We start from the raw sequence: 42,671 nt of genomic DNA on the forward strand, positions 1-42,671 counted from the left end.
GGCCAGGCCGGACCGAGCCGGGCCGTCGGCCGGCTGAATGGTGATCGACACGATAGACACGCCTGCCGACGCCGCGCCGGTCAGCCGGCCGACGGCGGCGGCTCGCGCGGTCACCAGCTACCTGGACCACCTGGCCGTCGAGCGCGGCTCCTCGGCCAACACCCTGAGCTCCTACCGCCGTGACCTGCGGCGCTACCTGCGCTACCTCGACGAGCACGGCATCGACTCGCTGACCGAGGTCCGAGCCGCGACGGTGAGCGGCTTCCTGGCCGCACTGCGCGAAGGCGACTCAGATCATCCGGCGCTGTCGGCGGCCTCGGCCGCCCGGGCGGTCGTCGCGGTCCGCGGCTTGCACAAGTTCGGCTACGCCGACGGCCAGCTGGCCACCGACGTGGCCCGTGAGGTCAAGCCACCCGCGCCACCCCGCAGGCTGCCCAAGGCCATCGCCGTCGAGGACGTCGAACGGCTGCTGGACGCCGCCGACTTCGATCAGACGCCGTTGTCGGTGCGGGACCGGGCACTGCTGGAAGTCCTCTACGGGACCGGCGCGCGGATCTCCGAGGCGGTGGGCCTGGACGTCGACGACCTGGATCTGCCTGGCCGCAGCGTGCTGCTGCGCGGCAAGGGCGGCAAGCAGCGGCTGGTGCCGCTGGGCTCGTTCGCGGTCAAGGCGCTGTCGGCCTACCTGGTTCGAGTGCGGCCCGAGCTGGCCAGGCAGGGCCGTGGCACACCCAAGGTGTTCCTCAACTCCCGCGGCGGGCCGCTGTCGAGGCAGAGCGCCTGGACGGTGCTGCGCAGCGCTGCCGACAAAGCCGGCCTGGGCACCGACATCTCACCGCACACCCTGCGGCACTCGTTCGCCACGCACCTGATGGAGGGCGGCGCCGACGTGCGGGTGGTGCAGGAACTGCTCGGCCACGCCTCGGTCACCACCACCCAGATCTACACATTGGTGACCGTTGACCAGCTTCGCGAGGTCTATGCCGGGGCCCATCCGCGCGCTCGGGCACGCCCGTGATCGAGCGGGTCGAGGACCGAGCGGGGCCGCGCGGCGCAGGCGGGTCGCAGCCGTTCACCGGGACTCGCGGTGGGGTAACCTCCGGACGGGTCAAGCAAGCTGCGCAGCGGCGCGGCAGGGCACTTGCGAGGAGCGCGCACTCTCTATGACGACGTCCGATAGGCCCGGGACCGGACCCGCCGAGGCAGCGGCGTTCGAGTCGCTCCAGCTGCCGCTCAACGTGGGAGAGCCGGATGCGCGCGGCAGCGGTTCGGCCGATGCCGCGAAGTCGGCTGACCCGGCCCGGACCCGGCAACGCCGGCCGCTGGTCCAACCGGCGCCGTTGACCCAGCACGGCCCTGCCCGGGTGATCGCGTTGTGCAACCAGAAGGGCGGCGTCGGCAAGACCACCTCGACCATCAACCTCGGCGCGGCGCTGACTGAGTTCGGCCGCCGGGTGCTGCTGGTGGACTTCGACCCGCAGGGCGCGCTCAGCGTGGGGCTGGGAGTGCAGCCGCATCAGCTCGAGCGCACCACCTACAACCTGCTGATGGAACGCTCGGTCGGCATCGACGAGGTGCTGCTCAAGACCGGCGTGCCCGGCATGGACCTGCTGCCGTCCAACATCGACCTGTCCGCCGCCGAGGTCCAGCTGGTGAACGAGGTGGCCCGCGAGCAGACTCTGGCCCGCACCCTGGCGCCGCTGCTCAACGACTACGACTTCGTGCTGATCGACTGCCAGCCCTCCTTGGGGCTGCTCACCGTCAACGCGCTTACGGCGGCCAACGGCGTGATCATCCCGCTGGAATGCGAGTTCTTCAGCCTTCGCGGGGTCGCGCTGCTCATCGACACCATCGACAAGGTGCAGCAGCGGCTGAACCCCAACCTGCGGCTGGAAGGCATCCTGGCGACCATGTACGACGGTCGCACGCTGCACGGCCGCGAGGTCTACAGCCGGGTGCTGGAAGCCTTCGGCGACAAGGTGTTCGACACCGTGATCTCGCGGACGGTCCGGTTTCCCGAGACGACCGTGGCCGGCGAGCCGATCACCACCTGGGCACCGACCTCCAACGGCGCCGTGGCCTACCGCGAGCTGGCGATGGAGGTCCTTTCCCGCCCGTGAGCCGAACACCGCCGCAGGAGAGGGCCCGGCCCTTCGAGGCCGTCACAGGCCCGGCGGCGCCGGCTGACCCGGCCGGCTCAGCAGTGCCGGCAGGCGCGGCGCCGGCTGACCCGGCCGGCTCAGCGGTGCTGGCAGGCGCGGCGCCGGCAACCCCGGCCGGCTTGGCGGTGCTGGCAGGCGCGGCGCCGGCAACCCCGGCCGGCTTGGCGGTGGCCGATGAGTTGACGCTGGAGGACCTTCCCGAGGAATGGGACCTGCCGACTCAGCCCGAATCCCTGGCCGGCGGCAGCACCCGGCAGGTCTTCAGCGTCCGGCTGGACAACTTCGAGGGACCGTTCGACCTGTTGCTGACGCTGATCAGCCGCCGGCAGCTCGATGTCACCGAAGTCGCGTTGTCCCAGGTGACCGATGACTTCATCGGCTACCTCAAGGCGGCCGGTGACGAGTTCGACCTGGGCCAGGCGACCGAGTTCCTGGTGGTGGCCGCGACCCTGCTCGATCTGAAGGCGGCGCGGCTGCTGCCTGCCGCCGACGTTGAGGACGAGGAGGACCTGGCGCTGCTGGAGGCGCGCGACCTGCTGTTCGCCAGGCTCCTGCAATACCGGGCCTACAAGCTGGCAGCCGCGCACCTCGGCGCGCTGGCCACGCAGGCCGGACGCAGGTTCGGCCGCGTCGCCGAGATCGAGCCCCGGTTCGCCGCACTCAGCCCGGAGCTGCGGATCGGCGTCGATGTGCATCAGTTCGCCGCGATCGCGGCCCGCGCGCTGCGTCCCCGTGCGGTTCCCGTCGTCGGCGTGGAGCACCTGCACACGCCCAGAGTCAGCGTGCGTGAGCACATGACCGCGATGGCCGAGCGGCTGGCCCGCGTCGGATCGGCCACCTTCCGGTCACTGGTCGCCGACTGCGGCTCCACCCTGGAAGTGGTGGCCCGGTTCCTGGGGTTGCTGGAGCTCTACCGCGACGGGGCGGTGAGCTTTGACCAGGCCGAGGCGCTGTCGGAGTTGAGAGTTCGCTGGATCGGTGGCGCACGCGGCGCCGCCGAGCAGGACAACGCCGCCGAGCAGGACAACGCCGCCGAGCAGGACGGGTCCGGCCAGCCGACCAGGCCGCTGACCGGCGCCGACCCGGACGAGGAGTACGGCTGATGACCCAGCCGCAGGACATCAGGCAAGACGACGGCTTCCGGTTGGCTGAGTCAGCCACCTCGGTCGACGCCGGCTCGGGCACCCCGTCGCTGGATCTGGCCGAGCCCGCGGTGCTGCGATCGGCGCTGGAGGCGTTGCTGTTCGTGGCCGACGGGCCGGTGCAGCTGAGCCAGTTGGCGGCGGCGGTCCAGCGCCCGGTGACCGAGGTCGCGCAGGCGCTGGCCGAGATCACCGCGGACCTGGATCGGCGTGGCGCCGGCTGGCAGCTGCGGCCGGCCGCCACCGGATTCCGGCTCTACACCCGGGAGCGTTACGCCCCGATCGTGGAGGCGTTCCTGCTCGACGGCCAGCGCAGCAAGCTCAGCCAGGCCGCGTTGGAGACGCTGGCCGTGGTGGCCTACCGGCAACCGGTGACCCGGGCCCGGATCTCAGCGATCCGGGGCGTCAACGTCGACGGCGTGGTGCGTACCCTGCTGGCCCGGGAGCTGATCACCGAGGTGGGATCGGACCCCGAGACAGGCGGCGGGCTGTACCGCACGACCGACACCTTCCTGGAGAAGATGGGCATCACCTCGGTGGAGGAGCTGCCCTCACTGGCGCCGCTGCTGCCCGAACTGGACACCCTGGACTTCGATGAGCTCTGAGCAGCCCGACGAGGGCATCCGACTGCAGAAGGTGCTGGCCAGCGCCGGCCTGGGCTCCAGGCGGGCCTGCGAGCAACTGATCGCCGAGGGCCGGGTCACAGTGGACGGCCGCGGGGTGGCCGAGCTGGGGGCCCGGGTCGATCCGGAGACCTCGGTGGTGCGGGTGGACGGCAAGCGCGTCAACCTACGCTCAGACCAGGTCTACCTGGTTCTGAACAAGCCGCGTGGCGTGCTGACCGCGATGTCAGACCCGCACGGGCGCCCCACTGTCGGCGATTACGTCGCAGACCTGCCCGAGCGGCTGTTCCACGTCGGGAGGCTGGACGCCGACACCGAGGGCTTGCTGATCCTCACCAACGACGGGGAGTTCGCTCACCGGTTGGCCCATCCCTCGCATGAGGTGGTCAAGACCTACGTCGCCGAGGTGCCGGGCCCGGTGGACCGGTCGTTGGCCGGCAGGCTCAAGGCCGGCATCGAGCTCGACGACGGCCCGGTGAGCGTCGATGACTTCCAGCTGATCGACTACTCGGCCGGCCGCGCATTGGTCCAGGTGTCACTGCACGTGGGCCGCAACCACATCGTCAGGCGGCTGCTCGACGCGGTCGGGCATCCGGTGGACAAGCTGGTTCGGGTGGCGATCGGCCCGGTCCGATTGGGCGATCAACGACCCGGATCGGTGCGGGAGCTGACCGCCGTCGAACTAGGTGAGCTCTACCGCCAGCTCGGCCTCTAGAGTCGTGTGCGACCAGGGTCGGCGAACCGGCCATACGCGAGGAAGGGCACCGGTGAGCGTTCGGGCAGTGCGGGGTGCGATCCAGGTTGAGCTGGACGAGAGGCAAGTGATCTTGGACGGCGTCTCGGAGCTGGTCAAGGAGGTGATGTCGCGCAATCAGATCGAGCCCGATCAGCTGATCTCGATCCTCTTCACGGCCACTCCGGACCTGAAATCGGAGTTTCCCGCCTACGCCGCCCGACAACTTGGGCTGATCGACGTTCCGCTGATGTGCGCCAGTGAGATCGCGGTGCCCGGCGCGCTGCCCCGAACGCTGCGGCTGCTGGCGCACTTTGACACCGAGCTGCGCCGCGGTGAGATCAGGCACGTCTACCTCCGCGGCGCCGCGGCACTGCGCACCGACCTGCCGCAATAGGCGCGGCGGCTCCCAGGATAGGAGTCGAACCCCGCTGACCCCGTACTCTGGGACTGCCCGGCCTCCGGTCGGGCTGGTTCGCCCGCTGACCGCGGTCGCGAACGCACCGCGCAGACATCTGTCGTGACCAGAGTGGACCGCCGGCGTGCCTACCGATTTCAGCGAAGCTCCCGAGTTTCGGGGAGTGGTGGCGCTCGACGGACCCTCGGGCACCGGAAAGTCCACCGTCGCCAAGCTGCTGGCCCGGCGGCTGCGGACCCAGTACCTCGACACCGGGGCGATGTACCGCGCTGCCACCGTGGCGGTCTTGCGAGCCGGCGTCGACCTCGAGGACCCGGTCGCGGTCGCGACTGAAGTGGCGGCTAGCCGGATCGACGTCGGCACCGACCCCTGGCGTCGCAGCATCCAGCTCGACGGCCGCGATGTCGAGCGCGAGATCCGGACGGCGGCCACCACCGCCGCGGTGTCGGCGGTGTCGGCGGTCCAGGCGGTGCGCACCCAACTGGTCGCCCAGCAGCGGCTGATCATCGGCCGCGCGCCCACGGTCGCCGAGGGCCGTGACATCGGGTCGGTGGTCTGGCCCGACGCCGAGTTGAAGGTGTACCTCACCGCCCGCGAAGAGGTGCGGGCCCGCCGGCGGGCCGGCGAGCTGGGAGACGAGGACCTGAACCGGGTGATCCAGTCCTTGCGGCGACGGGATGACTTCGACTCCAGCCGAGCGGCCAGCCCGCTGCGGCGGCCGGACGGCTCGACCGAGGTGGACACCTCTGAGCTGACCATCGACGAGGTGGTCGAACTGCTGGCTTCGCTCGCGTTCCAGGCTGTCAGCACGGCAGACCGTGCCTGAAGCCATGACAGATTCCGGAGCCATGTCAGATTCCGATGCGATGCCAGATTCCGAGGCCATGACAGATTCCGGAGCCATGTCCGACCCCGACGCGATGCCAGATTCCGATGCCGACGCGGCCGAAGTCCTGCCGGTCACTCCGGTGGTCGCGGTCGTCGGGCGTCCGAACGTGGGCAAATCAACCCTGGTGAACCGTATCCTGGGGCGCCGGGAAGCGGTCGTGCAAGACATCCCGGGCGTGACGCGGGACCGGATCGCCTACGACGCCTACTGGGGTGGCCGGCAGTTCACCCTGGTCGACACCGGCGGCTGGGAGCCCGACGCCACCGGCCTGCAGGCGATGGTGTCGCGGCAGGCCGAGCAGGCGGTCGTCACGGCCGACCTGGTGCTGTTCGTCATCGATTCGCGCACCGGCGCCACTGAGACCGACCTGGTGGTGGCCCGCACCCTGCGCCGCGCCGGGCGCCCGGTGGTGCTGGCGGTGACCAAGGTCGACGACGAGCGCGGCGAGTCCGACGCGGCCGAGGCCTGGTCACTGGGGCTGGGAGAGCCCTACGCGGTCAGCGGGCTGCACGGGCGAGGATCGGGAGATCTGCTCGACGCGATCCTGCAGAAGCTGCCAGACGCCCCGCCCGAGCGTGAGCCCGTCGGCGGTCCCCGACGGGTGGCCTTGGTCGGACGTCCGAATGTCGGCAAGTCCAGCCTGCTGAACCGGCTCACCGGCGAGGAGCGCTCGGTGGTCGACGCGGTCGCCGGCACCACCGTCGACCCGGTGGACTCGCTGCTGGAGCTGGGCGGTGAGACCTGGCGGTTCGTCGACACCGCCGGCCTGCGCAGGCGGGTCACCAACGCCTCCGGCATGGAGTACTACGCCAGCCTACGCACCGCCAGCGCGATCGAGTCCGCCGAGGTCGCGGTGGTGCTGCTGGACGCCTCGGAGGTGATCTCCGAGCAGGATCAGCGGGTCATCTCGATGGTCGTGGAGGCCGGCCGGGCGCTGGTGATCGCTTTCAACAAGTGGGACCTCGTCGATGAGGACCGGCGTCTGCAGCTGGAGAAGGAAGCCGACTGGGAGCTGCAGCGGGTGCAGTGGGCGCCTCGGGTGAACGTCTCGGCCAAGACCGGCCGCGCGGTGGAAAAGCTGTCCGGCGCGCTGCGCCTGTCGCTGGCGTCCTGGGACCGCCGGATCCCCACCGGCCGGCTCAACAGCTGGCTGACCGAAGTGGTGAACGCGACCCCGCCTCCCGGTCGCGGCGGAAAGCACCCCCGGGTGCTGTTCGCGACCCAGGCAGACACTCGACCGCCCCGGTTCGTGCTGTTCACCACCGGCTTCCTGGAGGCCGGCTACCGGCGTTTCCTCGAGCGCAAGCTCCGGGAGGATTTCGACTTCCAAGGCAGCCCGATCGAGATCTCGGTACGGGTCCGCGAACGTCAACAGCGCAGCTGAGCCGCCCGCGCTGGCAGGACCGGCCGGCTGGGTGCGCTAAAGTTGCGGCGGTTCGCTCAGAGGTGTGACAACGCTGAGCGGAGCGGGCTGTAGCGCAGCTTGGTAGCGCACCTGACTGGGGGTCAGGGGGTCGCAGGTTCAAATCCTGTCAGCCCGACATCGCCTTGCGCGAGACGGTGTCTTTTCCGACGATGTCGTCGGCGATCGCCTGCTGGCGGTGGTCGGTTGGAGTGAGGTTCGGCGGGAGGCCAGAACTCGTGAGTTCGCAGCCCTCGGCGGTGGCGCCCTCGGCCGCGTCAGGGCCGACGGTGTTCACCCTGCCCAACCTTCTCAGCTTCTCCAGGTTGCTCGGGGTGCCGCTGTTCCTGTGGTTGCTGCTCGGCCCCCATGCCGACGGGTGGGCGTTGGCGGTTCTGATGCTCAGCGGAGTCACTGACTGGGCAGACGGGGCACTGGCGCGCAAGCTCAATCAGATGTCGCGGCTCGGGGCGCTGCTGGATCCGGTGGCCGACCGGCTCTACATCCTGGCCACCCTGGTGGGGCTGGTGCTGCGGCATGTCATCCCGCTCTGGCTGGCGGTGGCGATCATCGGCCGGGACCTGGTGCTGGCGTGCACCCTGCCGGCCCTGCGCCGCCGCGGGCTGACCGGGTTGCCGGTGCACTACCTGGGCAAGGCCGCCACCTTCAACCTGCTCTACGCCTTTCCGCTGTTGCTGATCGGCTCGCAGCCCGGCGCCCTCGGCGCCGTGGCCAAACCGATCGCCTGGGCCTTCACGATCTGGGGCGCCGGGCTCTACCTATGGGCCGGCGGGCTCTACCTGATCCAATTCCGCCGAGTGATCACCGGGCAGGCGGCGGTCTGAGTGGCCGGAGCGAACCAGCCGGGCGCCGCACCGGCGAGCCGGTCCAGCGCGATGCTCGACGACCTTCTCAACAACCCGCTGGATCCCGGTTACCGGCTCGCCTGGACCGAGGCGCCGCCAGGGCCGCGCCGCTGGTGGGACGGCCCACTGCTGTGGGTGACCTGCCTCGCGGTCGGCCTGCTGCTGGCGATGTCCTATCAGCTGCAGCACCGGTCCGCCCCTGCCCGCGAGGAGGCCCGCAAGGACCTGATCACCCGGATAGAGCGGCTCCAGGTGGCCGGTGACTCCCTGGACGCCCGGGCCAAGGCGCTGGCCGACGAGGTGGCCGGCCTGCGCAACGCGCAGCTGCCCGGCAACGGCGATGAGCTGAAGCGGCTGGAGCTTGCCTCGGGGGCCCTGGCCGTGACCGGTCCCGGGGTGCGGATCGAGCTGGCCGAGCCGGCGGCGCCGACCACGGCAGCCAGCGGGCGGCCGGGGGCCGCCGGACCGAGCCAGGCCGCGGTGCTGCACGATCGTGACATCCGGGCGGTGGTCAACCAGCTGTGGTCGGGCGGCGCCGAGGCCGTGGCGGTGAACGGCCTGCGGCTGACCTCCACCTCGTTCATCCGGTTCGCGGGGGAGTCGGTGCTGGTGGACTTCCAGCCGCTCAGCCCGCCGTATGCGATCGAGGCGATCGGTGACCGCAATGGCCTGCTGGTCGACTTCGCCGACTCCGGCATCGCCCGGCAGCTCAAGACGATGGCGGCGGTGGACGGCATCAGGTTCGAGTTCGCCGGCAAGTCCAGCCTGCGGCTGGAGTCGGTCACGGTGAGCCAGCCGAACTATGCGAGTCTGGGGGCCGGGGCCTCCGGCGCCAGCGCCGTCCCGTCCCCTTCCAGCACCCAGCCGCCTTCCAGCACCCAGCCGCCTTCCAGCACGGAGTCTCCTCGATGATTGCCGCGATCGCCCTGGTCATCGGCGTGGTGCTGGGGCTGGTGTTCCGCCCGACCGTGCCGCTGTGGCTGGAGCCCTACCTCCCGATCGCCGTGGTGGCCGCGCTGGACGCGGTCTTCGGCGGCATCCGGGCCAGGCTGGACGGCATCTTCGTGGCCAAGGTGTTCGTGGTGTCCTTCGTCTCCAACGTCCTGGTGGCCGCGCTGATCGTGTTCATGGGCGACAAGCTCGGAGTCGGCGGCCAGCTTTCCACCGCGGTGGTGGTGGTGCTGGGCATCCGGATCTTCGGCAACGCCGCGGCCATCCGACGACACCTGTTCCGAGCCTGAGACCTGCGAGCCTGAGATGGCAGAGCCCACCGTTCCCGACCCGACCGCCGCACCGGTCGCCGGCCCCCGCAGGCCGCCGCCGCTGTGGAGCCGCAATCGCGGCGCCACCGCCCTGATCGGCGCCCTGCTGGCGATTCTCGGCTTCGCGCTGGCCGTGCAGTTCCGGTCCAATTCCCAGACCGACGCGCTGGCCGGCGCGCGTGAGGCCGACCTGGTCCGGATCCTGGACGACCAGAACAGCCGCATCGACCGGCTGCAGGACCAGATCGTCGACCTGCAGACCGCGAAGCAACGGCTGTCCGACAGCGGCAGCGACAACGCCGAGGCGCGCCGGGAGGCTCAGCGCCAGGCTGACGCGCTGGCCGTGCTGACCGGGTCCGCACCCGCGCACGGGCCGGGAATCCGAGTGCGCATCACCGACCCGCAGCACGCGCTGCGAGCCGAGCAACTGCTCGACGTCGTCGAGGAGTTGCGCGGCGCCGGCGCCGAGGTGATCCAGTTCGGCCCGGTCCGGATCGGCGCCTCCAGCGCCTTCATCGACTCAGGTTCGGGGGTGTCCCTGGACGGGACCGCCCTGCAGGAGCCGTATGAGGTGCTGGCGATCGGAGAGCCCAAGACCATGAACACCGCCCTGAACATCCTGGGTGGCGTCGTGAACACCGTGCACGCCGCCGGCGGCGAGATCGCCGTCGCCGAGCAGGCGCTGGTCAGCATCACCGTCACCCGGGCCATTCCGGCTCCCAAGTACGCCACTCCGACCGGTAAGTGATCTCCCCGCGCCGACCCGGTAAGGTCGCGGCGCACCGTGTGCGTGGCGCAGGCCGGCATCAGCGTCAGCACCGAGGCAGTTTTTTTCGCCCCTTTCTCAGCGACGAGGTGACCCGGACATGGCAGAGATTCCACCCGACCTGCGCTACACCAGCGACCACGAGTGGGCGAAGGTGACCGAGGGCAACATCGTCCGGGTCGGCGTGACCGACTTCGCGCAGAACTCCCTCGGCGACATCGTCTTCGTGTCGGTGCATGGCCTGGATTCCACGGTGGAGTCCGGGGACACCTTCGGTGAGGTGGAGTCCACCAAGAGCGTCTCCGATCTCTACGCTCCGGTCAGCGGCTCGGTGGTGGCCCGCAACGAGGCGCTGGACTCCCAGCCCGACCTGGTGAACTCCGATCCCTACGGCGCCGGTTGGATCGCCGAGATCGAGGTCGCCGACATCGCCGTGCTCGATTCGCTGCTGGACGCAGAGGCCTACGGTCAGGCCACGTCCGAGTGAACCTCCACCTCGCGTTGACCCTTTAGCGCATGGCGAACTAGGCTCGGCGACACCGGCGATCGACAAGGCGCGCACCGTTGCCCGATCTGCGGCCTCGCTCGTCAGGCATTGAAGAAGAAAGGGCGTTTCCAGCGTGTTCTGCACCGCATGTGGCACCGAGAACTCAGCTGAAAGCCGGTACTGCGCGCAGTGTGGAGCGCCGTTGGCCGGCGCCAACCAGCCGGCCGGCGGCCGGCCGAGCGGTCCGGACGTGACCTCGATCCTGTCCTCCGGGCTGGCCCCCGTCGGCGGGCCTGACACCGACGAGTTCTCTCCCGAGGTCCATCAGCGCGCCATCGACGCGCTGGCCCCCGGCTCGGCGCTGCTGGTGGTCAAGCGGGGTCCGAACGCGGGCAGCCGTTTTCTGCTCGATCAAGACGTCACCACAGCCGGACGCCATCCAGACAGCGACATCTTCCTCGACGACGTCACGGTCTCGCGCCGGCACGTGGAGTTCCGGCGGGACGGCTCCGGCTTCGCCGTCCATGACGTGGGAAGCCTCAACGGCACCTACGTCAACCGGGAGCGGATCGACTCGGTGACCCTGGCCGGCGGTGACGAGGTGCAGATCGGCAAGTTCCGCCTGGTGTACCTGACCACGCTGACCCGAGGCGGAGCCGGTTCGTGAACGCCGCCAGCCTGCCCGCCAGGGGGACTCTGTCGATCGGCGAGGTGCTGGCCCAGCTGCGCGTCGACTTTCCCGACGTCACGATCTCCAAGATCCGGTTCCTGGAGGATCAGGGGTTGGTGCAGCCGGACCGCACCCCCTCCGGTTACCGCAAGTTCTCCGGCTCCGACGTCGCCAGGCTGAAGTACGTGCTCAGCCAGCAACGAGACCACTACCTGCCGCTGCGCGTCATCAAGGATCAGCTCGAGGCGATCGACCGGGGGCACGGACACGGTCCGGTGCTGACCAACGCGGTGCCGCGCGCGGCCCACCCCGCCATCGTCGACAACGCCCCGACCCCGGAGCACTTCCGGTCCTCGGCCGCCGCGATGCGGTTGAGCCGCGAGGAGCTGCTCAACACCGCTGGGCTGCGGCCGGCCCAGCTTTCGGAGCTGGAGCAGTACGGCCTGATCAGCCAACGGGCCGGCGGCTACTACGACGACGACGCGCTGGCGATCGCCCGGGTCGTCGCGGAGATGGCCAGGTTTGGCATCGAGGGCCGGCACCTGCGCGGCTTCAAGTCCGCCGCTGACCGTGAAGTCGGGCTGTTCGGCCAGGTCGCGGGCCCGATGGCCAAGCAGCGCAGCGGCGAGGGCCGGGCCCGCGCCGAAGAGACGGTGCGGGAGCTGGCCGCGCTGTCGGTGCGCCTGCACGCGGCTCTGGTGCAGATTGGGCTACGTGAGATCGTCGGCTGAGCGAGGAACCGGCTAGGCTCGAAAGGGTTACGTCTCACAACAGAGGAGGACTGCCAGATGACTCTGCATCCGTTGCAGGTTGTCGGCGTGCGGGTCGAGTTGCCCGCTAACCAGCCGGTCGTCCTACTCAAGGAGTCAGACGGAGCGCGTTACCTGCCGATCTGGATCGGCGCGGTGGAGGCATCGGCCATCGCCTTCGAGCAGCAGGGCGTCCAGACCCCCCGCCCGATGACACACGACCTGCTCCGAGACGTGATCGGCGCGCTGGGCGGGGAGCTCAAGCAGGTCTCGATCACCGAGCTTCGCGACGACGTCTTCTACGCCGAGCTGCAGTTCGCCGACGGCACCACGGTCAGCGCCCGGCCTTCGGACGCGATCGCCCTGGCGCTGCGCACCGAGACTCCGATCGTCGGCGACGAGAGCGTGCTGGCCACCGCCGGCATCTCCATCCCGGAGGAGGACGAGGACGAGGTCGAGCGGTTCCGGGAGTTCCTGGACACCATCTCCGCAGACGACTTCGCCGGCTCCGAGGGTGACGAGCCCCAGCCTGGAAGCAGCTGACCTTCCTGTTCCGGAAAAGTCTGCACCTGAACTCGACGGTTACTTTTTCGGTGCGATCCGGCGAGCCGCATTGACCCGTGCAGCCACCGCGGCATACCGTCGGTAAATACCCACGGTGCAATTCGAGTGGGCGCCGCGCCTGGTTCACCAGAATCGGAGGCGGTTCAGGGGACCGCAGCGATGCGCGCAGCAGGTAGGAGATCGACGTGCTGGACCATACGCCGGAGCAGGGCGAGCTGTTCTCCCAGCCGAGCATCGGCTCCGACGACTCGGTCGGATACCGCGGCCCCACCGCCTGCGCCGCCGCCGGCATCACCTACCGGCAGTTGGACTACTGGGCCCGCACCGAGTTGGTGGTGCCCTCGGTCCGCTCGGCGGCCGGGTCAGGCAGCCAACGGTTGTACTCGTTCAAGGACATCCTCGTCCTCAAGGTCGTCAAGCGGCTGCTGGACACCGGCGTCTCGCTGCAGAACATCCGGCTCGCGGTCGACACGCTGCGCGAGCGCGGCGTGGACGACCTGGCCCGGATCACCCTGCTCTCCGACGGCACCACGGTCTATGAGTGCACCTCCTCCGAAGAGGTGGTCGACTTGCTGCGAGGTGGGCAGGGCGTGTTCGGCATCGCCGTCAGCGGCGCCTTGCGAGAGCTCGCGGGATCACTGGCGACGCTGCCGTCCGAGCGCACCGACGGCGTGGTGAGCACCGAAGCCGCTGACGAGCTGACCCGGCGCAGGCAGCGCCGCACCGCCTCGGCCTAGGACGTTCGGGCCGACGGGCTGGTAGCCTTGCCAGTACCGCGACACGCGTACGGGAGAGTCCGTCCAGCCAGTTCTGGTCGGCGCCGAAGGGGCAATTTCCCCGCTAACCTCTCAGGCTGCAGGACCGTGCGTGCAGGTAGCTCTGAAGGGCGCCCAGCCCGACAGAGGGGGAGTAGTCCGACCCATCGGCCGGGCTACTTCAGCCCTGTCTGAAGTTGGAGCGCCATCATGGACAACTCCGCCATTCCCTCCCTGACCCCGTTCTCCGCGCGGCACATCGGCGTGACCGAGCCCGCCGATCAGGCCGTCATGCTCAAGGCCCTCGGATTCGCCAACCTGGACGAGCTGCTCAACGCGGCGGTCCCGTCCAGCATCCGGTCCAAGCTCGAGCTGGCGCTGCCGCCGGCCAGCTCCGAGGCCGAGGTGGCCGCCGAGCTGCGGGCGCTGGCCGCACGCAACACCCCCCGGGCCTCGATGATCGGCCTGGGGTACTACGACACCGTCACACCGCCGGTGATCCGCCGCAACGTGCTGGAGAGCCCGGCCTGGTACACCGCCTACACGCCCTACCAGCCCGAGATCAGCCAGGGCCGGCTGGAGGCGTTGCTGAACTTCCAGACGATGGTCGAGGACCTGACCGGCCTGCCGACCGCCGGCGCGTCGTTGCTGGACGAGTCGACGGCCGCCGCCGAGGCGATGGCCCTGGCGCACCGGACCTCGGCCGCGGCCAAGAAGGGCGCCGATGTCTTCCTGATCGACGCCGACGCGTTGCCCCAGACCGTCGACGTGGTCCGGACCCGCGCGCGCGCGCTCGGGCTGCGGGTGCTGGTCGCCGATCTGGGCGCCGAGGGAGCGCCGGCCGAGCTGACCGACGGCTCGGTGTTCGGGATGCTGCTGCAGTACCCGGGCGCCTCAGGTCAGGTGCGTGACCTTCGCGAGCTGATCGAGGCCGGTCACCAGGCCGGCGCTCTCGTCGCGGTGGCGGCTGACCTGCTGGCCCTGACGTTGCTCGTCTCGCCCGGCGAGCTCGGCGCCGACATCGCGGTCGGCACCTCGCAGCGGTTCGGGGTGCCGCTGGGCTTCGGCGGCCCGCACGCCGGCTACCTCTCGATCCGGGCCGGCCTGGAGCGCCAGCTGCCCGGCCGGTTGGTCGGCGCCTCGGTGGACGCCGATGGCCGGCCCGCCTACCGGCTGGCGTTGCAGACCCGCGAGCAGCACATCCGCCGCGAGAAGGCGACTTCCAACATCTGCACCGCCCAGGTGCTGCTGGCGGTGATGGCGTCGATGTACGCGGTCTACCACGGCCCGCACGGGCTGCGCGCGATCGCCGCCAACGTGCACGCCCGAGCCGGCCGGCTGGCTGCCGGACTGCGAGCCGGCGGGGTCGAGGTGCTGACCGAGGCGTACTTCGACACGGTGACGGTGCGGGTGCCCGGCCGCGCTGCCGAGGTGCTGGCAGCCGCCGACGAGCGTGGTGTCAACCTTCGGCTGATCGACGCCGACCACCTCGGGATCGCCTGTGACGAGGCCACCACCGACGCGGTGCTCGCCGAGGTGCTGGCGGCCTTCGGGGTGAGCGCGGAGCTGCCTGCGAGCGCGCCCGTGGCGCTGCCCGCGCAGCTGCGGCGCGAGTCGGACTACCTGAGCCACCCGGTCTTCAACTCCTACCACTCCGAGACCGCGATGCTGCGCTACCTGCGCCGGTTGGCAGACCGCGACTACGCGCTGGACCGGGGGATGATCCCGCTGGGCTCCTGCACCATGAAGCTCAACGGCACCACCGAGATGGAGCCGGTCACCAATCCCGGCTTCGCCGACATCCACCCCTTCGCCCCGCAGGGCCAGTTCGACGGCTACGCCGCGCTGATCGCGGACCTGCAGAACTGGCTGGCCGAGATCACCGGCTACGACGCGGTGTCGCTGCAGCCCAACGCCGGCGCGCAGGGTGAGTTCGCGGGGCTGCTGGCCATCCACTCCTACCATCAGAGCCGGGGCGATCAGGGCCGGACCGTCTGCCTGATCCCGGCCAGCGCGCACGGCACCAACGCCGCTTCGGCGGTGCTGGCGGGCATGAAGGTGGTGGTGGTGGCCACCAGCGGCGCCGAGGGGGCGGTCGACCTCGATGACCTGAAGGCCAAGATCGACCTGCACGCCGAGAAGCTGGCGGCGATCATGCTGACCTATCCGTCCACCCACGGCGTGTTCGAGGACCACATCGGCGAGGTCTGCGAGCTGGTGCACGCCGCCGGCGGCCAGGTCTACGTCGACGGCGCGAACCTCAACGCGATGGTCGGCCTGGCGCGTCCGGGCAAGTTCGGGGCCGACGTCTCGCACCTGAACCTGCACAAGACCTTCTGCATCCCGCACGGCGGCGGCGGACCCGGGGTGGGGCCGGTCGCGGTGCGCGAGCACCTTGCCCCGTTCCTGCCCAACCACCCGCTGCAGCCGCTGGCCGGGCCCGACACCGGGCCCGGGGCGATCTCGGGCGCCCCGTGGGGATCGGCGGCGATCCTGCCGATCACCTGGGCCTACCTGCGGCTGATGGGCCCGGACGGCCTGGTCGCCGCCACCGCCACCGCGATCCTGTCCGCCAACTACATCGCGGCCCGGTTGAACGAGCACTACCCGGTGCTCTACACCGGCGACCGCGGCCTGGTCGCGCACGAGTGCATCCTGGATCTGCGCCAGATCACCAAGGAGACCGGCGTGACGGTCGACGACGTCGCCAAGCGGCTGATCGACTACGGCTTCCACGCGCCGACGATGTCGTTCCCGGTGGCCGGCACCCTGATGGTGGAGCCCACCGAGAGCGAGGACCTCGGTGAGATCGACCGGTTCATCGAGGCGATGATCGCTATCCGGGCCGAGATCGAGCAGTTGCGGGCCGGGGACTGGTCTGCCCAGGACAATCCGCTGCGCAACGCCCCGCACACCGCGCGATCCCTGACGCAGGAGTGGAACCACCCGTACAGCCGCGAGCAGGCGGTGTACCCGGCCGGGGTGGACCCGGCGTCGAAGTACTGGCCGCCGGTGCGCCGGATCGATGGCGCCTACGGCGACCGCAACCTGGTCTGCTCCTGCCCGCCGGTGGCCGACTACGCCTGAGACGAGGGCTGCTGTTTCGCAGACAGCTTGAGAGCGGCACGGCTTGGCCGCTCAGTCAGGGCCGGGCCGTCCGCCTCGCTGAGGTCGGCCGCCCGGTCTCCAGCCGTGTCCGGGCGGCCGCCGGTCGCCGGCCAGTCCGAGCAGCCCCGGTCTCCAGCCGTGTCCGGGCATGCGGCTGCCCACCGGCCAAAGGCCGGTGGGCAGGAGGGGGTCAGGTAGCGGCGCCGCGCCGGCTTGGCCGCGCGGTTGCATAAGTTCGGGTCAGGCCACCCGGTGCAGCGCGGCCGCGGTCAGCTCGGCGCGGCGGGCATGCACGCAATGACCGTCGGGCAGGATCTCGCCGGAGTCGTCGAAGAGGACGATGCCGTTGCAGAGCAGGCTCCAGCCTTGCTCCGGGTGGCAGGCGATCACGTGCGCGGCGTCCCGGTCAGAGCCGTGAGCGTCGGGGCAGCGTGGCTCGTGCACGCATGCTCCGCGGGTCACCGGGTGGGTGGAGGTGACCTCGCGGTCCGGCTCCGGCAAGTTCTCGAAGTGACTCATAATCCCTGCGTCCTAGCGTCGTGAGTGTCTATGTGGTTTTTAGCAGATCGTGTCGTAGCCCACACCTATGTTGGTCGATTCCGAGAGCGATTACAGGTTTATTCCCTCGATGTTCCGGAGGTCGTGCCCGAATTGCAATCTTAACGCGAAACCTACGTGGGGTTTGTCTCGGTTCGCGCAAAAGAACCTCGGTTTTTCCTCAATTACGCGAGTTAGTCGGCTATGTGCGGCCGGCCTGATCCTGAGCTTCGGACAGGACCGGCGAAGAGGCCATCCAATCCGCCAGCACCGCTGGAAAGCCCGCCTCCTCGGCCGCCGCGATGACTCGTACGTCGTCGTCGACGAACAGCTCCACCTGTCGGGGACGGAGCTTGTTCAGCTCGTCGACCTTGAGCACCGGCGCCGGGCGGGAGTCCCGCTGACTACGCATGATCAGTTCGGTCACCGGCAGGCCGCGATCGGCCAGCCAGCTTCGGGTCACCGCTCGCAGCGAGTTCGGCCGTCCGGTGAGCCAGACGAGCTCGTGCTCGGCGGCAGCGGCCAGCGCCCGGTCGATGCCTTCCTCCAGACCCGGGTCATCGGCCGCCGCGGCGAAGAACCCCGGCCAGTCCTTGGGCCGGCGTTCCAGCAGGTGCAGGCGGTGCCGGACGTCGGCCACCACGCCGTCGATGTCGAAGACCGCGATGCTCACCACTCCACAGTACGTAGCGCTGCCAGTGCCACTTGCCAAATATCCGCCGCCCCGGTGCTGAGGCGGCGTCCGGGCGGGGGCGTGGCGACTAGACTGTTGCAAACGTGGAGTTCCTCAACGGCCTGCGGCCGTCTCATGACCTGACCTACGAGGACGTTTTCATGGTCCCGCGGTCCTCCGACGTCGCCTCTCGCTTCGACGTGGATCTGTCCACCCACGACGGCAGCGGCGCGACCATTCCCCTGGTGATCGCCAATATGACGGCGGTGGCCGGCCGGCGGATGGCCGAGACGGTCGCCCGGCGTGGCGGGATCACCGTGCTGCCACAGGACATCCCGGTCGATGTGGTCGCCGAGGTGGTCAGCTGGGTCAAGCAGCGTGACCTGGTGCACGAGACGGCGCTCACGCTCGCGCCGACCGACACGGTGTCCGACGCCTTGGCGTTGCTGCCCAAGCGCGCGCACGGCGCCCTGGTGGTGGTGAGCCAGGGACGCCCGGTCGGAGTGGTCACCGAACGGGACTGCGCCGGGGTCGACCGGTTCGCTCAGCTGTCAGAAGTGATGTCGAGCCGGCTGCTGACGCTGCCCGCCAAGACCGGCGCTCGCGAGGCGTTCGACCTGCTGGCCGACGAACACCGCAGGCTGGCGCCAGTGGTGGACTCCGACGGCCTGCTGGTCGGGGTGCTGACCCGGACGTCGGCGTTGCGCTCGACGATGTACGACCCGGCGGTCGATGCCGCCGGCCGGTTGCGGATCGGCGCGGCGCTGGGTGTCAACGGCGATGTCCGAGCCAAGGCCGAGCGGCTGCTGGCCACCGGCGTCGACCTGCTGGTGATGGACACCGCGCACGGGCACCAGCATCGGATGATCGAGGCGCTGGCCGCCGTCCGCTCGATCGATCCGGGCGTGCCGGTGGTGGCCGGCAACGTGGTGTCGGCCACCGGGGTCGTGGACCTGATCGAGGCCGGCGCGGACATCGTCAAGGTCGGGGTCGGTCCGGGCGCCATGTGCACCACCCGGATGATGACCGGCGTCGGACGCCCGCAGTTCTCGGCCGTGCTCGAATGCGCCGAGGCCGCCCGCGCCCTCGGCAAGCACGTCTGGGCCGACGGCGGTGTGCGGCACCCGCGCGACGTCGCGCTGGCCCTGGCTGCCGGCGCCTCGTCGGTGATGATCGGCTCGTGGTTCGCCGGCACCTATGAGTCTCCGGGTGATTTGAAAGTGGCCGCGGACGGCCGCGCGTACAAGGACAGCTTCGGGATGGCCTCGGCCCGGGCGGTCGCCAGCCGCACCTCGGCCGAGTCGGCGTTCGACCGAGCCCGCAAGGCCTTGTTCGAGGAGGGGATCTCCACCGGACGGCGGTACCTGGACCCGGCGCGGCCTGGCGCCGAGGACCTGATCGACGCGATCATCGCCGGTGTCCGGTCCTCCTTCACCTACGCCGGCGCCCGGACGATCGCCGAGTTCACGCAGCGGGCGATCGTCGGAGTCCAGAGCAGCGCCGGTTACGCCGAGGGCCGGCCGCTGCAGTCCGGTTGGTGAGGCCGGTCGGCGATATCGGGCCGGCGGAGGTCGGTCCTCCCGATCACCAGCACGGTGAGCGGGCGCTAGTAGATGACCCGCGTCCTAGGGTGAGCGGGGCGCTAGTCGATGACCGCGCCCTGGGCCGGCACGGGCCCGGTCACCTCAGCAGAGCCGTCGAGCGCTGAGCCGCCGGAGTAGGAACGCCAGAGCCGGGCGTAGCTGCCGCCGGCGGCCAGCAGCCGCTGATGGCTGCCGTCCTCGATGATCCGGCCGTCGTGGAGCACCACGATCCGGTCCGCGCGCGCCGCGGTGGTCAGCCGGTGCGCGACGGTGACCGTCGTCCGGTGCCGGCTGAGCCGCTGGGTCGCCTCGGTCACCAGCGCCTCGCTTGCCAGGTCGAGCGCCGCGGTGGCCTCATCGAGCAACAGGATGTCGGGGTCGACGAGCTCAGCGCGGGCCAGCGCGATCAACTGCCGCTGGCCGGCCGACAGGTTGCGGCCCCGCTCGCCCACCTGGTGCAGGTAACCGCCGCTCAAGCGCGCCACCATCTGATGCGCTCCGACCGCCTTGGCGGCCCGCTCCACCTCGGCGTCGGTGGCCTGCGGCCTGCCGTAGGCGATCGCGTCGCGGATCGTCCCCGGCGAGAGGTAGGCCTCCTGCGGGACGATGCCCAGACGCTGGCGGTAGCCGGGGAGTTCCAGCTCACGCAGATCCCGCCCGTCCACCTCGACCGCGCCCGCGGTCGGGTCGTAGAACCTGGCGATCAGCTTGACCAGGGTGGATTTTCCTGCGCCGGTCTGACCGACCAGTGCCACCGACTGCCCGGCCGGGATGCGCAGGTCGATGCCGCTGACGGCCGGCTTGGCCGCCGAGGAGTAAGCGAAGCAGACATCGGTCAGGGTGATCTCGCCGCGCAGTGCCGGCACCGGCAGCGCGCCGGGCCGTTGCGGCGTGCCCGTCGGCGTGCGCAGCAGGTCCTTGAGCCGGGACAGCCCGACCGAGGCCTGCTGGTAGCCGTCGAAGACCTGAGACAGCTGCTGGACCGGTCCGAAGAAGGCGTCCAGGTACAGGAAGAAGGCGATCAGCGAGCCGACCGAGAGGTTGCCCTGGGCCAGCCGGTGCGCGCCGAAGGCCAGCACCGCCGCGCCGGAGAGGTCGGCGAGCAGCTGCACGAACGGAAAGTAGGCCGCGATGTAGCGCTGAGCCCGCAACCGGGAGTCGCGGTAGCTCCGTGCGGCTCCCAGGAACGCCTGGGCGTTGTGCTTCTCGCGGCTGAACACCTGCGCCACCCGGACGCCGGCCACGTTCTCCTGGAACTGGGCGTTGACCGTGCTGACCCGCTCACGGGCCTCGAGGTAGGCAGGCGCGGACAGCCGCCGGAACACCAGGGTGGCCGCGATCAGGACCGGCAGCACGACCACCAGCACCAACGCGAGCTCGGCGTCGAGCAGCAGCAGCGCGACCAGCACGCCGATCAGGGTCAGCAGGCTGATCAGCGCCGAGGCCAGGCCGGTCTGCAGGAAGTTCGACAACGCGTCCACGTCGGTCGTCATCCTGGTCATGATCCTTCCGCCCAGCTCGCGCTCGTAGTAGTCCAAGCTGAGCCGTTGCAGGTGCGCGAACGCCTTGACCCGCAAGGTGTAGAGCAGCCGCTCGCCGGTGCGCCCGGTCACCCGCTGGCCGGCCGCGGCGACCGCCCAGTCGACCAACAGCACCCCGAAGGCGATCGCCGAGACGATAAACAGCACCTCTGAATGCCGCTCGGCGACGCCACGGTCGATGCCGGTGCGGATCAGGGACGGCAGGGTCAGCTGCAACACCGCGTCCAGCCCGATCAAGCCGATGCCGAGGGCGAAGGCCAGCCGCAACGGCGCCAGCAGCCTGCGCAGGGTGAACTGGGGATCGGCGGCCTGGGCCGCGGACTCGTCGATGCCCGGATCGTCAGTGGCCGGGGGCAATGCGGCGACCTTGGCCAGCAGGTCATCGGTGGCCGGGACGGCGTCGAACAGTCCGCGGCCGGCGCCCATCGGCCCGGTCTGGGCGGCCCGGCGCACCTGGCTCGTGGCCACCTCCACCGGGTCGGGCTCGACCGGCGGCTGCCACAGCGCGGTGCTCACCCCGTCGACGACCTCGGAGGCGACCGGCTCGGCGCGGGTCAGCTCACCGGCGTCGATGCCCTCAGCGTCCTCGCCGGGGCCGCCCAGCAGCAACCGGAACAGCGCCGATCGCCGCATCAGCTCATCGAAGCTGCCGATGTCAGCGACCCGGCCGTGCTCGAGCACCGCTATCCGATCAGCCAGTGCGAGCGTCGAGCGGCGGTGCGCGATCAGCAGCGTGGTGCGGCCCTGGATCAGCTGGCGCAGGGTGGCCAGGATCTCGGCCTCCACCCGGGGGTCGACCGCGCTGGTCGCGTCGTCGAGCAGCATGATCCGCGGGTCGGTGAGCAGCGCTCGGGCCAGCGCGATGCGTTGGCGCTGCCCCCCGGACAGCGTCAGACCGCGCTCGCCGACCACGGTGTCATAACCCTGCGGCAGGTCGGCGATGAAGCCGGCGGCCTCGGCGGCCTCGGCCGCGGCGACGATCCGCTCCGGGCTGGCGTCCGGGCGGCCATAGGCGATGTTGGCCGCGATCGTGTCGGAGAACAGGAAGCTGTCCTCGAAGACCATCCCGATAGTGGCGCGCAGCTCGGCCAGCCGGACCTGGCGCACGTCGACGCCGCCGACGCTCAGCGATCCGGAGTGCGCGTCGTAGAAGCGGGGGACCAGCATCGCCAGAGTGGACTTGCCCGATCCGGCGCCGCCGACGATCGCGACGGTCTCACCCGGCTCGACGCTCAGGTCCAGGCCGCGCAGCACCGGGCTGGAACGGGTGTAGCCGAACTCGACGCCGGTGAACCGCAGGCCGAGCGGGCCGTCCGGCAGCGGCAGGGGCTCGGCCGGGTCGCGCACTTCGGGGGAGGAGTCGATCACCTCCAGGACCCGCTGCACGCCGGCCCGGGCCTGCTGGCCGATGGTCAGCAGCGCGCTCATGCCCCGCACCGGGCCGACCATCTGGCCGAGGTAGGTGGAGAACGCCAGAAAGGTGCCCAGGGTGATCCGGCCGTGCAGCGCCAGCCAGCCGCCGACCAGCAGCACCCCGACCTGACCCAGCGCCGGCACGGCGGTCAGCGCCGTGGAGTACTTGGCTTGCAGCCGGACCACCCGCATCCGCTGCGCGAACAGGGTCCTGGCCCGGCTGCTGAGCTCGAGCACCTCGCGGTGCTCCTGGCCGAAGCCCTTGACCACCCGGACGCCGGTGACCGCGGCCTCTACCTGGCCGACCAGCTCACCGGCCTGCAGCTGGGCCGCCCAGTTGGCCGGAAACAGATCCCGCGAGGACAGCCGCGCGATGAGCCAGAGCGCCGGCACGATCCCCACCGCCACCAGGGTCAGCACCGGCGACAGCCACACCATGGCGACCAGCGAGATCAGAAACAGCAAGCCGTTTCCGGTCAGCACCGGCAAGAAGGACAGCAATCCCTGGACCAGGCCGACGTCGCTGATCGAGCGGCTGACCACCTGGCCGGTCTGCAGGGCGTCCTGGGCTGCGCCGTCCAGCCGCTGCATCGATTTGAAGACATCGGCGCGCAGGTCGTACTGGACGTCCAGAGAGAGCCTGCCGGCGGTGAAGCGGCGCGCGAAGGTCAGGGCGTACTGCAGCAGCGCGGCGCCGACCAGCAGGGCCACCCAGGGCGCCACCGAGGGCCGTCGCAGGCCCGGCTGAGGTGGCTGGCTGACGATGTCCACGACGTGCTTGACGATCAGGGGAACGGCTGCCAGCACCAGGGCGCCGGCCAGCGCCGCGCCGAAGGCGCCGAACAGGTCGAACCGGTGCCGCATGCAGTAACCGGCGAGCCGGCGAAGCCAGGACGGCGGACTGGGGGGTGTCGACGGCACCTGGCCATCCTAAGTGCGTGATCGTTAGACAGATGAACTAACCGCCGCGGGTTAGCCTTCAGCCATGATCGCCGGGTTGTGCGCAGGGTGCGGGCATGCCCGGGTCAACCAGACCCGGCGCGGTCCCAGTTACCTGCGCTGCCAGCTGGCCAGTCTCGACGCGGCCTATCCACGCTATCCGCGGCTGCCGGTGCTGCGCTGCGCCGGATACCGGCCGGCCGAAGGAGCGACCGAGCGGCAGGGCTAGCGGCCGGCCGGGGTAGGCGGTCTCAGACGGGCAGCCGTGCCGTGCCGCTGAGCAACCCGGCTGCCAGGTCGCCCTCGGTCTCGACCCGGCGAAGCACCTCGGCGCTGTCGAGCTGGCTCAGCCCCGGCGCCGCGAGCTCCTGCCAGGTGCGTGGCGCGGCCACCCAGGGCCGGGCCCGGCCGCGCAGCGAGTACGGGCAGATGGTCGTCTTGGCAGGGTTGTTCTGGCTCCAGTCCAGCAGCACCTTGCCGTCGCGCAACGCCTTGGTCATGTTGGAGACCATCAGCCGCGGGTGGCTCTTGGCCAGCGACTCGGCCAGCCGCTTGGCGTAGCCGTTGACGACATCGGCGCTCTGCGAGCCGTCCAGCGGGACGTAGAGCTGCAGCCCCTTGCTGCCGCTGGTGACCGGAACGGCGGCCAGGCCGTCCTCGGCCAGCCGGTCCTTGATCAGATGGGCGGCCTCGGCGCACTCAGCCAATCCGGCCGGCGGACCGGGGTCGAGGTCGATCACCAACCGGCTCGGGTTGCGCACCGCGCCGCGCGGGCCGACCGTCCACTGCGGCACGTGCAGCTCCAGGGCGGCGAGGTTGACCATCCAGATCAGGTCGGCGGTCTGTCGCAGCACCGGAAAGACCAGGGTCTCGCGATTGCGGGACGAACCTGGGGTGGGGAGCGTGACGGTGCGCAGCCAGTCCGGCGCGTAAGCAGGGGTGTTCTTCTCGAAGAACGGCTTGCTGTCGGTGCCGTCGGGCCACCTGATCCGGGTCACCGGGCGGTCTGCCAGCTGGGGCAGCAGCACCGGCGCGATCCGGGCGTAGTAGTCGAGCACCTCTGCCTTGGTGGTGCCTGCCTCGGGATAGAGCACCTTGTCCAGGCGCTTGAGCTTGAACTGGTGGCCGTCGACGTGGATCAGCTGCTCGTCTGGTTCAGGACTCACGCCGCACCTCAGCAGGCGTCAGGTCGGTCCGGACGCCGCGGAACACCGGCTGGCGCAACCGGTCGCCGGGCGTCCAGCCGAGGTGACGCACCTCGACCACGAGGGCCGGCTCGCACCAGGTGGCGCCAGCCGCGTCCAGCCGGGGCACCTCGGTGCTGAACGGCGACTGGGCCAGTCGCAGCGGCCCGAGCAACCGTGTCAGGTCCTGGCCCGTGGACCGGCTGATCCCGCTGCCGACCCGGCCGGCGAAGCTCAGGCCGCCGGCTCCGTCCGGCACGCCCAGCAGCAGCGCCCCGATCTGCTCGGCAGAGCCGGCCTCGGGCCGCCAGCCGCCGACCAGGCACACCTGGTGCAGGCGGTGCGCCGTCTTGACCCAGTCCGGGCTGCGCCGCCCGGGTTGATAGGTCGAGCGGCGGCGCTTGGCCACCACGCCTTCCAGCCCCTGGTCCAGGGTGGCCGCCAGCAGCGCCGGGCCGTCGGCGTAGATCGGTGAGCGGCGCCAGGTCTGCTCCGGCAGGCTCAGCCGGTCCAGGCTGGTCCGGCGCTCGGCCAGCGGCCGCTGGGCCAGGTCCACGCCGTAGAGCCTCAGCAGGTCGAAGGCCATCACCGTCACCGGCTGCGTCTGGGCCAGCTCGCGGGCCCGGCGCTCGTCGGCGACGTGCATCCGCTCGGCCAGCGCGGCGAAGGAGGGCGTCCCCTCCCGCAGCGCGATGATCTCGCCGTCGATCAGGGCGTCCTTGACGCCGGCCAGCACCGAGTCCAGCTCGGGAAAGCTGACGGTCACGTCCCGGCCGGTCCGGGAGAACAACCGCAGGCCGGTTGCGCTGACATCGGCCAGCACTCGCATACCATCCCACTTGACTTCGTGCTGCCAGTCCTCGCCAATGGGTTGTGGGCCGGGTGTGGCGAGCATCGGTCGCATAAGATCATGTTTCCTGTGAGGACGAGTCGCCGCCACCGTGAGGAGTGGGTATGAGAGCCATCTGGAAAGGTGCGGTGTCCTTCGGGTTGGTGAACGTGCCGGTGCGGTTGTTCGCCGCCACCGAGGAGAACGATATCCGGTTCCATCAGGTGCACCGCGAGGACGGCGGCCGGATCCGTTACAAGCGCACTTGCAGCGTGTGCAACGAAGAGGTCGCCTTCGACGCGATCGCCAAGGGCTATGAGACCAGCGACGGCCAGTTGGTGATCCTCACCGATGAGGACCTGAACCAGTTGCCGGTCGCCACCAGCCACGAGATCGACGTGGTGGAGTTCGTGCCGAGCAGCCAGGTCGACCCGATCCTGTTCGCCAAGACCTACTACCTCGAGCCGGACGCCAAGGCCGCCAAGCCCTACGCCCTGCTGCGCGAGGCGCTGATCGAGACCGAGCGGATGGCCATCGTGAAGGTGGCGCTGCGGCAGAAAGAGACGCTGGCGGTGCTGCGGGTGCGCGACAAGGCGATCCTGCTGCAGACCATGCTGTGGCCCGACGAGATCCGCAAGCCGGACTTCGCGGTGCTCGACACCGAGGTGGAGTTGCGCCCGCAGGAGTTGAAGATGGCCGCCTCGCTGGTCGAGAGCATGGCCGCCGACTTCGAGCCCGAGGGCTTCACCGACAGCTACCGCGAGGCGGTGGTCGAGCTGATCGACGCCAAGCTCGAGCGCGGCGAGTCCGCCCAACTGCCCGACACCGGCAAGAAGGAGAAGGCCGGCAAGACCAGCGAGGTGGTGGACCTGCTCACCGCGCTGCAGCGCAGCGTCGACCGGGCCCGGGGCGTGCCCGCCGACGGCGCGGCCGAGTCCGGCGACACGGCCAAGGCAAGCGAGCCGGCCGAGGCGGAGCCGGCGAAGAAGGCCGCGGCCAAGAAGTCCGCCCCGGCGAAGAAGGCGCCGCCTGCCAAGAAGGCGCCGGCGAAGAAGGCGGCGTCGAGCAAGGCCGCTCCAGCGAGGAAGGCCGCGTCCAAGAGCGCCTGAGCGGCGCCGCGGTGGCGCGATCCTTGCTACCGTAAGGGCATGTCCAGCTGCCTGGCGCCTGTCCAACGCAGCTGGCGGCTGTCCGGATAACGGACGGCGCCACACCCACCCTGATCAATCCAGCGAAGGGGCCGTCCTGCCGGACGGCCCCTTTTGCTGTGCTCCCGGCTGGATCGCCCCTCCTGTCAAGGAGGAAACCATGACAACGACGACGACCGTGCCGGCTGCCCGCACCGCGGCGGGGCCCGGGCTGCCGGCGCCGGGCCGGGTGCTGACCGGTGACCGCCCGACCGGCGGCCTGCACCTCGGGCACTACTTCGGCACGCTGGCCAACCGGGTCCGGCTGCAGCAGCAGGGATGCGAGCTGTTCGTGGTGGTGGCCGACTACCAGGTCATCACCGACCGGGACCGGCCGGAAAACCTCGCGCAGCTTCGCACGTCAATGGTGCTGGACTACCTGGCCTGCGGCATCGACGCCGACAACAGCGTGATCTTCGCTCACAGCGCGGCGCCGGCCCTGAACCAGCTGCTGCTGCCGTTCCTGTCACTGGTGAGCACCGGCGAACTGGACCGCAACCCGACTGTGAAGGAGGAGATCCGGATGGCGGGCCGATCTAAAGTCAACGGGTTGATGATGACCTATCCGGTGCACCAGGCCGCGGACATCCTTTTCTGCAAGGCGGAACTGGTGCCGGTGGGCAAGGACCAGCTGCCGCACCTGGAGCTGACCCGGTCCATCGCGCGCCGGTTCAACGACCGCTACGGCCCGGTTTTCCCTCTGCCCGAAGGGTTGCTCGGCGAGGTCGGCACGCTGCTGGGACTGGACGGCCGCAAGATGTCGAAGAGCCTGGGCAACGGCATCGCGTTGTCCGATGGCCCGGACCAGGTGGCGGCCAAGGTGCGAGCCGCCCGGACGGACTCCGAGCGGCGGATTAGCTATCACCCGCAGAGCCGGCCCGAGGTCGCCAACCTGCTCACCCTGGCCGGCCTCTGCCTGGGGGTGGCGCCGGCGGTGGTCGCCGAGCAGGTCGGCGCCGGGGGAGCCGCCGAGCTGAAGCGGGTGGTGACCGACTCGGTCAACAAGCTGCTGGCCCCGATCAGGGCTCGGCGCGCCTCGTTCGGACCTGGGGACGCCGCCGAGATCCTGCGCCGTGGCGCTAGCCGGGCCCGCGAGATCGCCGACGCCACCCTGGCCGAGGTCAACGCCGTGATGGGTATGGGATAGCACCTGCCTCGACGTAGGTAGCATGGTGTGCGCATACCTGCGCATACGATGAAGGTGGTTGTCATGGGTCGAGCGAACGTCTACCTGCCCGATGATCTGGAACGCCGGGTGAAGGCGGCCCAGATCCCGATCTCAGAGGTGTGCCAGCGCGCGCTGCTGGCCGCCGTCGAGGCGGCCGAGGGGGGTAGCCACCCGTTCGGCCCGCAGATCAGCCAGCAATTCCAGCGAGGCTGGCAGGCCGGCCTGAGCTGGACGCGCCAGGCCTCGCCCGAGGAGCTGCTGACGCTGCTGCGTGACCAGCGGCTGGCAGAGATCCCGGCCGAGCTGCTGCCGGCCGATCAGTTCTCCCTCACCCAGGAGCAGGCGCTGGCCTGGGAGGCCGGTTTCATGGAGGGCGCTCGCGGCGCGGTCCGGATTCCGCGTCCGGCAGACACCACGGGAGCCACGGGGGCTGCAGGCGCCGCCGAGCCCGCGGCTGGGCAGCCGGGTCAGGCCTCAGGTCAGGCCGCGGCGTCAGGGGATGAGCCGGTTGAGGCCGCCGCCGAGGAGCCGGTGACCGTCTCAGCCACGCCGCGCCCCGAGGTGGACGAGCTTGGCGATGACTCAGGCTGCCAGATCGGGGTGACCCTCGACGGCAACCGGGTGTCCTTCGATCCGCACGCGGCCGTGCGAGCCGGCAAGAGCCCGGTGTTCGCCGTGCTGGGCCAGGCCGACGAGCGTGCCCGGCTGGTGCTCAGCGTGGCGCAGGACGCCGCGGCCCGGGGCACCGGCGTGGTGCTGGTCGACCTGTCCGGACAGCTCACCTCGCGGGCGGCCGGCCTGGGCAAGAACGTCCGGGTCCTGCGCCGGTCGCAGACCGCCGCGCCCCGGCTGGAGGACCTGGTGCAGGGGGCTGTCGGCCTGGGCGGGCTGTGGGACACCGTCGCCGGCCTGTCCCGCGGCGGCGGGCTGGCCGAGATGTTCACCGGCTCCTCGGATGAGCGGATCGAGCCCGGCTACGTCACGGTCATCGCGCTGTCCGGCGACAGCCTGGCCTCCGCGCTGCCCGCCATGCAGATCCTGGGCCAGCTCGCCTCCAAAGCCGACTTCCCCCGGCTGCTGCACGTGGACGTGCCGAGCGGCTTCAGCGTGCCGGCGCCGTTCGCGTCGCGGCTGGGCCGGATCGTGCGGACCGCGCGGCAGCAGAACGCCGCCGTCGGGCTGTCGGCCGAGAACGCCGACACCATCGGCCAGCTCGCCAGTGGCGGCGCGTTGCTGTCCACCGCGATCGCCTTCGCCACCAGCAGCCCGGCAGAGGCCGACCGGTTGCGCAACCTGCTCGGGGTGGACGCCCCCATCCTGGTGAACCCGCCGGGCGCCTCGGTGCGTCACAGCGACGAGACCTGGGCCGTGATGCGCGACCTGCACGGCCGGCTCGGCCAGGTCCGGATGGAAGGCTGGTGAAGCCGGCTAGGAACCCTGATTCTCTAGTCGGCTGATTCTCTAGTCGGCTGATCCTCTAGTCGGCTGATCCTCTAGTCGGTGAGGTCGAGCACCAGCGGCGCGTGGTCGGACGGGCCTTCGCCGCGCCGGGCGTCCCGGTCGACCCACGCTGACTGGACCCGCTGGGCCAGCGAGTCGTTGACCAGCGCGAGGTCGATCCGCATCCCGCGGCCCTTCTGGAACCCGAGCATCCGCATCTCCCAGAAGGTGTAGGGCGGCCGGATGTCGGCGGGGTCGATCGAGGCGCGCGGCATCAGGTCGACCAGCGGGGCGCCCGGATCGGCCTGCTGGATGGCGGCGACCGCGGCGCGTTCGGGCGCGCTGACATGGGTGGACCCGGCGAAGGCCGCGATGTCCCAGACGTCCTGGTCAAGCGGCGCCACGTTGAAGTCACCGAGCAGCCCGTACGGCGCGTCGGCGCCCAGCGTGGCCCGCTCCGCCGCGCACTGGGCGCGCAGAGCGTCGAGGAACTCCAGCTTGTACTCGAAGTGCTGGTGCCCGACCGTCCTGCCGTTAGGGACGTACAGCGACCAGAGCCTGACGCCGGCGCAGGTCGCCCCGATCGCGCGGTCCTCCACAGCCCCGTCGAAGGACGGCTGGCCGGCCAGCCCGCGGGTCACATCGTCCAGCCCGACCCTGGACAGGATGCCCACCCCGTTCCACCGGCCGCTGCCCAGGTGCGCTGACTCATAACCCGCCGCCTGCAGTTCGGCAGCCGGCCAGGACTGCTCGGTGGCCTTGGTCTCCTGGACCAGCAGGACGTCGGGCTGGCGTAGCTCCAGCCAGGACAGCAGCCGCGGCAGCCGGGCCTTGACGGAGTTGAGGTTCCAGGTCGCGATGCGCATCTGTCGATACTGTCATCGCCCCGGCCCGGCACTGCAGGCTGGATCGCCGGCTCAACGCTGTCGCAGCGGCGCGCCGTCGGGCAGAATCCGTTCGATGGCGCACCGGTTGACGACGATCAAGGCCTCCGACGGGCGCGCGCTCGGCGTCGCGCAGTGGGGAGACCCGGACGGCTCTGCTGTGTTCGGGCTGCATGGCACTCCGGGCTCGCGGTTCGGCCGACCTCCGGACGAGGCAGGCCTCGCCCGCGCCGGGCTGCGGGTGCTGACCTATGACCGGCCGGGCTATGGGGTGTCCGAGCGCCGGCCCGGGCGACGGGTGGTCGACTGCGCTGAGGATGTCGCCGCCATCGCCGACGCCTTGGGCCTCGACCGGTTCGCGGTCACCGGCGGGTCCGGCGGCGGGCCGCACGCGCTGGCGGTGGCCGCCAGGCTCGCAAGCCGGGTGACGGCGGCCGAGTGCCGGGTCGGCGTCGCTCCCTTCGACGCCGAGGGCTTGGACTGGTGGGCCGGCATGGACCCGCAGAACGTCGAGGAATTCCGCTGGGCGCTTCAGGGCGAGCAGGTCCTGCGCGACAGGCTCGCGCCGCTGGCGGAGCAGGACCTGGCCCGGATCGCGAAGGATCCGTCGAAGATCCTGTCTGATGACTGGCAGCTTGCCGACGCCGACCGGGAGAAGCTTGCCCGCCCTGACGTGCAGCGGGTGTTCTCAGAAGACATGCGTGCCGCGTACGCCGCCGGGGTCTGGGGTTGGGTCGACGACGACCTGGCGTTCGTCACCGGATGGGGCTTTGACCTTGAGGAGATCGCGGTGCCGGTCACCGTCCGCTACGGCGCGCAGGACGTCCTCGTCCCCGCCGGTCACGGCGCCTGGCTGGCCGCACACGTCCCCGGAGCGAGGGCCGTCGTCCACACCGAGGGCGGTCATCTGTCTGATCCCGACACCCGGGTCGAAGAGCTGCGCGCGCTGGTCGCGGCAGGTTGAACCGCCGTGACTTCGCACGGCGCTGGTCCCGGTGTATCAATCTTCGGTGGATCAAAACTCGGTGTACTAACTGGCCGGCGTTGGCCTCCTACACAGTGCTCGGCCATCACGGTGCGGGCGCCGACCCTGGCGGGAGGCCGCGGTGCGAGCACACGTTGAGAACGGCGGGCTCACCACGCACGCCGTCGCCGGCAACCACGCGGTCTTCTTCGGCTTCGACCTGAGCGAGCAGGCCCGTGACGGCTGCCTGGGAATCGCGCTGCACCGCGAGGATCTCACCGACCACACCTCGCGCTGGCTGTCAGGGTTCAAGACCTTCAAGTCCCAGATTCCCACGCCGGCGCTGACCGCGGTCTATCAGACCGAGGCGCAGCCGATCCAGGCGATGTGGTGGGGCGACTACACCGCCAAGCCCGCGCACCGTTACCGCTACACGGTGGTGCCGCGCTACGGCGTGCCCGGGGCGCTGACCAGCCGGGAGGCGGTCACGGCGACGGTCGAGGTCACCACTGACGACCCGGGCGCGGGCGTCCACGGGGTCTACTTCAACCGCGGCGTGGCGGCCAGCCAGGCCTACGCCGCCAGGTTCGGCGCCCCTCCGGACCAGTTGCCGCCCGACAAGCGCGCCGAGGCGATGAGGTGGCTCTCGCGTGGCTTGCACGAGGCGCTGATCGCCTTCCTCACTGACGGCGCGTCGGCGTCACTGGCCATCCGGGCCGCCGTCTACGAGCTCACCGAGCCGAGTGTGCTGGCTGCCTTCGCGCAGGCGCACGCCGCGGGCGCCGACGTCCGGATCGTCTATCACGCCAAGGGCGAGCAGGGGCAGCGCAACGAGGCGGCGATCCAGGCGGCCGTGCAGGCCTCGAACTTCGACCGCTCGATGCTGATTCCCCGCACCCGGGCGGTGATCGCCCACAACAAGTTCATCATCCGGGCCGACCGTGGGGCCGGCGGCGATGACACGATCAGGCCGAGGCAGGTGTGGACCGGGTCGACCAACCTCACCCAGGGCGGCATCTTCGGCCACTCCAACGTCGGGCACGTGGTGCGAGACGCCGAGGTCGCGCAGCGTTTTCTCGACTACTGGACGCAGCTGTCGGCCGATCCGGCCCGTCCGGCGCTGAAGGAGTGGGTCGGCACGCACAGCGCCTTCGACGCAGCCGGGCTGGCGGGCGGTGGCATCCACTCGCTGTTCAGCCCGCGCACCGCCATCGACCCGCTGGACTGGTACGCGGCCGGCTTCGCCGCGGCGCCGTCGAGCACCCACATCACGCTGCCCTTCGGGTTGGACGACAAGCACTTCGAGGCGCAGCTCGCCGACGCCCACACGCCGGGAGTGCTGCGCTTCGTGCTGCTCAACGCACCGGACAACCACCAGCGCGTGTGGTCGAAGGACCCGATGGTGCAGCTGGCCGTCGGCGCGCTGGGCACACCCGACTCGCTCAGCGGGTGGGCGGCAGAGCACCTGACCGGCTTCAACGGCCACGTTCCCTACCTGCACACCAAGATCCTGCTGCTCGGCCCGCTGTCCGACACGCCCACCACCATCACCGGCTCGGCGAACTTCTCCACCGCCTCGACGCAGGGCAACGACGAGAACATGCTCATCATCACCGGTGACACCGAGGTCGCCGATGTCTACTTCACCGAGTACAACAGGGTGTTCGACCACTTCTACGCCCGGTGGTGGGCTCAGCGAGTGCGGCAGAACGCCACCGACGCCCACGACTACCTCACCGAGGACGACAGTTGGCAGCGGCCGTACTGGCAGCGGGGGAGCCGCAAGAACGCCAAGCGGATCCTGTACTCGGGCAAGGGCTAGCGATAGAAGCAAGGGTTAGCGCCCCGCGTCTGAGCCGGCTCGTCTCAGCGGGGCAGCCCCTTCCGAGGCGCACCGCTGGCTCAGGCCGCGACGCCGCCGCCCGACAGGTCCGGGCGCCCGGCCGGCGAGCCGGCGGAGATCCAGTGGACCAGGCATTCGGGGGAGAAGAGCTGGTCGGCTGCCAGGAACGCCGCGCCCAGCAGCCCGGCGCGGTCCCCGAGCGGCGAGGTCTTGATCCGCAGATCGCGCGCGCTCAGGGCGGTGGAGCGGCCGTAGACCGTCCGCCGCAGCTCACCGAGGAAGATGTCGCCGCCAGAGCTGACCTGGCCTCCGAGGACGATGAGCGACGGGTTGTAGAAGTTCACCAGCGTCGCCAGGACGCGGCCCACCAACCGGCCCGACCGGGTGAGCAGGGCCAGGCTCGCCGGGTCGCCGGCGCTGGCGGCGGCCGTGACGTCGCGAGCGGTGATCGTGCCGGTGGCCTCCAGCACGGCGGCCAGCGCCGGGCTGCGGCCAGACCGGGCGGCCGCCAGTCCGTCGCGGCTGAGCGCGTACCCGCCGGCCAGGGCCTCCAGGCAGCCGGTGTTGCCGCAGCGGCACAGGACGCTGTCGTCGTCGAGCACCGACACGTGGCCGATGTCGCCAGCGGCGCCCTGCGCGCCGCGGTGCAGGCGCCCGGCGGAGATCAGCCCGGCGCCGATGCCGGTGCCCACCTTGACGTAGAGCAGCTCCAACTCGTTGCGCCCGATCCCGGTGCGCAGCTCGCCCAACGCCATGACGTTGACGTCGTTGTCGACCCAGGCCGGCGCCTGATAGGTGGCCGAGAGCCGGTCACGCACCGGGTAGTCATCCCAGCCGGGCATGATCGGCGGCGCGATCGGGCGGCCCTTGGAGAACTCGACCGGCCCGGGCAACCCGACGCCGACGCCCCACACCGGCGCCGCGACCAGCCGGGTGGCCAGCAGCTCGTTGAAGATCTGCTCGAGCCGGGCCAGCGTCGCTTCCGGGCCGCCCGCGACGTCGCAGGCCTCGGTGCGCTGGGCCAGCAGCACCCCGTCCAGATCGCTGAGGCCGGCCTGCAGCTCGGTGGCGCCCAGCTCGGCGACGAGCAGGCAGCCTGCCTCGGCGCGAAACCGCAGCTCGCGCGATGGCCGCCCTCCGGTGGACGGCGCCAGGCTGCCCTCGTCGAGCAGGCCCGAGTCGATCAGCTGGGTCACCCGCTGGCTCACGACGTTGCGGCCCAGGCCCAGATGCCGCGCGAGGTCGGGGCGGGTCCGCAGCCGACCCCCGCGCACGGCGGCGAGCACGGCGGCGAAGGAGTCGACCTGCTCAGCGGCCGGCCCCTCCGCAGGCAGCTTCGAGCTCATGCGTCACCTCATCTCTCCACGATCTCGTGTTAGCAGCAAAGGCCCTACTTAGGCTGTTCAGAGGCAAAAGTAGCAACGAAACTATCGGCAACTTCCATCCATACTGAAGAATCTAGCGCTAGAGGATTGACTTTCGCCTCTCGGATGCAATACTTCGAGCATCCTGCGATACCTCTCAGGCAGCTGCTTCGGATGAAAGGCAACCGTAATGGCGCCGATCTCGACACATGCGGACCGCCTCCGCGGCCTTGGCGCCCCAACCGGCGCGGATCGGCCGCGCGGATGAGGGCCGGCGTCCAGGCGGCGATCATCGGAACCGGCTTCATCGCCGGCGTGCACGCGCATGCGGTCCGGGCGGCGGGCGGCGAGGTGGTGGCCGTGCTCGGCAGCGGCGCGGCCACGACGGCCGCCGGCGTTCAGGCCATGGGCGCCCGGCGTGGCGCGGCGGACCTCGCCGAGTTGCTGGCAGCGCCGGAGATCGACGTGGTGCACATCTGCACGCCCAACCGCACCCACACCGAGATGGCACTAGCCGCGCTGGCCGCAGGCAAGCACGTGATCTGCGAGAAGCCGCTGGCGACCTCCGTCGCCGACGCACGCCGGCTGACCGAGGTCGCCGGTGACGCCGGACGGGTGGCCAGCGTGCCGTTCGTCTACCGCTTCTACGCCTCGGTCCGCGAGGCCAGGAACCGGATCGCCCGCGACTCGGCCGGCCCGCTGTGGCTGTTGCACGGCACCTACCTGCAGGACTGGTTGTCTGCCCACGACGCGACCAACTGGCGGATGGACCCGGCCCTCGGCGGCGCGTCGCGGGCTTTCGGCGACATCGGGGTGCACTGGTGTGACCTGATGGAGTTCACCACCGGGCACCGGATCACCCGCCTCGCCGCGCAGCTGGGCAGCGCCTACAAGGAGCGAAGCGTCGCAGACTCGCTGGCCGACCCTGGCACCGAGGACGGCGCGGTGGTCGTCTTCCAGACCGATCGCGGGGCCATGGGGTCAGTGGTCGTGTCCCAGGTGACTCCCGGTCGCAAGAACCGCCTGTGGTTCTCCTTCGACGGCCCCGACGCCTCGTACTCCTTCGACCAGGAGGCGCCCGAGGCGCTGTTTGTCGGCGGGCGCGAGCAGAACGTCGTCCTGATGCGCGGCACGGACGTCTTCGGACAGCCTTCCTCGACCTACTCACGGCTGCCGGCCGGCCACCCGCAGGGTTATCAGGACGCCTTCAACGCCTATGTCAGCGACGTCTACGCCGCCATGGACGGCAGCGCCCCCGACGGGCTGCCGATGTTCGACGACGGGCTGCGCGCGGCGGTCCTGACCCAGGCGGTGGTGGAGGCCGCGGCGTCGCAGACGTGGATAGAGGTGCCGGCGTGAGCGACATGACCGAGGGCCGCCCGAGCGCCGATGGAGCCGCTCAGAGTGCCGCTCACGGCGGCGCCGAGCCGCCGCTGCTGCAGCTCAAGGGCATCGTGAAGACCTTTCCCGGCGTGCGGGCCCTCGACGGCGTGGAGCTGGAGGTGCTGGCGGGCGAGGTGCACTGCCTGCTGGGGCAGAACGGCGCAGGCAAGTCGACCCTGATCAAGGTGCTGGCCGGCGTGCACCGCCCGGACTCGGGCTCCTTGCTCTGGCATGGACAAGAGACCTCGTTCAACGGGCCGCAGGCAGCCACCAAGGCGGGCATCGCCACGATCTACCAGGAGCTCGACCTCGTCGATGACCTGACGGTGGCTGAGAACATCTTTCTGGGGCACGAGCAGGCCGCCGCCGGCTTCGTGCGCCGCGGCCGGATGCGCGCCGAGGCCACCGCCGTCCTGCGCCGGCTCGGCCACGGCGACATCCCGGTGAACCGCAAGGTAGGACGCCTGCCGGCCGCGGCCAAGCAGATCGTGAGCATGGGGCGGGCGCTGTCGCACGAGGCTCAACTGCTCGTCATGGACGAGCCCAGCGCTGTCCTGGCCCACGACGAGGTGGCCAACCTGTTCCGCGTCATCCGCGAGTTGACCTCGCGCGGCATCGCGGTCGTCTACATCTCTCACCGGTTGGAGGAGATCCGCGAGATCGGTGACCGGGTGACGGTGCTCAAGGACGGGCGCACCTCGGCGGTCAACCTGCCGGCGCGCACCACGAGGACCGATGACCTGGTCACGCGGATGACCGGACGCAGCATCGAGTACGTCTTTCCCGAGCGGTCCCGGCGCGCCGAACTCATCGAACGCGCCGATGACAGCTCGACCCCGGCGCTGCTCGAGGTGACGGGACTGACCCGGCCGGGGGAGTTCGCCGACGTGTCGCTGTCGGTCCGCGAGGGCGAGATCGTGGGCATCGCGGGGCTGGTCGGGTCGGGGCGCTCGGAGTTGCTGGAGACCATCTACGGCGCTCGCAAGTCCGCCAGTGGCGAGGTGCGCTTGAGTGGCCGCCGGCTGCCGCCGGGCCGGGTCACCGGCGCCGTGCGGGCCGGGATCGGCCTGGCGCCTGAGGAGCGCAAGAGCCAGGCGCTGCTGCTGGAGGACAGGATCTACCGCAACGTCACCCTGGCCACGTTCGGCCGTTACGCCTCGGCCGGGCTCACCCGCGCCTCCGCCGAGCGCGCCGCCTCCGCCGAGATCGCCGACGTGCTCGCGCTGCATCCGCGCGGTGTCGACCGGCCGGTGAAGACGCTGTCCGGCGGCAACCAGCAGAAGGTCGTCCTCGGCCGCTGGCTGCTGGACCCCTCGAGCCCGACGGCGCCTGAGCAATCCGGGCGGTCACGGCGGTCCTCGGGCACCCGCCTGCTGCTGCTCGACGAGCCGACCCGCGGTGTGGACGTCGGCGCCCGGGCAGATCTGTACCGGGTCATCCGCCGGATGGCCGATGACGGCATGGGCGTGCTCATGGTCTCTAGCGAGGTGCCTGAGGTGCTGGGGCTGGCCGACCGCGTGGTCGTCATGCGCGAGGGCCGCGTCGTGCGCGAGGCGCCGGCCGGTGAGCTGAATGAGGAAACCGTCCTCGATCTCGTCATGGCGGGATCGCTACTGGAAGTGGACAGCCCATGACCGAACCCGTGAAGGTCGCCGTGCCGCCGGCTGAGGGATCCCCGGCCGAGGGATCACACGCAGGGGCCTCGGCGCAGCCGCCATCGGGCGGATCTTCCCTGCGTCGCTGGTTCCGCGACGACGCCAGCGAGCCGGTGCGCCGCAACCTCGGCCTGATAGCGGTGCTGATCGCCCTGTACGGGATCGGGGCGTGGAGTCGGCCGGACATCTTCTTGCACGCCGACCGGCTGTGGAGCAACGAGCTGACGGTGCTCACCCTCGCCTCGAGCATCGGCGTCGTGGCGATCGGGATGACCTTCGTCATCATCAGCGGCGGCATCGACCTCTCGGTGGGAGCGCTGCTGGCCCTGGCCAGCGTCTGGGCCACGACGCTGTCGACCCAGTCCTACGGCGCGGTGATGATGGTCTTCGTCGCCCTGATCGTGGGCACGGTCGCAGGACTGGCCAACGGCTTTCTCATCGCCTACGGCCGGATGGCGCCCTTCATAGCGACGCTGGCGACGATGGTGGCCGCCCGCGGCCTGGCCCAGAAGATCTCGGGCAAGCAGACCCAGGTGGTCAGCGTCAACGGCATCACCGACATCGCGCAGCGCAAGTTCCTCGGCGTCCCGTGGTTGGTCATCATCTTCGCCGTGGTCGCCGCGCTGGCCTGGGTGCTGCTCAACCGGACCACCTTCGGACGGCGCAGCGCCGCGATCGGCGGCAACGGCGAGGCCGCGCGCCTGGCCGGCATCAGCGTCCGCCGCACCCAGGTGATCATCTACGCGCTGTCGGGCCTGTGCTGCGGCATCGCCGCCCTGATGGTGACCGCGCAGGCCAACTCCGGCTCCTCCGACCACGGCAACCTCTATGAGTTGCAGGCCATCGCGGCGGTGATCATCGGCGGCACGGCGCTGGCCGGCGGGCGGGGCACCATCGTCGGCTCGGTGTTGGGCGTGCTGGTGTTCAGCCAGATCACCAACCTGTTCATCGTGAACAACCTGGCCATCGAGTACCAGTTGATCGCCCAAGGCGTGATCATCGTCGCCGCGGTCCTCATCCAGCAGTTCCGGGTCGGCTCACTACGGCGGCGTCCGGCGTGAGCGCCCGCCGACCGTTTCTCACCCACGCCGCTCCGGCGTCACCACGCTCAACGTCAGCAGCACACCCATCTCAACCGCGGAGGACGCAGTGAACTATCACAAGGACCATGAGCACGGCGGCAGCCGTCGTCGGCTATTCACCGGCGTCGTCGCCATCGCCGCCGCCGCGGGTGTGGTGCTGACCGGCTGCACCAGCAACACCCCCAAGCCGGCCGCCAGTTCCGCCGGAGGCTCGACAGCGGCGGCGCCGGCCGGCAACAGCGGTGGCGCGCAGGCGCCGGGCAAGAAGGTCCGGATCATGTTCTCCGGCCCGGTCGCCGACCACGGTTTCCTCGCGGCCATCAACCGGTTCGCCAAGGAGCAGGCGGCCAAGTACCCCGACGTCACCTTCACCGCGCTCGAGGCCGCGCCGGACGCACCGTCCCAGATCGCCGCGGTGCAGACCGCCATCGCCGAGAAGCCGGACGCGCTGATCATCTTCCCCCAGGACGGTGACCAGCTGACCGGCGTGGGCAAGGCGGCCACCGCCGCAGGCATCCCGGTGATCAACCTGGACCGCAAGTTCAACGACCAGAGCGCCTACCGGATGTTCCTGGCCGGCGACAACTACAAGGTGGGCTTCAACGCCGGCACCTACATCGGCAACAAGCTCAAGGGCAAGTCCGACGCCGTCATCGGCGAGATCACCGGCATCGCGACCCTGGCCCTGACCCGCGAGCGCTCCGAGGGGTTCAAGGACGCGCTGGCCATCCACGGCCTCAAGGTGACGCGGCAGGTCAACGCCTCGTTCACGGTGCAATCGGGCCAGGCGGCCATGGCCAACCTGCTGGCCGCGGCCCCGAAGCTCGACGCGGTGTTCAACCACGATGACGACCAGAACATCGGCTCCGAGGCGGCCGCCGCCCAGGCCAACCGCAAGGAGTTCTTCATCGTCGGCACCGCGGCCTCGAACACGATGCTCAAGCACATCAAGAACGGCGACGCCCGCATCGAGGCCGATGTGACGTTCACCCCGGCGATCGCCGCGACCGCGGTGTCGATGGCACGCCTGATCGCGCAGGGACGCTCCTCCGACGACCTGGCCGGCCTGCCGCTGCCCAGCAACATGCTCATCGACTCTGAGCTGGTCACCAAGGACAACGTCGCCCAGTACGAGAAGTTCGGCTGGGACTAGTCGTCAGCCAGCCTCGATAGAGTTCCCCGCCGAGGCTGACCCGGACGCGTCCCGGTCAGCCTCGGCGCCTAGCTTTCTGGTTATGTTCACTGGCTTCATCGCCTCACCTGCCATTACTGCTCGATCGCTTGAGAACGGGAGTCTTCAGTGCGTCGGCCCATCACGCTGTTCACCGGCCAGTGGGCCGACCTGCCTTTCGAAGAGGTGGCCCGGCTCGCGGCGAGCTGGGGCTACGACGGGCTGGAGATCGCCTGCTGGGGCGATCACCTCGACGTGGCAAGGGCGATCGCTGACCCGGCGTACCTGCAGACCCGGCGCGACATCCTCGACGCCCATGGGCTGAAGGTGTACGCCATCTCCAACCACCTCGCCGGGCAGGCGGTGTGCGACGACCCGATCGACGCCCGGCACCGCGACATGCTGCTGCCGGCTATCTGGGGAGACGGTGACCCCGAGGGCGTGCGGCAGCGGGCCGCGCAGGCGCTCAAGGACACCGCGGTGGTGGCGGCCAGGCTCGGCGTGGACACGGTGGTCGGGTTCACCGGCTCGGCCGCGTGGAAGTACGTCGCGATGTTCCCGCCGGTGTCGCAGGCTTTGATGGACGCGGCTTACCAGGACTTCGCCGACCGGTGGAACCCGATCCTCGACGTGTTCGACTCTGAGGGTGTGCGGTTTGCCCACGAGGTGCACCCGAGCGAGATCGCCTATGACTACTACACCACCGAGCGGGCGCTGGAGGCGATCGGGCACCGGCCGGCCTTCGGGCTGAACTGGGACCCGAGCCACTTCGTCTGGCAGGCCCTGGACCCGGTCATGTTCATCTGGGACTTCCGGGACCGGATCTATCACGTCGACTGCAAGGACACCCGGCTGCGGACCGGCAACGGCCGCCGGGGGGTGCTGGGCTCGCACCTGCCGTGGGCAGACCCGCGGCGGGGCTGGGACTTCGTCTCCACCGGCCACGGCGACGTGCCGTGGGAGGACTGCTTCCGGATGCTGAACACCATCGGCTACACCGGCCCGCTGTCCATCGAGTGGGAGGACGCCGGCATGGACCGCCTGGTCGGCGCGCCGGAGGCTCGCGAGTTCGTCGCCAATCTGGCCTTCGACCCGCCGTCCGCGGCCTTCGACGCCGCGTTCGCCAGCGCCAAGGACGACTCGCCCTCCGCGTGAAGGCCCCGGTCTTGAATTCGCTTGCGCTTACTGGGGGAACAGGTCGCCAATCGGCGCGATTATGTCGAACTCGCCGCAGACCCACACCGCGACGCCATCGCGCAGTCGGGCATTCAGCGGATGGGTGTTGGGATGCCTGGGGCAGTGCGGCCACACCGCGGGACGGCCCGCGAACCAGAGCGCCTCGACCTCGCCCTCCTGGAACTGATCAGCCAGGTGCACGACTCGGGCGGCCAGTGGCTGGTGTCGCGGCACGCTGATCCCGGCGCCGGTGCCGTCCTCCCACGACACCATGGCGCAGGCCTGTGACTCCTGATCGTCCCAATCGTTCGGTGACACCATCGGAACGATCGCGTCCGGCGTCTTCAGGTCGCGAGCGACGATCTCCCAGGCTTCCCATAATTCCGGAGCCATCCATTCCCTGAGGGTGGCCTAGTCCGGCGGCGGGGGAATAGGTCGCCACGGAAACGGCAGGTCGTCGACCGTGCCACCGGGGATCGCCACGGTGGTGACCTCGACTCGGACATAGCCGCCTTGGTGTTCCTCCATGCCGTCATCCAAGCACTCAGCCGGGAGCTGCCGCTCACAATCGGCTTGCTTGCGCTGCGCGGTGCCGCGAGCATGAAGGCATGACCAAGCCCCAGCACCGCGCCGACATGTTTATGGATCTCGACAAGGACCCGCGCGAGGGCGGGACATCGCTGGGCGACGAGCGGGCGACGCTGACCGAGTTCCTGCGCTGCCAGCGGCTGACCCTGCAGCTCAAGTGCGAGGGCTTGGACGCCGAGCAGCTCGCTAGGCGTTCGGTCGAGCCGTCGACGATGTCGCTGCTCGGGCTGCTCCGGCACATGGCCGAGGTCGAGCGCAGCTGGTTCCGGCGGCGGTTCGCAGGTCAGGATGTGCCCAAGCGCTACCAGTCCGATGACGAGCCCGACGGCGACTTTGACGGAGCGGCGCCCGATCAGGCGGTCGTGGATGAGGCGTGGGCCGCCTGGCGTGAGGAAGTCGCCTTCGCTGAGCAGTACGCGCGTGACACCGACCTGGGTTTCGTCGGCCACGCCAGCGACGGCACTCCCATCTCCTTGCGCGAGATGCTGGTTCACATGATCGAGGAGTACGCCCGCCACAACGGCCACGCGGACCTGCTCCGCGAACGCATCGACGGCCGCCTCGGCCAGTAGGAGCCCGCCGGTTGCTCGACCGGTTACAAGGCTTAAATGCCACTCGCCCGTCGAACGCGGCACGGCGATGCGCTGTGGCAACGTTCAGTCAGACACCTTCTGGTGTGCTATTGGCTGTTCGGTAGCCTCATCACGAGACGTGCGATTCGCTTACAAGGATGATCCCACCTGTGGTAATTCCAGACACGATAGATGATGGACAGCGAGCACTGTTGCAGTCGGTGTGGCAGCTCACCCTGCAATATGAACGTTGGCCGACGTTCGCTGAGGTCGACCGGCATCTATACCGCTCTCTAAGCCTTGATGCCCATGTCACGATGCAGGGCTTACCTCGCGAACTGCTCTACCCCGTGGCGAGGGAATTGCCATTGCAACCTGGGGAAGCACTACGGCTCACGGTCGCGGGAGCATCCACTTGCACGGGACCTGCCGAGACGCTCAAGTTGTTCGTTGATGTGGTTCGACTCGCGGCTGATCTGGAGCGTGACTGGATCGGACTTCCAGCAGAGCAAGACACTGAGCCCACACTGTCGAGCGCTGACCTAAGGAACCATCTCGTGCTACCCGCTGCAGGACGCGAAGCTCTGCTTCGCCAAGTGGGGCATTTTCTCTCCGTTGAACCTTGGGGATGGACAAGCGGCGGCTCAGATGGGAACGGTGGATGGCGGTTCTCGTTCGATCGACGCGTCCGACGGTTCCGTGACGTAACGGACCTTCAGGATTACTGGAGCCGGCGGATGACGCAGGCTGACATCCGCCAACGTTCACCTCAAATAGGGGAGGGATCTGTGCCCGCTACCGGAGACTCGACACAAGTAGCCCTCTCGCAATCTGCCGTAGCTTCGACTGAAGAAGAACAGTGGCTGGATCCTGTTTCTGAGGACGCCCTGCGGGCTGTC

The 42,671-nt window shown here is 70.2% G+C and carries 39 protein-coding genes, 1 tRNA gene and 1 riboswitch; of the genes, 32 read left to right on the forward strand and 8 right to left on the reverse strand.

Annotated features, from left to right (window positions below; all coding sequences use genetic code 11):
* Positions 1-37 precede the first annotated feature (37 nt).
* The 19 genes from xerD (at position 38) to gcvP (ending at position 16,575) form a co-directional block, all read left to right on the forward strand.
* Entirely contained in the window at positions 38-1,018 is a 981-nt protein-coding gene (xerD, locus tag VGB75_14500) for a site-specific tyrosine recombinase XerD (protein ID HEY0168249.1), read from the forward strand.
* Between the two features lie 145 nt (positions 1,019-1,163).
* On the forward strand, positions 1,164-2,120 hold the full coding sequence (locus tag VGB75_14505; GenBank protein HEY0168250.1) for a ParA family protein: 957 nt from the start codon (positions 1,164-1,166) through the stop codon (positions 2,118-2,120).
* A complete protein-coding gene (locus tag VGB75_14510; protein HEY0168251.1) occupies positions 2,117-3,265 on the forward strand; it encodes a segregation/condensation protein A in 1,149 nt (382 codons plus the stop codon). Before VGB75_14505 ends, VGB75_14510 begins: the two co-directional genes overlap by 4 nt.
* Entirely contained in the window at positions 3,265-3,909 is a 645-nt protein-coding gene (gene scpB / locus VGB75_14515) for an SMC-Scp complex subunit ScpB (GenBank protein ID HEY0168252.1), read from the forward strand. The genes VGB75_14510 and scpB overlap by 1 nt, the downstream gene beginning before the upstream one ends.
* Positions 3,899-4,642 (forward strand): pseudouridine synthase, encoded by a 744-nt coding sequence (locus tag VGB75_14520; protein ID HEY0168253.1) that lies wholly within the window; start codon positions 3,899-3,901, stop codon positions 4,640-4,642. The genes scpB and VGB75_14520 overlap by 11 nt, the downstream gene beginning before the upstream one ends.
* 52 nt (positions 4,643-4,694) lie before the next feature.
* Entirely contained in the window at positions 4,695-5,057 is a 363-nt protein-coding gene (gene aroH / locus VGB75_14525; GenBank protein HEY0168254.1) for a chorismate mutase, read from the forward strand.
* Positions 5,058-5,202: 145 nt separating this feature from the next.
* On the forward strand, positions 5,203-5,904 hold the full coding sequence (gene cmk / locus VGB75_14530) for a (d)CMP kinase (GenBank protein HEY0168255.1): 702 nt from the start codon (positions 5,203-5,205) through the stop codon (positions 5,902-5,904).
* Between the two features lie 58 nt (positions 5,905-5,962).
* Positions 5,963-7,351, forward strand: coding sequence for a ribosome biogenesis GTPase Der (gene der, locus VGB75_14535; protein ID HEY0168256.1), 1,389 nt, complete (start codon positions 5,963-5,965; stop codon positions 7,349-7,351).
* A gap of 83 nt (positions 7,352-7,434) precedes the next feature.
* A tRNA-Pro gene (locus tag VGB75_14540) sits at positions 7,435-7,508 on the forward strand.
* Positions 7,509-7,608: 100 nt separating this feature from the next.
* On the forward strand, positions 7,609-8,214 hold the full coding sequence (locus VGB75_14545; protein HEY0168257.1) for a CDP-alcohol phosphatidyltransferase family protein: 606 nt from the start codon (positions 7,609-7,611) through the stop codon (positions 8,212-8,214).
* Positions 8,215-9,147: a DUF881 domain-containing protein gene (locus VGB75_14550; GenBank protein HEY0168258.1), complete on the forward strand. Its 933-nt coding sequence runs from the start codon at positions 8,215-8,217 to the stop codon at positions 9,145-9,147.
* A complete protein-coding gene (locus VGB75_14555; GenBank protein HEY0168259.1) occupies positions 9,144-9,476 on the forward strand; it encodes a small basic family protein in 333 nt (110 codons plus the stop codon). Before VGB75_14550 ends, VGB75_14555 begins: the two co-directional genes overlap by 4 nt.
* A 16-nt stretch (positions 9,477-9,492) precedes the next feature.
* A complete protein-coding gene (locus VGB75_14560) occupies positions 9,493-10,245 on the forward strand; it encodes a DUF881 domain-containing protein (GenBank protein ID HEY0168260.1) in 753 nt (250 codons plus the stop codon).
* Between the two features lie 118 nt (positions 10,246-10,363).
* Positions 10,364-10,750: a glycine cleavage system protein GcvH gene (gene gcvH / locus VGB75_14565; GenBank protein ID HEY0168261.1), complete on the forward strand. Its 387-nt coding sequence runs from the start codon at positions 10,364-10,366 to the stop codon at positions 10,748-10,750.
* 202 nt (positions 10,751-10,952) lie between these two features.
* Positions 10,953-11,417: an FHA domain-containing protein gene (locus VGB75_14570; GenBank protein ID HEY0168262.1), complete on the forward strand. Its 465-nt coding sequence runs from the start codon at positions 10,953-10,955 to the stop codon at positions 11,415-11,417.
* A complete protein-coding gene (locus tag VGB75_14575) occupies positions 11,414-12,151 on the forward strand; it encodes a MerR family transcriptional regulator (GenBank protein HEY0168263.1) in 738 nt (245 codons plus the stop codon). The genes VGB75_14570 and VGB75_14575 overlap by 4 nt, the downstream gene beginning before the upstream one ends.
* 63 nt (positions 12,152-12,214) lie before the next feature.
* Positions 12,215-12,712, forward strand: coding sequence for a bifunctional nuclease family protein (locus tag VGB75_14580; protein HEY0168264.1), 498 nt, complete (start codon positions 12,215-12,217; stop codon positions 12,710-12,712).
* Between the two features lie 206 nt (positions 12,713-12,918).
* The gene (locus VGB75_14585; protein ID HEY0168265.1) at positions 12,919-13,470 is read left to right on the forward strand and encodes a MerR family transcriptional regulator; all 552 of its coding nucleotides are present in this window, start codon (positions 12,919-12,921) and stop codon (positions 13,468-13,470) included.
* Between the two features lie 40 nt (positions 13,471-13,510).
* Positions 13,511-13,607: riboswitch (glycine riboswitch) on the forward strand.
* A 91-nt stretch (positions 13,608-13,698) separates the two neighbouring features.
* Complete coding sequence (gcvP, locus tag VGB75_14590; protein ID HEY0168266.1) at positions 13,699-16,575, forward strand: aminomethyl-transferring glycine dehydrogenase; 2,877 nt, start codon at positions 13,699-13,701, stop codon at positions 16,573-16,575.
* Between the two features lie 261 nt (positions 16,576-16,836).
* Here the strand turns inward: gcvP and VGB75_14595 are convergent, their stop codons facing one another.
* Complete coding sequence (locus VGB75_14595) at positions 16,837-17,115, reverse strand: DUF5999 family protein (GenBank protein ID HEY0168267.1); 279 nt, start codon at positions 17,113-17,115, stop codon at positions 16,837-16,839.
* Between the two features lie 220 nt (positions 17,116-17,335).
* Positions 17,336-17,806, reverse strand: a complete 471-nt coding sequence (locus VGB75_14600) for a hypothetical protein (protein HEY0168268.1) — start codon at positions 17,804-17,806, stop codon at positions 17,336-17,338.
* 104 nt (positions 17,807-17,910) lie between these two features.
* Here VGB75_14600 and VGB75_14605 point away from each other — a divergent pair, with 104 nt between their 5' ends.
* Positions 17,911-19,347: a GuaB1 family IMP dehydrogenase-related protein gene (locus VGB75_14605; GenBank protein ID HEY0168269.1), complete on the forward strand. Its 1,437-nt coding sequence runs from the start codon at positions 17,911-17,913 to the stop codon at positions 19,345-19,347.
* A 101-nt stretch (positions 19,348-19,448) separates the two neighbouring features.
* Here VGB75_14605 and VGB75_14610 read toward each other — a convergent pair whose 3' ends face one another.
* Positions 19,449-23,264 carry an ABC transporter ATP-binding protein gene (locus tag VGB75_14610; GenBank protein HEY0168270.1) on the reverse strand — a complete coding sequence of 1,272 codons (3,816 nt, stop codon included), beginning with the start codon at positions 23,262-23,264 and terminating at the stop codon, positions 19,449-19,451.
* A gap of 64 nt (positions 23,265-23,328) precedes the next feature.
* Between VGB75_14610 and VGB75_14615 the strand changes: the two genes are divergently transcribed.
* Positions 23,329-23,511: a hypothetical protein gene (locus tag VGB75_14615; GenBank protein HEY0168271.1), complete on the forward strand. Its 183-nt coding sequence runs from the start codon at positions 23,329-23,331 to the stop codon at positions 23,509-23,511.
* A gap of 22 nt (positions 23,512-23,533) precedes the next feature.
* Here VGB75_14615 and ligD (VGB75_14620) read toward each other — a convergent pair whose 3' ends face one another.
* Together ligD (VGB75_14620) and ligD (VGB75_14625) are read right to left on the reverse strand one after the other, a co-directional pair.
* Positions 23,534-24,448 carry a non-homologous end-joining DNA ligase gene (gene ligD / locus VGB75_14620; GenBank protein ID HEY0168272.1) on the reverse strand — a complete coding sequence of 305 codons (915 nt, stop codon included), beginning with the start codon at positions 24,446-24,448 and terminating at the stop codon, positions 23,534-23,536.
* The gene (gene ligD / locus VGB75_14625; protein HEY0168273.1) at positions 24,438-25,361 is read right to left on the reverse strand and encodes a non-homologous end-joining DNA ligase; all 924 of its coding nucleotides are present in this window, start codon (positions 25,359-25,361) and stop codon (positions 24,438-24,440) included. The genes ligD (VGB75_14620) and ligD (VGB75_14625) overlap by 11 nt, the downstream gene beginning before the upstream one ends.
* Positions 25,362-25,420: 59 nt before the next feature.
* Between ligD (VGB75_14625) and VGB75_14630 the strand changes: the two genes are divergently transcribed.
* The 3 genes from VGB75_14630 (at position 25,421) to VGB75_14640 (ending at position 29,072) form a co-directional block, all read left to right on the forward strand.
* Complete coding sequence (locus tag VGB75_14630; protein HEY0168274.1) at positions 25,421-26,404, forward strand: Ku protein; 984 nt, start codon at positions 25,421-25,423, stop codon at positions 26,402-26,404.
* Positions 26,405-26,603: 199 nt separating this feature from the next.
* Positions 26,604-27,629 carry a tryptophan--tRNA ligase gene (trpS, locus tag VGB75_14635; GenBank protein ID HEY0168275.1) on the forward strand — a complete coding sequence of 342 codons (1,026 nt, stop codon included), beginning with the start codon at positions 26,604-26,606 and terminating at the stop codon, positions 27,627-27,629.
* A gap of 63 nt (positions 27,630-27,692) precedes the next feature.
* A complete protein-coding gene (locus VGB75_14640; protein HEY0168276.1) occupies positions 27,693-29,072 on the forward strand; it encodes a hypothetical protein in 1,380 nt (459 codons plus the stop codon).
* A 71-nt stretch (positions 29,073-29,143) separates the two neighbouring features.
* Here the strand turns inward: VGB75_14640 and VGB75_14645 are convergent, their stop codons facing one another.
* The gene (locus tag VGB75_14645; GenBank protein HEY0168277.1) at positions 29,144-29,956 is read right to left on the reverse strand and encodes an exodeoxyribonuclease III; all 813 of its coding nucleotides are present in this window, start codon (positions 29,954-29,956) and stop codon (positions 29,144-29,146) included.
* 94 nt (positions 29,957-30,050) lie between these two features.
* On the opposite strand from VGB75_14645, the gene VGB75_14650 reads away from it, so the two are divergent.
* Together VGB75_14650 and VGB75_14655 are read left to right on the forward strand one after the other, a co-directional pair.
* Positions 30,051-30,938, forward strand: coding sequence for an alpha/beta hydrolase (locus VGB75_14650; GenBank protein HEY0168278.1), 888 nt, complete (start codon positions 30,051-30,053; stop codon positions 30,936-30,938).
* A 142-nt stretch (positions 30,939-31,080) separates the two neighbouring features.
* Positions 31,081-32,760, forward strand: a complete 1,680-nt coding sequence (locus VGB75_14655; GenBank protein HEY0168279.1) for a phospholipase D-like domain-containing protein — start codon at positions 31,081-31,083, stop codon at positions 32,758-32,760.
* An 80-nt stretch (positions 32,761-32,840) separates the two neighbouring features.
* Here the strand turns inward: VGB75_14655 and VGB75_14660 are convergent, their stop codons facing one another.
* Positions 32,841-34,127, reverse strand: coding sequence for an ROK family protein (locus VGB75_14660; GenBank protein HEY0168280.1), 1,287 nt, complete (start codon positions 34,125-34,127; stop codon positions 32,841-32,843).
* A 282-nt stretch (positions 34,128-34,409) separates the two neighbouring features.
* Between VGB75_14660 and VGB75_14665 the strand changes: the two genes are divergently transcribed.
* The 5 genes from VGB75_14665 (at position 34,410) to VGB75_14685 (ending at position 40,591) form a co-directional block, all read left to right on the forward strand.
* Complete coding sequence (locus VGB75_14665) at positions 34,410-35,504, forward strand: Gfo/Idh/MocA family oxidoreductase (protein HEY0168281.1); 1,095 nt, start codon at positions 34,410-34,412, stop codon at positions 35,502-35,504.
* A gap of 5 nt (positions 35,505-35,509) precedes the next feature.
* Positions 35,510-37,162: a sugar ABC transporter ATP-binding protein gene (locus tag VGB75_14670; protein HEY0168282.1), complete on the forward strand. Its 1,653-nt coding sequence runs from the start codon at positions 35,510-35,512 to the stop codon at positions 37,160-37,162.
* Entirely contained in the window at positions 37,159-38,244 is a 1,086-nt protein-coding gene (locus tag VGB75_14675; protein HEY0168283.1) for an ABC transporter permease, read from the forward strand. The genes VGB75_14670 and VGB75_14675 overlap by 4 nt, the downstream gene beginning before the upstream one ends.
* 88 nt (positions 38,245-38,332) lie before the next feature.
* Positions 38,333-39,418: a substrate-binding domain-containing protein gene (locus VGB75_14680; GenBank protein ID HEY0168284.1), complete on the forward strand. Its 1,086-nt coding sequence runs from the start codon at positions 38,333-38,335 to the stop codon at positions 39,416-39,418.
* 147 nt (positions 39,419-39,565) lie between these two features.
* The gene (locus VGB75_14685; GenBank protein HEY0168285.1) at positions 39,566-40,591 is read left to right on the forward strand and encodes a sugar phosphate isomerase/epimerase family protein; all 1,026 of its coding nucleotides are present in this window, start codon (positions 39,566-39,568) and stop codon (positions 40,589-40,591) included.
* A gap of 27 nt (positions 40,592-40,618) precedes the next feature.
* Here the strand turns inward: VGB75_14685 and VGB75_14690 are convergent, their stop codons facing one another.
* Complete coding sequence (locus tag VGB75_14690) at positions 40,619-41,005, reverse strand: hypothetical protein (GenBank protein HEY0168286.1); 387 nt, start codon at positions 41,003-41,005, stop codon at positions 40,619-40,621.
* 215 nt (positions 41,006-41,220) lie between these two features.
* On the opposite strand from VGB75_14690, the gene VGB75_14695 reads away from it, so the two are divergent.
* Positions 41,221-41,772 carry a DinB family protein gene (locus tag VGB75_14695; GenBank protein HEY0168287.1) on the forward strand — a complete coding sequence of 184 codons (552 nt, stop codon included), beginning with the start codon at positions 41,221-41,223 and terminating at the stop codon, positions 41,770-41,772.
* Positions 41,773-42,671 lie beyond the last annotated feature (899 nt).

This window comes from Jatrophihabitans sp., from assembly GCA_036399055.1.
Lineage (GTDB): Bacteria > Actinomycetota > Actinomycetes > Mycobacteriales > Jatrophihabitantaceae > Jatrophihabitans_A.

Coding starts and splice junctions, on each gene's coding strand:
- VGB75_14665 (HEY0168281.1), top strand. CDS start 34,410: ATGAGGGCCGGCGTCCAGGCGGCGATCATCGGAACCGGCTTCATCGCC.
- VGB75_14670 (HEY0168282.1), top strand. CDS start 35,510: ATGACCGAGGGCCGCCCGAGCGCCGATGGAGCCGCTCAGAGTGCCGCT.
- trpS (HEY0168275.1), top strand. CDS start 26,604: ATGACAACGACGACGACCGTGCCGGCTGCCCGCACCGCGGCGGGGCCC.
- VGB75_14650 (HEY0168278.1), top strand. CDS start 30,051: ATGGCGCACCGGTTGACGACGATCAAGGCCTCCGACGGGCGCGCGCTC.
- VGB75_14645 (HEY0168277.1), bottom strand. CDS start 29,956: ATGCGCATCGCGACCTGGAACCTCAACTCCGTCAAGGCCCGGCTGCCG.
- xerD (HEY0168249.1), top strand. CDS start 38: ATGGTGATCGACACGATAGACACGCCTGCCGACGCCGCGCCGGTCAGC.
- VGB75_14560 (HEY0168260.1), top strand. CDS start 9,493: ATGGCAGAGCCCACCGTTCCCGACCCGACCGCCGCACCGGTCGCCGGC.
- VGB75_14675 (HEY0168283.1), top strand. CDS start 37,159: ATGACCGAACCCGTGAAGGTCGCCGTGCCGCCGGCTGAGGGATCCCCG.
- VGB75_14630 (HEY0168274.1), top strand. CDS start 25,421: ATGAGAGCCATCTGGAAAGGTGCGGTGTCCTTCGGGTTGGTGAACGTG.
- VGB75_14595 (HEY0168267.1), bottom strand. CDS start 17,115: ATGAGTCACTTCGAGAACTTGCCGGAGCCGGACCGCGAGGTCACCTCC.
- VGB75_14555 (HEY0168259.1), top strand. CDS start 9,144: ATGATTGCCGCGATCGCCCTGGTCATCGGCGTGGTGCTGGGGCTGGTG.
- VGB75_14695 (HEY0168287.1), top strand. CDS start 41,221: ATGACCAAGCCCCAGCACCGCGCCGACATGTTTATGGATCTCGACAAG.
- der (HEY0168256.1), top strand. CDS start 5,963: ATGACAGATTCCGGAGCCATGTCCGACCCCGACGCGATGCCAGATTCC.
- VGB75_14520 (HEY0168253.1), top strand. CDS start 3,899: ATGAGCTCTGAGCAGCCCGACGAGGGCATCCGACTGCAGAAGGTGCTG.
- VGB75_14615 (HEY0168271.1), top strand. CDS start 23,329: ATGATCGCCGGGTTGTGCGCAGGGTGCGGGCATGCCCGGGTCAACCAG.
- VGB75_14640 (HEY0168276.1), top strand. CDS start 27,693: ATGGGTCGAGCGAACGTCTACCTGCCCGATGATCTGGAACGCCGGGTG.
- scpB (HEY0168252.1), top strand. CDS start 3,265: ATGACCCAGCCGCAGGACATCAGGCAAGACGACGGCTTCCGGTTGGCT.
- gcvP (HEY0168266.1), top strand. CDS start 13,699: ATGGACAACTCCGCCATTCCCTCCCTGACCCCGTTCTCCGCGCGGCAC.
- gcvH (HEY0168261.1), top strand. CDS start 10,364: ATGGCAGAGATTCCACCCGACCTGCGCTACACCAGCGACCACGAGTGG.
- VGB75_14690 (HEY0168286.1), bottom strand. CDS start 41,005: ATGGCTCCGGAATTATGGGAAGCCTGGGAGATCGTCGCTCGCGACCTG.
- VGB75_14660 (HEY0168280.1), bottom strand. CDS start 34,127: ATGAGCTCGAAGCTGCCTGCGGAGGGGCCGGCCGCTGAGCAGGTCGAC.
- VGB75_14505 (HEY0168250.1), top strand. CDS start 1,164: ATGACGACGTCCGATAGGCCCGGGACCGGACCCGCCGAGGCAGCGGCG.
- ligD (HEY0168273.1), bottom strand. CDS start 25,361: ATGCTCGCCACACCCGGCCCACAACCCATTGGCGAGGACTGGCAGCAC.